This window comes from Saccharopolyspora sp. NPDC002578 (assembly GCF_053592695.1).
Window position 1 is genome coordinate 1 of the sequence record NZ_JBSFWJ010000005.1, and the last position, 56,648, is coordinate 56,648.

The following is a 56,648-nucleotide window of genomic DNA, read 5'->3' on the forward strand; positions in this document are numbered from 1 at the left end:
CAGCGTCCTTCTCGCGAGGACAGCTTTTTCCCTCGTGGCGGAGCCACTAGGGAAAAAGATCCCGCAGCGAGAAGGACGCTGAGGTTCCGCCACCCGGACACCACAGCAAAACGAGCCCGATACGACTCACCCAAGCGGTACCTGCGCGAGGGTTTCCCATTCTGAGCAGGAGTGGTCGCGGTTCAGGCGCACCAGGGAGACCGCGGAGGTCTTCGCCGTCGTCGGGTCGACTTCGGTGCCGCCGAGCGTGGCCACGGCGAAGATCGCGGGACCTTCGGTGGTGGAGAACGCGAGGCTGATGTGCCGGTCGACCTCTTCCGGCTCGCCGGGGACCTGGTCGTCCCCGAGCGCGTCGGCGGTCGCGGCCCGGAGCCCGGCGCGCAGGTCCAGCAGCGTGGTCTGCGGTTCGGCGGGCAGCGACAGCGACTCGGGCAGCACCACGGCGCGGTGGAACGCCAGCGACAGCGGGTTGAACCCGGTGAGGCGCTTGCGGGCGGCCTCCACCAGGGAGTCGATCTTCTCCGGCGGTACCTCGTCGGTGAACCCGACCTCCTGCACCAGGATGTGCATCCACTCCAGCGGGACGAGGTCGAACCCGGGCAGGTCGCGCAGCGCGTACTGGTACTGGTTGACCAGGTGGCGGAGTCCGGGCTGGTCGGCGAACGGCAACAGCCAGGCGTAGCTGGTGCGGCCGGAATGCCATCCGGGACGCCAGCGGGCGTGGTTGCGGACCTGGTCGGCGTGCGGCAATTCGGTCACCCTTCAAATAGTGCACCGGTGCGAACCGTTGTGGGGATACCTTGAGCTATCTCACGGTCGTGGTGCCCGAGGGGTCACCGCCGCGTTTCCCCGCCCGCGCACGCGGTTTCTCCCGGTCGTCCAGCGTCGCGGCGGCATCGGCGTTGCGCACGCGCAGCGACAGCAACAATCCGAGAACGCCGAAGCCGATCGAGGCGAGGAACGCCCCGCGGTAGGCGGCCATCTGCACCTGTTCGAGGGCGCCGGGCGCGGCGAGGTCCACGGTGGACGAGCGGGCCTCGGTGATCGCGACCAGGATCGTGGCGCAGACCGCCGTGCCGAGCGCGGTCGCCACCTGCCTGCTCGCGTTGAACAGCGAACTCGCGTGCCCCATCGCGTCCCCGGAGATCCGGGCGAAGGCGGCCGTCTGCAACGGCGTCATCAGCAGCCCCATGCCCAACCCGAGCCACATCAGCAGCACGATCAGGAACCACACCGGTGTCGTGGTGCTCAGCAGTTGCAGCGCCAGTCCCACCGTGATGAGCACGGTGAAGCCGATCAGCAGCAGCGGCCGCGGCCCGAAGCGCCCGTAGATGCGGCTGACCACCTGCGTCGCCGCCAGCATGGTCAGCGCCTGCGGCATCAGCACCAGGCCGGACTCGAACGGGGAGAACCCGTGCAGCTTCTGCAGGAACAGCGGCAGCAGGAACAGCGTCCCGAAGATCGCCCCGGTGGAGCACACCAGCAGCGCGTTGCCGGTGCCGAACAGCCGGTCGCCGAGCAGCCGCAGGTCGAGCATCGGTTCCGGCGTCCGCAGTTCGCGCAGCACGAGCCCGCCGATGAGCAGCGCGGAGACGAGCAGCGTGCCCCACACCGACGGGCGTCCCCAGCCGAGCTGCGCGCCCTGGTCGAGGGAGACCAGCAGCGTCGCCAGGCCCGCGCCGGCGAGCACGAAGCCGGGCAGGTCGAACCGGCCGGGGCGTTCGCGGTGCTCCTCCTTGAGGAACAGCACGGTGAACAGCAGGGCCACGGCACCGACCGGCACGTTGATGAAGAAGATCCAGCGCCAGCTGGCGTACTCCACGAGCACGCCGCCGAGCAGCGGTCCGAGCGTGGGGGCGATGGTGATCGGGATGGACAGCACCGCCGAGGCCTTCGCCCGCTCGTTGGCGGGGAACGCGCGGAACAGCATGGCCTGGCCGACGGGGACGAGCATGCCGCCGCCGACGCCCTGCAGGATGCGGGCGCCGATGAGCATCCACATCTCCGTCGCGAGCCCGCACAGCACGGAGGCCAGCGTGAACAGGACGACGGCGAGCTGGAAGGTGCGCTTGCTGCCGAAGCGGTCGGCGATCCAGCCGGAGGACGGCACGAACACGGCGAGGCTGATCATGTAGCCGGTCAGCACCCACTGCAGGGTGCCCTCGCCGACGTGGAACTCCCTGCCGAGCGTCGCGAGCGCCACGTTGAGCACGGTCATGTCCAGGATCTGCATGATCAGACCGAGCACGAACGTGATCCCGACCAGCCACTTGTACTCAAGACGTCGCAACGGTCATCTCCGACTCCGCTCATCCGCGCCCGTGCCCGCGTCACGACCGCGCGCCACGGGTCCTCCGCCCCACCCGCCAGCATGGGCCACCCCACCGACGGCGGGCCACGGATTTGCGCGACCCCGCGACGCCCACCAGCGGACATGCCACGAAGTGGCGTTGCTCACGCCACGGCGAACCGTGCAAGGCGGACTCCTCCGGGCACGCCCGGTCCACCGGTTCGGCGTGGTGCGCGGCGGCGAAACCCGCGGACGCGGGGAGCGGAGCCGGAGATGCGCGAGGGGAGAGCGGCCCGGGTTCGAAGGCCCGCTCTCCCCTCGCGCACGTCGACCGCACGAACGGGCGTCCCGCGGTGGCGCGACCGCGGGACACCCGGCTCAGCGGCCCGTCGGGCGGTGCAGGTAGCGCCCCGCGGGCTCGCCCAGCACTTCGCCGCCGTCGAAGATCCGCTTGCCGCGCAGGAACGTGGTCTCGACCGTGGCGCCGATCTCCGCCCCGCGGAACGGGGTGTACTCCTGGGTGGATTCCGAGGCCGCCGGGTCCACGACGAAGGAGCGGTCCGGGTCGACCAGGACGATGTCGGCGTCGAAGCCCGCCGCGATGTCGCCCTTGGTCGGCAGGCCGAGGCGCCGGGCCGGGTTCGTCGAGACGAGCTCGGCGACCGTCGACATCGGCAGCCCGCGCCTGCGCCCCTCGCCGACGAGGCCGGGCAGCAGGTACTCGGCCCCGCCGAAGCCGGACTTCGCGGCGAACACGTCGGAGGGGTCGTCGCCGAACTTCTTCTCCTCCTTGCAGCAGGCGTGGTCGGACACGACCCAGCTGACGTCTCCGGCGAGCAGGTGCTCCCAGAGCGCCTCGACGTCGGCGCGCGGGCGCAGCGGCGGGTTGACCTTGCCGCCGACGCCGTCCGCGGTGGTCACATCGGTCAGCAGGTGCCCGATGGTGACCTCGCGGCGGAAGTCGACGTGCGGGAACGCCTTCGCCATCACCATCGCGGCCTCCATCGCCTTCGCCGACGACAGGTGCAGCAGGTTGATGGTGGGCAGGCCCGTCTCGTGGGCGAGGTAGGAGGCGATGGTCACCGCCAGGCCCTCGGAGTGCGGCGGACGCGACGCGCTGTAGGCCTCCAGGCCGGAGAGGGTGCCCTCCTCCTCGACCAGGCGGGTGTAGGCGGTCATGATCTCCGCGGTCTCGCAGTGCAGGGACAGCGAGATCTGGTCGGCGATGTCCGGGTTCGCCTCGCGGGCGGCCTGGATCCCGCGCATCACGAACTCGAAGTGGGCGATGTCGTAGCGCTCGCCCTCCGGGATCATCAGGAAGTCGCTCTGGTCGGTGGAGCGGCCGTGCAGCCCGTGGCTGCCGTAGAACATGAAGATCTTGAACGAAGTGACGCCGTGGTCCCGGACCAGCGCGGGGATCTCGTCGATGTGCGAGGACTGCATCGGGGCGAGGTGGAAGGCGTAGTCCACGTACGAGCGACCCTCGGAGGAGGCCAGCACCTCCGGGAAGACCTCGGAGTACGGGCCGCCCCGGTTCAGGTAGTACTGCCCGGTCCGCATGTAGGTGAGCGAGGTCGTCACGCCGCCCTGGGCGCAGGCCCGGCTCTCGGTGGCGGTGTCGTCCGACAGCGGGTTGTAGATGCCCCAGTGCTGGTGGGCGTCGACGACTCCGGGGAAGGCGAGCCTGCCGCGGCCTTCGTGGACCTCGGTGCCCTCCGGCACCGGCAGGCCCGGCCCGACCTCGGAGACGACGCCGTCGGTGATCGCGATGTCGGCGGGGAACGGCTCGCCGCCGCCGGGGCGGACGACGCGGACGTCGCGGACGATCAGGTCGGGTCGGGTCATCAGGCACCTTCCGGGGTGAGGTTGCGGGTGGGGTCGGCCGAGCGGGCGAGGTGCCCGGCGGCCAGGTAGGCGAGGCCCAGCGCGGGGAGCAGGCCGTTGCCCGCGAGGTAGCCGGCCGCGCCGTGACCGGAGATCCCGGCGGCGGCGCCGCCGGAGGCGTAGAGGCCGGGGACGGGTTCCCCGGCGGTGTCGAGCACGCGGGCGTGCTCGTCGACGAGCAGCCCGCCCTGGGTGTGGAACAGCGCGGGGACGATCTCCACGGCGTGCAGCGGGGCGCGCAGCTCGGCGGCCGTGCCGCGGCCGAACCGGTCGGCCCGGGTGCCCGCGGCGACGTCGGCCAGCGCACCGATCTCCGATTCCAGCGCCGCGGCCGGAACCCCGATCAGCCGGGCGAGTTCCGCCGGGTCGTCCGCGGTGCGCACGGCCCCCGCCGACAGCACGTCCTGGTAGTCGCCGAACGCGCGGCACAGCCCGTCGATCCGCGAGTCGAAGACCATCCAGCCGCGCCCGCCGGGACGTCCGGCGAGCACCGCCGCGTATTCGGAGTATCCGGCCGTCTCGTCGCCGAACCGGGTTCCGCCGGAGTCGACGACCGCGGCGCCGTGCATCACGGCGGTCCAGGTCACGAGGGTGTGCGCGGCGGCGGACAGGGCGGCGTGGCCCTGGTAGGCGTCGAGGTACCCGGTGGCGGCGCCGAGCGCCGTGCCGATCCGGATCGCGTCGCCGCGGGAGTGCTCGCCGCCGTGGTAGTGGATTCCGGCGATCTCCGGCAGGTGCTCGGCGACCAGCCCGATGTCGGCGCCGTAGCCGTTGGTGGCCAGCAGCACCGCGCGGGCGGTGATCTCCTCGCGCTCCCCGGCCGGGTTCTCCAGCACGGCGGTCCGGCCGCCGTCCGGGCCCGGCTCGACCGCGACCAGCCTGGCCGGGACGAGCAGGTCGATCCGGTCGCTGCGGTCGGCGGCGTCGAGCAGGTGTCCCAGCAGCGCCGATCCGTGGCGGCCGGGGATGCTGTGCACCCGCGGCACCGAGTGGCCGGGGTAGCTGAAGTCGGTCGGCAGTTCGATCGGCACGCCGACGTCGTCGGCCAGCCACTCGACGAGTTCCGCGCCGACGTGCGCCAGCGCGGCGGCGATCCGCTGGTCGGCGGTGCCCCCGGTCTTGCGCGCGACGTCGTCCAGGAACAGCCGCGGCGAGTCGGTGACTCCGGCGGCGGTCTGGAAGCGCGATCCGGGGCCCGGAACCATCGCGGTGGACATCGAGGTGTTGTTGCCGCGGCGGAAGTTCTCGTCGGCGTCGACCACCAGCACGTCGAGTCCCAGCTGCGCCGCCCGGATCGCGGCGATCAGCCCGCCGCCCGCTCCGGCGACCACGAGATCGACATCGATCGTCATCGTTTCTCCTCACTGCCAGCTCGGTCATTCGTTCCGCTCAGCGGTACGAACACGAGCGTGACTGGCATCTCGATAAGAGCACTTGGCCTGGCGATACGCAAGAAGCGAGGCGAAACTTCTTGACATCGCAAGGGTGTACCGCTCAATCTCGTTCCGGTAAGCGGTACGCGAATAGTCCGAATCGAAGGGGATGACGTGGCGGAGATGACCGGGGGCACCGGAGCCACCGAGCGGGTGGCGGACGTGCTGCTGCTGTTCGCCGCGGGACCGCCCACGCTCGGCGTGAGCCGGGTTTCCCGCGAGCTCGACCTCTCCAAGGCCGTGGTGCACCGCATCCTGAAATCGCTCGGCTCGCGGGACCTCATCGCCTACGACCCGGAGACCCGCGAATACCGGCTGGGCCCGGCCGCCGCGGCGCTCGGCAGCCGCGCGCTGCGGGAGTCCGACCTGCGCACGACCGCGCTGCCGTTGCTCACCGAACTGCGCGACCGGCTGCACGAGACCGTCACCGTGAGCTCGAAGGTGCACGGCGGTCGGATCTACCTCGACCAGGCCGTCGGCACCCACGAGATCACCATGTCCGTCGAGCTCGGCCGCGCGTATCCGCTGCACGCCGGCTCGTCCGGCAAGTGCATGCTCGCCTACTCCGCCGCCGACGAGGTGGACCGGCTGCTCGCCGGTGAGCTCGCCGCGCTCACCTCTTCCACCCCCACCGACCCGGACGCGCTGCGCCTGGAACTGGACCGCATCCGCGAGCTCGGCTACGCGGCCTCCGCGGGTGAGCGCCAGAGCGACGCCGGCTCGGTCGCCGTGCCGGTGTTCGGTCCCGGCGGCCTCGTCGGAGCGGTGTCGGTGTGCGGCCCCCGATTCCGCGTCACCGGCGACTTCGTCGCCGCCACCGCCCCCGAAGTGATCGAGATCGCCGACCGCCTCACCGCCCGGCTCGGCGGGATCGCGCCCGATCGAGCCCGCCCGACCAGCAGTGGAAGGACACGATGAGCCACGACCAGCCCGGGGCCCTGCGAGGCCTGAAGGTCCTCGACGCCTCCACCCTGTTCGCCGGTCCGCTGGCGGCCACGCTGCTGGCCGACCACGGCGCCGACGTCATCAAGATCGAGCACCCGCGCGGCGACCCAGCGCGCACGCACGGCGCGCAGAAGGACGGCGTCGGGCTCTGGTGGAAGATGCTGGCCCGCAACAAGCGGGCGATCACCCTGGTGCTGTCCACCCCGCGCGGCCGGGAGCTGTTCCTCGACCTCGCGGCCGACGCGGACGTGGTGATCGAGAACTTCCGCCCCGGCACCCTGGAGCGCTGGGGCCTGGGCTGGGAGGAGCTCTCCGCGCGCAACCCGCGGCTCGTGCTGGCGCGGGTCACCGGGTTCGGGCAGAAGGGCCCGTACTCGTCCCGCCCCGGGTTCGGCACCCTCGCCGAAGCCATGAGCGGGTTCGCCGCCATGACCGGTGAGCCCGACGGCCCGCCGACGCTGCCGCCGTTCGGCCTCGCCGACGGCGTCGCCGCGCTGACGACCGCGTTCGGCATCCTCACCGCGCTGCGGGCCCGCGAGGACACCGGCCGCGGCCAGGTGCTCGACACCGCGATCATCGAGCCGCTGCTGCACCTGCTCGGGCCGGGCCTCATCGCCTACGACCAGCTCGGCGTGCTGCAGCCGCGCACCGGGAACCGGTCGTCGAACAACGCGCCGCGCAACACCTACCAGTGCTCCGACGGGCGCTGGGTCGCCGTGTCCACCAGCGCCCAGTCCATCGCCGAGCGGGTGATGCGGCTGGTCGGCGCCCCGGAACTGATCGACGAACCGTGGTTCGCCAGCGGCGCGGGCCGCGCCGAGCACGTCGAGGAACTCGACGCGGCCGTCGGTTCCTGGATCGCCGCCCGCGACCGGGACGAGGTAGTCGCGGCCTTCGAGGAGGCCCAGGCCGCGGTCGCCCCGATCTACACCGCGGCCGACGTGCTCGCCGACCCGCACTTCAACGCGCTCGGCAGCATCGTGACGATCGACGACGAGGAACTGGGCCCGGTCCGCTTCCAGAACACCCCGTTCCGGCTGTCCGAGACCCCCGGCTCGGTCCGCACCACCGGACCGCGCCTCGGCGCGCACACCGCGGAAGTCCTCGGCGATCTCGGCGTCGACGCCGGTGAGCTGGACCGGCTGCGCGAGCAGGGGGTCGTGTGAGCGCCCTCGGGTGGGCGCGGAGCTGGCTCTACGTGCCCGCCCACCGCGACGACCTGGTCGCCAAGGCCCTCGCCGGGCCCGCAGACGCCGTCGTCCTCGACCTGGAGGACGCGGTCCCGCCCGCCGACAAGGCGCGCGCCCGCGAAGTCGCCGTGGCCACCGCCGCTCGGGACGCCCGGATCTGGGTGCGGATCAACGCAGCCGGGACGCCGTGGTCCGACGAGGACGCCGCCGCGCTGGCGGGCACCGGCATCGCCGGGCTGCGGGTCCCCAAAGCGCAGGACCCGGACGCGGTCGCCGAGCTCGCCGAACGCACCGGGCTGGCGCTGCACCTGCTGGTGGAGAGCGCCTGCGGGCTGCGCCGGGCCTTCGACCTGGCCGAGAGCCACCCGCTCGTGGCCGGGATCTCGCCGGGCGAGACCGACCTGGCCGCCGACCTGCGGGTCCGCGACCGCGCCGAGCTCGGCTGGGCCCGAGCGCGGCTCGTCACCGCGAACCGGGCGGCCGGGCTGCCCAGCCCCGTCGCCAGCGTCTGGACCGAGCTCGCCGACACCGCCGGGCTCGCCGCCGACAGCACCGCCCTGCGCGACGCCGGGTTCTTCGGCCGGTCGGTGATCCACCCCCGGCAGATCGCCCCGGTGCACGCGGCCTTCACCCCCGACGCCGCGGAGGTCGAGCGGGCGCGCGCCCTGCTCGCCTCCGTCGACGCCGCGGACGGCGACGCCGCCTGGGTCGACGCCGACGGCCGCTTCGTCGACCCGGCCGTCGTCGCGGGCGCCCGCTGGGTGGCCGACCTCGCCGACGCGCTGGACCAGCACGCCCCCGACCACCACGAACCGGCCCGTGCGACGGCCGGGAAGGAGAACTCGTGAGCGCCACCGACGGACTGCTCGGCGCCGTGCGCGCCGGGACCCGGACCATCGAGCTCGGGCACCCGCTCTACACCGGGATGGCCGGTTCGCCGAACCACCCCGGTTTCCGGATGACCCTCGAACGCCGCCACGGCGACGCGGTGCGCCCCGACGGCGGGTCCGCGTCCAACGAGGTCATCGTCACCGGCGGCCACACCGGCACCCACGTCGACGCGCTCGCCCACGTCAGCCACGAGGGGCGGCTGCACGGCGGTGCCGACGCGGCCGAATCCCAGCGCGGCGGCAAGCACACCGTGCACGGCGCGGAGACGATCCCGCCGATGGTCACCCGCGGCGTGTTCCTCGACGTGGCCGCGCTGCACGGCGTGGACGTGCTGGAACCCGGCTACGGCATCACCGCCGACGACCTGGCGCGGGCGGCGGAGCGGGTCGGCGCCGAGCCCGGACCGGGCGACGTCGCCGTGGTGCGGACCGGGTGGGGGCGGCTGTTCTCCGACGCGACCGCCTACGTCGGCAAGGAGACCGGCGTGCCCGGCATGACCGTCGACGGCGCCCAGTGGCTCGTCGAACGCGGCATCGTCGCCACCGGCACCGACACCACCGCCTACGAGCAGATCCCCGCCGGGGCCGGGCACCGGGTGCTGCCGGTGCACCGGGTGCTGCTGGTGGAGCACGGCATCCACATCGTCGAGCACCTCGCCCTGGAGGACGCCGCGGAGGCCGAGCTCGGCGAATTCCTCGCCGTGTTCGCCCCGCTGCGCATCGTCGGCGGCACCGGCGCCCCGGTCCGCCCGCTGGCGGTGGTGCCGGCATGAGCACTCCCGCGCAGCGGATCGGCGAGGTCGGGGCCCGGCTGGCGGCCGACGGCGTCGACGACGCGTTGGCCGAGGACGTGGTCCGCCGGATCGTCGACGTCCTCGGGAACTCGCTCGCCGCCACCCGCGAGGAACCCGCCCGCATCGCCGGGGCGGTGGCCGCCGAGTGGGGCGGCGCCCCCGCGGCGACCGCGATCGGACTGCCGGACCGGGTGCCCGCCCCGTCGGCCGCGCTGGTCAACGGAACCTTGGCGCACAGCCTCGACTTCGACGACACCCACCTGCCGTCGGTGCTGCACCCCTCGGCCTCGGTCGTCCCGGCCGCGCTCGCCACGGCGGAGCGCACCGGTGCCGGTGGCCGGGCGCTGCTGGCCGCGACCGCGATGGGCATCGAGGTCACCTGCCGGCTCGGCATGGCGGGCTACGACGAGGACCTGGGCAACTCGGTCTTCTTCGAGCACGGGCAGCACGCCACGGCGATCTGCGGCGCGATCGGCGCCGCCGTGGCCTCCGGCATGGTCCAGGGCCTCGACGCGGACCGGCTGGCCTCCGCGGTCGGCATCGCCGCGAGCATGGGCGCCGGGGTGATCGAGGCGAACCGCACCGGCGGCACCATCAAGCGGGTGCACTGCGGCTGGGCCGCGCACTCCGGGGTGGCCGCCGCCGACCTGGCGCGCCACGGGCTCACCGGCCCGCCGACCGTGATCGAAGGCAGGTTCGGCTTCCTGCGCGCCTTCTGCGGCGAGCGGGTGCACCCGGAGCGGGTCACCGACGGGCTCGGCGAGCAGTGGGAGACGCCGGGCGTGTTCTTCAAGCCCTACCCCTGCAACCACTTCACCCACGCGGGCATCGACGCCGCCCTCCGGCTGCGCGAGCGGGGCGTGACCCCCGAGCAGGTCCGCGAGCTGGTGCTCGGGGTGCCCGCCCCGGTCCTGCGCACCATCGCCGAACCCGCCGAGGAGAAGCGGCATCCGCGTTCCGGCTACCACGCGGCGTTCTCCGGCCCCTACACCGTGGCCGCCGCGCTGATCGGCGGTGGCGGGCTCGGCGTGTTCCACGAGGACTTCACCGACGCCGCCGCGGCCGACCCCCGCCGGTTGGAGCTGGCCGGACGGGTCCGGGTCGTCGCCGACGAGCAGGCCACGGCCGGATTCCCGCGCCAGTTCCCCGCGGTGCTCACCGCCGAGCTCGCCGACGGCACCTCGGTGACCGAGCGGATCACCGAGAACCGCGGCGGACCGCTGCGCCCGCTGTCGTCCGAGGAGCTGGCGGCGAAGTTCACCGGCAACGCGGGCCGAGCCGTCGGGCCGGACCGGGCCGCCGGCATCGTCACCTCGGTGTGGGACCTGCGCGACGACCGCGCGGTCGGCGAGGTGATGGCCGGCGTCCAGGACGCGCTCGCCCCCACCGGCTGAGCGGTCGATCGAACCCCGACAGGACAACGACGTCTCGTCCGCTCCGAACGAACGGAGCGAACGATTCCCCATCGGAATCAAGGGATTACGCGCATGAGCACACGGTTTCGCTTCGTGACGCTGGGGCTGGTGGTCGGCCTCATCATCATCAACTACATCGACCGCAGCGCGGTCTCCTACGCGGTGGAACCGCTGGAGCAGGCGTTCGGGATCACCACCGCGCAGTACGGGATCATCAGCTCCGTCTTCTCCATCGGCTACATGGTCGCCGCGTTCGTGTCGGGGCCGCTGGTGGACCGGTACGGGACCCGCCGGGTGCTGCTCACCGCGATCGCGCTGTTCTCGGTGACCACCGCCCTCATCCCGGTCGCCGGATCGTTCGCCGGGCTGCTGGTCATTCGGCTGCTGCTGGGGATCGGCGAGTCGCCCGCGTTCCCCGCCGCGACCCGCACGGTGAGCCGGTGGCTGCCGGTCCGCGAACGCGGCGTCGCGCTCGCGCTGTGCGGCGGGGTCGCGGTCTCCGGCAGCCTGCTGATCTCGGGGCCGCTGCTGACCTGGCTGACCGATCTCGTCGGCTGGCGCGGGATGTTCTGGACCTTGGCGCTGATCGGCGTGGTGTGGGCGATGTTCGCCGTGGTGCTGCTGCGCGACCTGCCGGAGGAGTCCTCTCGGGTCAACGACGCCGAGCGCGCGCTCATCGCGGAGGGGCAGGAGTCGGACTCCGCGTCGGGCCGGTCCTCGGTCCGGTGGCGCCCGCTGCTGACCAACCGGAACCTGTGGGTCGTCGCGGGTGGCTACTTCGCGTGGGGCTTCATGTTCTGGGGCTTCATGTACTGGCTGCCGTCGTTCCTGTCGAACGCCTACGGGCTCTCCGTCGAGGAGGCCGGTTCGTTCTCCATCGCGCCCTGGGCCTGCGGCATCGTCGGCGCGCTGGTCGGCGGGTACGTCGTGGACCGCGTGTACCGGCGCACCCCGCGCATCCGCACCCGGTTCGCCGTGATGGGCGTGGCGCTGCTGCTGGCCGGGTGCTCGCTGATCCCGCTGGCGATCGCCCCGACGCTCACCGTCGCGCTGATCTCCATCTCGCTCGGCGTCGGCTTCGGGTTCATCACCGGCGGGATCTGGTGGGTCGCCGCGATCGACGCGGCCCCCGACCAGCCGGGCAGCGCGGCGGGCTTCGCCGACGCGGCCTTCGCCTCCTCCGGCATCGTCGCCCCGTCGGTGATGGGCTTCATCGTCGCCGGTACCGGCAGCTTCACCAGCGGCTTCGTCGTGATGGCCGGGCTGGCCGTCGCGGGTGCGCTGCTGATGCTGCTGGTCCCGCGCGAACCCGCTCCCGCCGCGGCACCCGCGAACGCCGCCGCGGGCGAGCGGGCATGAGCGGGTCCGAGCGCGCCGACGCGGTCCGGTCCGCCGTCGGCGGGCTCGGCCGGTGGGTCTCCGAGCTGCGCTGGCCGGAGGTCCCCGCCGAGGTCCGGGAGCGGCTGCTGACCGTGCTCGTCGACTCCGTCGCGGTCACCGCGCTCGGGTCGCGGGCGCCCGAGCAGCGGGCGCTGGTCACCGCCTGGGATCCGCCGGAGGGCCCGGCACCGCTGTTCGGGACGGGCCGCACCACCTCGGTCGACGCCGCGGCCTGGCTGAACGCGATCGCCGCGGTGCGCCTCGAACTCGACGACGGTCACCGGCTCGCCGCGGGACATCCGGCCGCGCACGGCTTCCCCGCCGTGCTCGCGCTGGCCGCGCGGCGGGGCGCGAGCGGCGCCGAGCTGTGCGCCGCGCTGCTCGCCGCCTACGAGGTCGCCGCCCGGTTCGGCCGGGCCACCCGGCTGCGGCCGGGCACGCACCCGCACGGCAATTGGGGCGTCACCGGCGCGGCGGCGGGCTGCGCCCGGCTGCTGGGACTGGGCCCGGCGGAGACCGCCGTCGCGATCGACGCGGGCGGCGGGCTCCCCGTCGCCGGGCCGTTCTCCGCCGCGCTCGACGGCAACCCGGTCCGGGACGCGTGGGTCGGCGCCGCCAACCAGTCCGGCCTGGTCGCGGCCCGGCTCGCCGCTTCCGGTGGCGGGCACCTCACGGGTGTCGCCGCGGACGCGCTCGGCGACCTGCTCGGCGAGCTCGACCCGGCGGTGCTCGGCGCCGAGCAGGGGCGGCGCTGGGAGGTGCTCGGCGGCTACTTCAAGCAGCACTCCTCGTGCTCGTTCACCCACGCCGCCATCGACGTCGCGCTGTCCTTGCGGCAGCAGGTCGGGCCCGATCCGGATCAGGTGCTCGTCGAGATCCACTCGCTCGGGGCCGGGCTCGCCCGGACGGACTGGCCGACTCCGCTGGCAGCCCGGTTCTCGCTGCCGTACGTGGTCGCGACCGCGCTGCGCCGCGGGCGGGTCGGTCCGGCCGAGTTCGCGGCGGACGCGCTCGCCGACCCCGCCACGGCGGCGCTGGCCCGCCGCGTGACCGTCCGGGCGGCCCCGGACCTCGACGCCCGGCTGCCCGCCGAACGACCGGTCCGGCTCACGGTGTCCACATCGGACGGACGCATCGTCGCGGAGGCGCCGAACCCGATCGGCGACGCCGCGCACCACCCGTTCAGCGCCGACGACCGCGTCCGCGTCCTCGGCGACCTGCTCGGCGACACCGACGTGGTGGCCGGGGTCCGGGAGCGCTGCGCGGTGCTGCCGGACGCGGCCGACGCCGCGGCGGACCTGCGCGCGCTCGGCGCGCTCACCCACGCCCGATGAGGAGGAACGCCATGCTCGTCCAGGCCGTCACACCGATCGTCGTCGGACCGCAGGAGGTCGCCCGGCGCCAGGCCCGCTACGACGCGCTGTCCCCGGCGGGGGTGCGCGTGGTGCTGTCCGACCTGCCCCCGCACGGTCCGCGCGCCCTCAACACCGAACAGGACGTGCACCGCTCGACGGAGCTGGTCGCCGAGGCCTTGGCCGCGGCACCCGAGTGCGACGCCGTCCTCCCGGACTGCGTCCTCGACCCGGCGGTCCCCGCCGACGGCGGCACCATCGGCGGCCGTCCGGCCCTGGGCCTGCTCCGGCTCACGGTCGGCGCCGCCGTCGCCGCGGGCCACCGCATCGCCGCGGTCACCCGCAACGAGGCCATCGCGGCGGAACTCCACCGGCGCATCGCCGACTACGGCTGGGAGGGCTCGTTCCACGAGGTGGCGGTCCTGGACCTGACGGTCGACGACATCACCGACCCGGCCCGCTGGTCGGACGCGATGCGCGCACCGTTGGAACGAGCGGGCCGAGCAGGCGTCACAGCAGTGATCAACGGCTGCTCAGCCGTCGACACGACCACCCGCCCCGACAACGCCCCCTTGGTCCTGGACCCCATCAAAACCGCCCTGGGAGTACTAGGAGCCCTCGCCTAGGCGCTGTTCGGAGCAGTGCGCCGCCGAGCCCGCTCACCGGCCGTCGTGGCGGTACCCGACCACCGCCGGGTCGCCGGTGTCGGTGCGGCTGGTCCCGAAGGTCCGCGCCAAGGACCGGTGCAGCGGCACGGGACGCAGGACGACGCCGTCGAGGTAGGCGCGGCTCGCGGTCCGCACCGCCAGCCGGACCGCGGGCCGAGGACGAGGCAGTCCGTGGGTTTCCCGCAGGTTCGCGGGGCTGATCGCGGACAGGGCCTCGCGCCCGAACGGCCGGAGGCGGGCGGGCAGGACCCGGGCGGTGAAGTCCTCGCCCAGGGCGTCGGAGACCGCCCGGCCGGCCGCGCTCGGCGCGAATTCGCGACGCTCGTAGTCGAGTGCCCAGGCCCGCATGTCCTCGCGGGTGACGGGGATGTCGTGGAGGCGTTGCCGCTCGGCGACCGCGCGCCAGAACCGCCAGTGCGCCTCGAGCTCGGTCGGTGAGAAGGGCCGCGCGCCCAGGGCGGCGGCGATGTTCGCGGGGTCGAGGGCCAGGGTGCTCAACGTGTAGAGCGTGTCGTCGTTGCGGATCGGGAAGTGGGCGTGGATCTCGTTCATCCGCTCGATCCAGGCGATGCCCTCCGGCGAGTCCGGCCCGAAGTCGAGGAAGCGGCCGAAGAAGACGATGGTGTCGTCGTTGCGCAGCGCCGTGTTCCGGACGATGTCGCCGGTGCCGCGGCGCCACAGGATCCGGGCCATCGTCGGTACGGCGACCTGCTTCATGAACGCCACCGTGAACAGGGCGAGGACCAGGCGCCGGTCGCCGTGCAACGTCTGCAGGCTGGACCGGGTGATCTCGGTGTGGTCCGCGACCGGGTCGAGCCGGGCGATGCGCCGCCGCTCCAGGCCGCCGATCCGCCAGCTCCGTCGTGGTGTTCGGGCCGGGCCCGGTGCACTCTTCATCGAGCGGTCTCCGTCCTCGACGCATTATTGACACGGACTCGTGTCAACTTCACGATGCTATCCGACACGGCCTCGTGTCAAGATGAGGTCATGTCCCGCACCGTGACCCGACCGCACCGCGGCGTCAGCGCCGCGGACCGGACCGCCGCACGCCGTGCGCGCCTGCTCGCCGCGGGGCGCGACCAGATCGCCGAGAACGGCACCGCCGGCGTCTCCGTCGACGCGGTGTGCCGCCGGGCGGAGCTCACGAAGCGCTACTTCTACGAGAGCTTCGACGGCAGGGACGCCCTGCTGGTGGCGCTGTTCGACGAAGCGGTGTCGTCCCTGGGCGCGGCACTCGCCGAGGCGCTCAGTGCCGCCCCCTCGGCGTTCGAGCTGCGGGTGCGCGCAGCGGTGCGCGCCGTGCTCTCGACGCTGTCCGCGGACCGGGGGTGGTCGCGGTTGTGGGCAGAGGCGCATGCGCACCCGGCCCTGCGGGGGCGCCGCAACGCCGCGCTCGACGGGTTCGTCGCGGTCCTGTCCGACGAGCTGGCCGGGCCCGGCGGCGGAGCCCAGGACCCGGCGACCACCCTGCTGGTCCTCGTCGCGGGGGTCACCGAGCTCGTCGAGCGGCGCCTGCGCGACGACCTGGACATCGGCGACGACGCGCTCGTCGACCAGCTCGTCCTGATCGGCGTCGCGGCGTGCGCCCCGCTACGGCCCGATGGCGCCGGACGCGATCAGGACGGGTAGAGCCGCAGCTCGCGACGGCCGTCCAGGTCGACCTCGACCACGGCCCGGCCCCGCGCGTCGGCGGTGACCTCGTCCGCGCACGCGCCCGCGACCCGGTACGCCGAACCCGGCACGAGCCGGTCCACCGCGAGCACCGTCCGGACCGGGCCCGCTCCCGGGCGGAGGACGAGGTCGAGCGCACGACCGTCGGTCACAGCCCGGGCGACGAGCACGTCCGGGTAGGCGGCCTCGGCCAGCCGCGGTCCGGTGCGCCACGCCTGCGGGACTCCTCCGTGGCCGAGCAGGTCCCGCAGCGCGTGCTGCCTGCCGAACCGGCCGAGGACCCCGTAGAAGTTGACCATCGGCGACGCGTCGGCGAAGCGGCGGGAACCGTTGCGCTCCTCGACCGGCTCCCGTTCCGCCAGCAGCGCGGCGGCCGCGTCGGCCATCTCGCCGTCGCCGATCTCGCGGGCCGCCATCGTGATCGCGACCTGGGCGAAGGTGTCCCGGCCGAGCCGGTAGGAGCCGACGTCCACCCGGTTCGACGCACGGGGAGGCAGGGCGGGGACCCCGTCGCGCAGGGTGAGCTCGTTGCGCCGCAGCAGCCACCACGCCCGCTGCGCGAGGTCGGGGAAGGCCGCGTGCATCCAGTAGACGGTGTTGAGCTGCACCGCCGTGCCCGACCAGAAGTTCCACGACAGCCCCAGGTGGCGAGCGCGGACGCCCACGATGCGGCCGTCGGGTCGCAAGAACTCGTGCTCGTAGGAATGCCGGAGCCGTTCGCGCAGGTCCTCGACGTGGTCCGTCCCGTGGGCGCGATCGTGGCCGAGCATCGCGTTGATCCCGAAGGCGTTGCAGACGGTGTAGACCCAGTTCGGCTCGCAGGGGATGAGCGCGTAGTCCGACCGGCGCATGCCGTCGTGGATCTGCCGCGCGACGGCGTGGTGGTCGTACGGGTACGCCTCGTCGGCGGACCAGCGATAGGTGAGCGCGCCCGGTTCCGCGTAGCGCAGGTCGTTGAGCAGCGCGTAGAGGCCGAGCATCGTGCCGTGCCAGCCGGTCAGCATGATGTTCTCGTCGGTGGCCAGCGGGTCGCGCGTGGTCGAGAGGTTGCCCCAGAGGTTCTCCGTCCGCCAGTAGCCCCACACGCGGCGGTCGAGCATCTTCTCGATCGCGTTGCGCTGGGCCTCGGCCAGGTAGCCGGAGAAGGCGGGGGTGCGGGTGTACTGCGACATCGCCAGGCCGGTGCCGAGCGAGGTCAGCTGGTACCGGAGCGCGCCCTCGCGGTACTGCTCCAGGACGATGAACCCGTCGAACCTGTCGAGCGGCTGCAGGGCGACGTCGAGCGCGTAGCGCAAGTGCGCCAGATCCTCCGGGGAGCTCTCCCGCACCGGCGGGCCCGATTCGAGGTCGGGCGGGCCGCTGACGACGAACGACGTCCGCGCGAGTTCGGCGTTCAGCACCGACCGTCGCCGGTGCCGGCCACGATGCCGCACGAGGTGCGCGGCGAGCGAGAGCGCCAGCGCGGCCACCGGCAGGGCCGGTACCAGGTATGCCGCCGCACCGGCGACCTCCCGCGACGAGACCGTGAGCGCCGCGACCGCCGCGCCCGCCACCCACACCAGCGGCGGCAGCACGACCGGCCCCGCGTACCACCACAGCGCCAGGGACAGCACGAACGCGACGGCGGTCAGCGCCGCCGCCGCGAACGACCCGTCGAGCAGGAAACCCCCACCCGGCAGGGCCAGCCCGTGGCCGAAGGCGACCGCCGCGGGCCCGGCGCCGAGCCACCCCGGCAGAGATCCGGCCAGCCACACCACGGCGTAGGCCGCCAGCGCCCGTCGCATTCGTCGCGCCGTCACCGGGCCGAACGCGGGCACGTCGGGCAGCAGCACGGTGACGGCCCGGTCTCCGTCCCGCGTCGCCGCGGGCTCTCCGGCGGGAATCGGCGCGCTCATCGGCTTCCTCCGGTCTGCAGGCGGGGCATGGGGCGGCGAGCCGGGGGTGCGAAGGGGGTCGGCGGCGGCGCCGCCGAAGGGCGCAGCCGGAACCACAGCTCACGCACGTGAGCGACCACCAGGGCCAGAGCGACGCAGCACGCCATCACGGTCCTCCTCGTCGTCCGGGGAACTTCGACAGCCTGATGTTGAAACGGTGCCGTGTCAACTATGCTCGGCCCATGTACCCAATGGGAGCGCCGGGCGCGGCGCTCGTCGTCGTGCTGGCCGCCGCCGCCGCGGTCGGAGCGGTCCGCCTCATCGCGGGGCGGCGGATCGACACCGTCTGGACCACCCGGGAGGCCGACGCGGCGCACCTGGTGATGAACCTGGCCATGGCCGTGATGTTCACGTCGCTGTGGGGATCGACGGCACGGTCGTGGGTCCTCGCCGTCGTGGTGGCCGGGATGCTCGGCATCGGCGTAGCCCTGGCCCGGCCGCCCGCGGGGCCGGGGCGCCGGGCCGGACTCACCAACCACCTGATCGCCTTCGCCGCCATGGGCCTGGCGGTGCTCGTCGGCCACTCCCCGGGGCACGCCCACGGGCACGACGGGGCTCCCGGCGGAGCCGTGTCCGTGGTCGTCGTCCTGCTCGCGGCCTGGTTCGCCGTCGATCTCGTCGCCACGGTCGTCGTCGCCGTCGTGGGGCCGCCGGCCCGGTTGCTCCCGGCCGGCCTCGCGCCTCCGGCCGGCCGAGACCGCACGGCGCTGCGGGTGGCTTCCTTCCCGCACGCGGTGATGGCCGCGGCGATGACCGCGATGCTCCTGGCCGTGCTGTGACCACGGCGATGAGCGGAGTCCGACGCCGGGTCGTCCGGGGTGATCCCGCTCGATCGGCCGCCCGCGCCGTCGTCCTGCACGAGACGTTCGGCGGCGAGTCCGGGCGAAACACTCGTTGGTCGGCGCGAATGCGAAACGGCGCCCCTCCCGAGTTCGGGAATGGGCGCCGCGCTTGCCGGTAGTGCTCGGAGCGGGCGACGGGAATCGAACCCGCGTAGCCAGTTTGGAAGACTGGGGCTCTACCATTGAGCTACGCCCGCATGCCTGGTCAGGACGTTCCTCGATGGTGCACCGAAAGGCATCGAGTTCGATGTCTTCGACGGTGATCGCCGGGGTGTTTCCGACCTTGCGTGCCCTAGCTTAACCGGTCGCGATAGGCTCTCCGCAACGCACCCGTGCGGTCGGGGTGCGTTGCAGGTGGGACGGGGTGTGGCGCAGTTTGGTAGCGCACTCGCTTTGGGTGCGAGGGGTCGTGGGTTCAAATCCCGCCACCCCGACGGTCCTCCGGGAGGCGTGGTCGTGCGGCCGCGCCTCCTTTTTGCGTTCCGGCCCCGGGCGACGGAGATCACGCAACGTGATTCCTGCGGGTGATCCGTTCGGCATTCGGTAACGGCCGGCAGCGGCCGGTCGATTTCGTGGGCGTGCACGTTCACGTTGCTGTGTCGAGGGTCGCGCGACGCGTCCGGCTGCCCGCCTTGCTGGTGGGGGTGCTGTTGATGCTCGCGGTGGTGCTGCTGATCGGGGTGTCGCTGTTCGTCGACGGACCCGGCAGGCAGATCGTCCCGCCGACGGTGGGGATCGGGACGGCGGTGATTCCGACACCGCTGGGCTCGGCGGCCGTGCCGGCCGTGGGCGGTGCGGGTGACGTGGTCGGTGAGGCGGTGTTCTCGGCCCGCGGGGCGCGCTGAGGCAACCCCCGGCCCGGCCTCGGTCTCGCCTGGGCAATAGACTCGGAGGTCAGCCCGGCGTCGCCGGAGTGCACCCGATGTGGGGTCGCGCTCCCGCCGGCACCGCCGGGGTCCGAAGCACGTTCGCACTAGGAGACCACGTGAAGAGCACCGTCGAGCACCTGAGCCCGACGCGCGTACGGATCAACGTCGAGGTGCCGTTCGACGAGCTCAAGCCGAACTTCGACCGCGCGTACAAGGCACTCGCCAACCAGGTCCGCATTCCGGGCTTCCGGCCGGGCAAGGTTCCCGCCCGCGTGCTGGAGAGCCGCATCGGCCGCGGTCCCGTGCTCGACGAGGTCGTCAACGAGGCGGTTCCGGCCAAGTACATGGAGGCCATCAACGGCACCGAGGTCCGCACCCTCGGGCGTCCGGAGATCGAGGTCACCAAGATCGAGGACGGGGACCAGATCGAGTTCACCGCCGAGGTCGATGTGCGCCCGGAGATCACCGTTCCGGCGTTCGGTGAGCTGTCCGTGTCGGTGGACGACGTCGAGACGACCGAGGACGAGGTGCAGGAGCAGCTCGACGAGCTGCGCGCCCGCTTCGGCACGCTGACCGGTGTCGAGCGCCCGGCCGAGCAGGGCGACTTCGTCAGCATCGACCTGTCGGCCACGGTCGACGGCGAGGACGTCGAGGAAGCGCGCACCAGCGGCCTGTCCTACGAGATCGGTTCCGGCCAGCTCATCGAGGGCATCGACGACGCGCTGATCGGTGCGTCCGCGGGTGACACCAACACCTTCACCACCAAGCTGGTGGCCGGCGAGTACGCGGACCGCGACGCCGAGGTGACCGTCACGCTGGACACCGTCAAGGAGCGGCACCTGCCGGAGGCGGACGACGAGTTCGCCCAGATGGCCAGCGAGTTCGACACCGCCGAGGAACTGCTCGCCGACCTGCGGGAGCGCCTGGCCCGCGTCAAGCGGATGCAGCAGGGCATGCAGGCGCGGGACAAGGTCCTCGAAGCGCTGCTGGAGACCGTCGAGGTCCCGCTGCCGGAGAACGTGGTGGCGTCCGAGGTCGAGGTGCGCGAGCACGACGCGATCCACCCGTTCGACCACGACGAGGCCAAGTTCGCCGAGTGGCTGGAGTCGCAGGGCCAGACCCGCGAGCAGTTCGACGCGGAGACCCGCGAGGAGGCGGAGAAGGCGGTCCGCACCCAGCTGGTGCTGGACACGATCGCCGATGCCGAGAACGTGTCGGTCTCCGACAACGAGCTCACCGAGCGGATCATCTACCAGGCCCAGCGCTTCGGCGTCAGCCCGGACCAGTACGTCCAGCAGGCGCAGCAGTCGGGCCAGCTCGGCGCGATCTACGCCGACGTGCGGCGCAGCAAGGCGCTGTTCTCGGTCGTGCGGCAGGCCACTGTGGTCGACGGCTCCGGCAGCGAGCTCGACCTGGACGAGCTGTTCGGCTCGCAGGACGACGACGGTGCTCCGGAGGTCGTGCAGGGCGAGGTCGAGCAGGCCGAGTCCTCCGACGAGACCGCGGGTTCCACCGCGGCCGCGAAGTCGGAGTGACGACTCTTTCGCGGTGATTTCGCTGTGAGCAGAAGGAATCCGCGAGCGGCGAGAGCAATGCACAAGCTCTGAGCGAACGTGGGCGGTACCGGGAAGCTGGTGCCGCCCACGTTCGTTAGGGTCGGTTGCAAGCGGATCACCGGAAACGGAACAAGCCAAGGCATTCCCAGCGGTCCGGCGGCCGGCGAACGGTGTGGCCGGGTCCATTGTGGAAGCCCTCATCGTGGAAGAAGGCAGGGGAGACGTGACGCAGCACCTGACTGTTCCGGCGTCGGACACGACGCCGCACATGCGGTCGACGAACGGGCTCTCGCTCAACGACTCGGTTTACGAGCGCTTGCTGCGGGAGCGGATCATCGTCCTCGGCTCTCAGGTCGAGGACACCATGGCCAACCAGATCTGCTCGCAGCTGCTCCTGCTGGCGGCCGAGGACCCGGAGCGGGACATCTCGCTCTACATCAACTCGCCGGGCGGTTCGGTCACCGCGGGCATGGCGATCTACGACACCATGCAGCTGATCAAGCCGGACGTGGCCACCGTCGCGATGGGCTTCGCTGCGTCGATGGGCCAGTTCCTGCTCTCCGCCGGTGCGCGGGGCAAGCGCTTCACGCTGCCGCACGCGCGGATCATGATGCACCAGCCGTCGGCGGGCCTGGGTGGTACGGCCTCCGACATCGCGATCCAGGCCGAGGTGTTCTCCAAGCACAAGCGGGAGATGGCGGAGCTGATCGCGGCGCAGACCGGGCAGACCGTGGAGAAGATCACGGCCGACTCCGACCGGGACCGCTGGTTCACCGCCGAGGAGGCCCGCGACTACGGCTTCGTGGACCACGTCGCCACCGCAGCCAACCTGCCCAGCTGACCGCGCGCCCGGACCTAGTAACGAGGAGTCACCTGTCGTGAGCTCATTCCAGCTTCCGCAGTCCCGGTACGTGCTGCCCTCCTTCGTCGAGCGCACCGCGTACGGGGTGAAGGAGTCGAACCCGTACAACAAGCTGTTCGAGGAGCGCATCGTCTTCCTCGGCGTCCAGGTCGACGACGCGTCGGCCAACGACGTGATGGCGCAGCTGCTGTTCCTGGAGTCCGACGATCCGGATCGCGAGATCCAGATCTACATCAACTCGCCGGGTGGTTCGTTCACGGCCCTGATGGCCATCTACGACACCATCCAGTACGTCCGCCCGGACGTGCGCACGATCTGCCTGGGCCAGGCGGCGTCGGCCGCGGCCGTCATCCTGGCGGCGGGCACCAAGGGCAAGCGGCTCGCGCTGCCGAACTCGCGGATCCTGATCCACCAGCCGTCTACCGAGGGCATCTACGGCCAGGTCTCCGACTTGGAGATCCAGGCCAACGAGGTGCAGCGGATGCGGGACCTGATGGAGTCCACCCTCGCCACGCACACCGGCAAGGAGAAGGACCAGGTCCGCCAGGACGTGGAGCGCGACAAGATCCTGACCGCCCAGCAGGCCCAGGAGTACGGGATCGTCGACGAGGTCCTGCCCTACCGCAAGCTCTCCGCCCAGTCCTGACCTGCTTCGATCTTGTTCTGCACTGGTGACCGGGCAGCGGAACCTCAGCCGCCTTCTCGCCGCGGGGCCGACGTCCCGAGTGGCTCCGCCACCGGGGAGGTCGCCGTCCTCGCGAGAAGGCGGCTGAGCACCCGCGAAGGTCCCGGTCGCGCGGACGGTCACTGCTCAGCGGCTTCGCCGCGGGCAGGGCGTCGGCGACCGGCGGCGCCGGCGGGTGCGGAACTCGATCTGGGCAACGGGATTGGTGGCAGGCCGTCGCGGGAGCGTTCCGGAGAATGGGATGCTGTGCGGGGCGGCACGCCGGGCGGTCGCGACACGCCGGACGGTGGCCTCGGCGACCACCGCGCCCGGTGCATGCCGGAGACTGGCAGGTAGCGGAGTCTGCGAGTCTCCCCGAATTCGGGGAGCGGCAGGTACCGTCGGTACGAGCACATACGGTCAGGCACGTCACCGGACGGCGTGCCGGAGGGGACGGGGTCAGCGGTCATGGCACGTATCGGTGACGGCGGCGACCTGCTGAAGTGCTCCTTCTGCGGGAAGAGCCAGAAGCAGGTGAAAAAACTCATCGCCGGCCCCGGCGTGTACATCTGCGATGAGTGCATCGATCTCTGCAACGAGATCATCGAAGAGGAACTGGCCGAAGCCGGTGAGGTCAAGCTCGACGAGCTGCCGAAGCCGACGGAGATCCACGAGTTCCTGGACCAGTACGTCATCGGGCAGGACCCGGCGAAGCGCAACCTGTCGGTAGCGGTCTACAACCACTACAAGCGCATCCAGATGGGTGAGCGCACGCGCGACAGCCGCGAGGAGAACGTCGAGCTCGCGAAGTCGAACATCCTGATGCTGGGCCCCACCGGTTGTGGGAAGACCTACCTGGCGCAGACGTTGGCGAAGATGCTCAACGTGCCGTTCGCGATCGCCGACGCCACCGCGCTGACCGAGGCGGGCTACGTCGGCGAGGACGTCGAGAACATCCTGCTCAAGCTCATCCAGGCGGCCGACTACGACGTCAAGCGCGCCGAGACGGGCATCATCTACATCGACGAGGTCGACAAGATCGCCCGCAAGAGCGAGAACCCGTCGATCACCCGCGACGTCTCCGGTGAGGGCGTGCAGCAGGCGCTGCTGAAGATCCTGGAGGGGACGACGGCGAGCGTGCCGCCGCAGGGCGGTCGCAAGCACCCCCACCAGGAGTTCATCCAGATCGACACGACGAACGTGCTGTTCATCGTGGCCGGCGCGTTCGCCGGGCTGGAGAAGATCGTCGAGGACCGGGTCGGCAAGGCCAGCGTCGGCTTCGGCGCGCAGCTGCGCTCGAAGGAGGAGGCGAACTCCGCGGACCGGTTCTCCGAGGTGCTGCCCGAGGACCTCATCAAGTTCGGCCTGATCCCCGAGTTCATCGGCCGGCTGCCCACGGTGGCCAGCGTGACGAACCTGGACAAGCCGTCGCTGGTGCAGATCCTCACCGAGCCGCGCAACGCGCTGATCAAGCAGTACAAGCGCCTGTTCGAGATGGACAACGTCGAGCTGGAGTTCACCCGCACGGCGCTGGAGGCGGTCGCCGACCAGGCGATCCTGCGCGGCACGGGCGCGCGCGGCCTGCGTGCGATCTTGGAGGAGGTGCTGCTGCCGGTGATGTACGACATCCCCAGCCGCACCGACGTCGCGAAGGTCGTCATCACCGAGCAGACGGTGCGGGAGAACGTCAACCCGACGATCGTGGCCAGGCAGAACACCCGGCGGGAGCGCCGCGAGAAGTCCGCCTGATGGCAACGCTGCCGCCGTCCCCCTCGTGGGGCGGCGGCAGTTCTCTTCGCAGGCTCGAGTTCAGGCGGAGTGGCGCGGGTTCGTGCTCGCGGGAAACGTCCGGGTGTCCCGCAAGCGGGTGAGCCGCAGGCGCGCGATCCGCGCATTCCCCAGCGGTGTCCGCGGCCATGCATGATCATGCTCATCGGAGAGTCGTCCGATTCGAGCATGCCCAGGGAGTGGCCCGATGAGCGAGCTGCACGTGCTGCTGGTGCCGGGCGATTCGAGGACCGGTCCGTGGCACTGGCAGCAGTGGCTGGCGGCGCGGCTGCCCGATGCGGGCGCGGTCGTGACCACCTGCCCGCCCGCCGCGGAATCGCACGACCCGATCGCCGCGCTGCGGGTGCGGCTGGCCCGCACACCCCCGGAAGCGGAACTCGCGGTCGTCGCGCACCGCGGCGGTGCCGCGTCGTGGCTGCGGCACGCGGCTACCCTGGGGGCGCGGCGGTCGGCGGCCGAAGGAGTCCGCCGGGCCGATCGGGTGCTGCTGGTCGCGCCGGACGCCCAGGCGCGGACGCCGGGAACGCGGGCGGACGTGCCGGGTGAACCGGACGCGCCGGCGCTGCGCGAAGCGGGCGGCCCGACCCGGATGGTCGTCGGAGCCGACGACCCGGCGTCATCGGTGCGCGCGGCGCACGCGCTGTCCCACCGGTTGCGGGTCGAACTCGACGTGCTCGCCGACGGCCGAGGGCTGGACACGGCCGCGGGTTACGGGCCGTGGCCCGCGCTGCTGCGCTGGGTGCTGTACGGCTCGGTGCCGGTGGCGGACCGGTTCGGCTCCGCGCCGCGCGCGGCGGGTTGGTCGCCGGTGCCGGAGGGCGTCGGCTGACCGGTCCACCGCGGACCGGCGGCGGCCACCGGGCCGGAGCGCTCACAGGTCGCGCGATCACAAGACGGTCCACCCGGGATTCCTGGTTCGGGGTGGTGAGCTCTCCGTGGTGCAGGGGGCTTCCGGTAGCGCCGGTGGCCATTGGCACGATGAACGGTTCGGGGAGAACGAAGCGGAGGTGCCATGCAGCGCGGGGAGCCGCGGAAAGTCCCGATGCCCGACAGGCGGACCTTGCTCACTTCCGGCCTGGTCGGAGCAGGTGCGCTGGGGCTGGGGCTGAGCAGCGACTCCGGGGGCGCGGTGATGCCGCCGCAACCCGTGCCACTGGCGAAGCAGACCAACGTGTCGGTCGAGACCGTGCACTCGCAGGCGCGCAACCGCGAAGTGGACCTGGTCACGATGTACCCGAGCGGAGTGCCCCGCGCCGGGCTGCCCGTGTGCCTGCTGCTGCACGGCCGGTTCGGTGACGCTCGCAGGTCCTCCGGTGGGGTGCCCGCCTGGTTGAGCTCGTCGGTGAAGGCGGGCAAGGTGCCGCCGTTCGCGATCCTCGCCGTCGACGGCGGCGGCAACAGCTACTGGCACCAGCGGTCCGGGGACGATCCGATGTGGATGTTGCTGGACGAGGTGCCCCGCTGGCTGGGGGAGCGCGGACTCGGCGGGCGGGACGGCCAGCCGTTCGCCGTGGCGGGCATCTCGATGGGCGGTTTCGGGGCGCTGCTCTACACCCGCCGCCGCAACGAGCTCGACAGCCCGGTCAACGCGACCGCGGTGGTGTCGCCCGCGCTGATCACCAGCTGGCCGGAGATGGCGCGTCGGCGCGCGTTCCTCGACGAGGCCGAGTGGAGCGCGATCGACCCCATGCGCCACATCGCCGCGCTGGAGGACGTGCCGCTGGGGGTGTGGTGCGGCACGCGGGACAGGTTCATCAGCGGGACGCGCAAGTTCGTGCGGAAGGCCAAGCCCGAAGTGGCGTCGGTGAAGACCCCCGGCGGCCACAACAGCCGCTACTACCGGTTCGCGCTACCGGAGGTCGTCGACTTCATCGGCGGCTACGCCCCGGACACCGCTGATCACGGGTGAAGTCTCGGTCGCGCTGCGTTGGTGTCCGGGTGGCGGAACCTCAGCGTTCTTCTCGCTGCGGGATCTTTTTCCCGAGTGGCTCCGCCACGAGAGAAAAAGCTGTACTCGTGAGAAGACGACTGAGAACCCGCTGCGGTGCCGGTGGGCAGGGTGGTCGCCGCTCAGCGGCTTCGCCGCTGACAGGACACGGATGACAGGAGTGTCGTCCTGCCTGGCGTTTCCTACGAGACCGAGGTCGGGGTTCGTTCGGTGATCCGGTGGGTTCCGGTGTAGACGTTCATGGAGGTTCCGCGCAGGAAGCCGACCAGGGTCATGCCCTGCTCCTCGGCCAGTTCGACCGCCAGCGAGGACGGCGCGGAGACCGCGGCCAGCGCGGGGACTCCGGCCATGGCGGCCTTCTGCACCAGCTCGAACGAGGCGCGGCCGGAGACCATGAGGACGCAGCCTTCGAGCGGCACGCGGCGTTCCAGCACGGCCCAGCCGAGGACCTTGTCCACGGCGTTGTGCCTGCCCACGTCCTCCCGGCACACCAGCAGCCCGCCCTCGGAGTCGAACAGCGCGGCGCCGTGCAGGCCGCCGGTGGAGTCGAACACCTTCTGCGCCGCGCGCAGCCGGTCCGGCAGGTCCGCGAGCGTCTCGGGGCTGATCAGCAGCGGGTCCTGGGCGGGGGAGTGGCGGGTGCTCAGCCGCACCGAGTCCAGCGCGGCCTTCCCGCACACCCCGCAGGACGAGGTGGTGTAGAAGTTGCGCTCGATCGAGGTGTCCGGCGGTTCGACGCCGGGCGCGAGCAGCACGTCGAGCACGTTGTAGGTGTTGCGCCCGTCCGGTCCGGGGCTGTCGCAGTAGCGGGCGCTGCGCACGTCCTCCCGGTCTGCGATGACGCTCTCGGTGAGCAGGAAGCCGTGGGCGAGCTCGATGTCGTTGCCGGGGGTGCGCATCGTGACCGACAGCGCCCGGCCGTCGATGCGGATCTCCAGCGGCTCCTCGGCGGCCAGGGTGTCCGGCCGGGTGCGGGACCCGTTCTCGGTCACGCGGAGCACTGGTCGGCGGACGGTGACTCGTCCCATCGCGGCCTCCTCGGTCGGCGCTGCTCGGATGCCGTGGACCAGTATGCGCCGCCTGCGGTGGCCTCCAGCGGGTGCGGTCCGGGCGTCGGATCGGAGCGGTGGGCTGATCGGGTCGTGCTGCTCCATTCGGGTGTGAGGTGGGTGTGCTCGCGCGGAACCTTCCGGATCGGTCGGTGCGGGTCGCTAGGGTCTCGCCCGGAAAGCCGGATGCGCGCGGTGCGCCCGCGCAACCCCGCCAGCAACAGCAAGGACCTCGATGCCCGACAGCAGTGCACAACCCCGCCTGAGCCTCCGCTTCGTCGAGTCGGACGTGCCCATCCAGGAACCCGTCACGAAGTTCGGCGGCCAACCGGTGTGGCTGCAGGCCCCGGCGTGGCCGATGTCCGCGGCCCTCGGCAGGCCGATGCGCTTCCTCGGGCAGATCCGGCTGCCCGGCGAGCAGGTGCGGCTGGCGTACCTGTTCCTGACCGAGGACTACCCGGAGGACGACGAGGACGTCGTGGACACCTTCGAGCCCGACGGCGGGGAGAACGCGTTCTTCGCGCAGCCCGGTGAGCCCGCGGAGTTCTACCCGGTCGCGACGATCGCGAAGGGGCCGACGTTCGGCCCGGACCACCGGGTGGAGACCGAGCCGTTCGACGGTGAGGTCGACGTGGACGACTTCGCCACCAGGCTTTTCGGCGCTCCCCAGTGGTTGCAGGGCGACGAGTCGCCCGGCGAGCCGTTCCGGTTCATCGGCCAGTTCGACACCGCGGGCGACCTGCCGTTCGACGTGAACTTCGGCGATGCCGGGGTGGGGTACGCGTTCCTCGACGAGTCCACCGGGCAGGGGCGCTTCCTCTGGCAGTGCAGCTGATCGCCGCGGCCGGAGCCGCCGGGTGTGGTCGCTGGCCGCACCGGGTACGGCTCCGGCATGGCACGAGACCGGCTCGACGAGTACCGGGGCAAGCGGGACCTGGCGAAGTCGGGCGAACCGTCCGGTGGGGCCGCGGCAGCGCGCTCGCGCTTCGTGGTGCAGCGCCACGAAGCGTCGACGACGCACTTCGACTTCCGGTTGGAGGTCGGTGACGTCCTCAAGTCGTGGGCGGTGCCGAAGGGGCCGTCGACGGATCCGGGGCAGAAGCGGCTAGCCACCCCCACCGAGGACCATCCGCTGGACTACGCGTCCTTCGAGGGCGTCATCCCGGAGGGATACGGGGCGGGCACCGTCGTCGTGTGGGACACCGGGACGTACCGGAACCTGACCGAGCACCGCGGCACGCCGATCGACGTGGCCGACGCGCTCGAACGCGGGCACGTGAAGGTGCGGCTGGACGGCTCGAAGCTCACCGGCGCCTTCGCGCTGACCCGCACGCCGATGCGCGGCCGGGAGCAGTGGCTGCTGGTGAAGGTCGACGACGAAGGCGCCGACCGCGGCGGCGATCCGGCTCGCCCGGAGTCGGTGCTCAGCGGGCGCACCAACGACGACCTCGCCGCCGACGCCGACCGGGAGCGCTGAGCCCGGCGGACGACGCGCAACCGTGGAGGTCGAGCGCAGGAGCTTCGAACTCGCCCACCCGGACAAGGTGCTGTACCCCGACGCGCGCTCCGAGCGGGACGTCGCCGGTACTACCGGCGGATCGCCCCTCGGACGGCGTGGGTTCGGAGGCCCGGAAAGCCGATCCCTGGGCCGATCTGCGCGAGCACCGCGCCGACTTCGGGCGGCTGCCGGAGTCGGCGGGCTCGGATCACTCGACGTAGGAAGTGCGGTCCGAGTGCAGGGCGTGCTGCGCCCGGCGCAGCCGGTCGTACATGTCGGGCCGCAACAGCGCCCTCGCCTGCACGGCCGGGACGAACCGGAAGCGGGTGATCTCCGGATCCGAGATCCGCAGCGCCTCGACGCTGTCCGGGTGCAGCCGCCCGCCGTCGAAGATGAACAGCAACTGGTCGTCCCACGGGCCGTGCGGACGGACCCAGTCGATCAGCAGCGGACGGCCGACCGACAGATCCAGGCCCAGCTCCTCGTTCACCTCGCGCACCGCGGCGCGGCGAGGTGATTCGTTCGCCTCGGCCATCCCGCCGGGCAGGTCCCAGAAGTCCTTGTAGCTCGGGTCGACCAGCAGCACGTGGTCGTGCCGGTCGCGCACCAGCACGTCGGCGGCGACCCGCTTGCGGGCCTGCCGGGCGTTGCCCTGCGCGAGGTGGGCGTCCTGCGCGGAACTCGGTTCCAGACGCCCCCTCCTCAAGCGGAGTCGCGGAGCGGGTACGCGGCGCGGGCGGCGAAGAAGTCGGCCACGCCGGGAACCCGGTGGTGCGGCAGCAAAGAAGTGGCCAGCGCGTCGAGCCTGTCGTGCACGCGCGCCGACGACAGCGCGCTCGCCTCGACGAGCACCGTCGTCCCGGTATCCGCGGCCTCGTCGTGCCTGCCCGCGTCGGAGAGCACCTGCGCCAGCGCCAGCAGGCTCAACGCCCGGCTGCGCACCCGGTCGGACGGCCGCAGCTGCACGGCTTCGCGGGCGTGCAGCTCCCCGCGGCGCAGGTCGCCGAGGCTGCGCCAGCACTCGGTGGTCTCGCTGGCCAGCGAAGCGTGGTCGAACGGGGCGATCCACGGGCAAGTGTCGTCGGTGCGCGCCAGGCGCTCCTGGGCGAAGGCGAGCTGGTGCTCGGTGCCCGTGCGATCGCCCTGCGCCGCTAAAGCCCTCGCGTGCAGCGCGTGCAGCCGCGTCACGAGACGGCCGGTGCCCTCGGTGTTCATGGTGTGGGTGAGCCCGTTGAGCGCGTAATCCGCGGCGACCTTCGCCTGGCGCATCTCCGTCGACAAGTGCGACAGCGACGCGCAGACGTTCGCCACCAGCGCGTGGTTGGCGGCGGCCGAGGCGAGCCGGTACCCGGTGAGGAAGTGCTCCCGCGCGGGCACGTCGTTGCCGCTGTCGTGCGCCATCCACCCGGCGAGCTCGATCATCGAGGCCGCCGCGGACAGCACGTCCGCGTCGTCCTGCTTCTGCTGCACCAGCGGCATCACGACGGTGTTGAAGTAGTGCCGGACGGTCTCGTAGAGGTTGCCGCCACCGACCCGCCGGTCAGCGGACTGGAACGAGGCCGATACGACCCGGATCGCCTCGACGCTGGTGGCGGGCAACCCGTTGCCCGGAGCCGGCGGCGGCGCGGGCGCGCCCCTGGGGCGGAATCCGAGGGTGGCGTCGTCGGCCGCTCCCAGCACCGCGCGCAACGCGGCGCGGTAAGCGGCGGTCGGCCAGCGCACCGCGCCGCGCTCCCACTTGGCCACGTGGTGCGCGTCGAGGTCGTAGCGGTGGCCCGTCGTCTCCAGCAGGTAGCCGTTGACCGCCGCGGCGAGTTCCGCGCGGGACAGCGGTTCGCCGGGAGCCAAGCGCGAGGGCTGCGCTTCCCGGGCGCGGCGGAGCCGTTCGTTGCGCTCCGGCCGACGCCGATCGTGGGGGGTGCGGGACATGTTGATCAGCCTCCCAACGGATACAGAGTGTATCCACTCAATTCCGCACAGTCGCCGATCTTGCCTCAAGTTGCCCTGAACGGCCCCGGCGGGTACGCCAACCGCCGAGGCCACCGGTTGTTTCGGCACGTTCCCCGGGTTGCCCCGCGGTGCTCCCTGTTGTGCCGTCGCGGGCGTGCCGATGCTTGGAGGTATGCGGCGACGAGGTGACCGGCCGGTCCGGGTGACCGATGTCCACGACGGACGTGACCACTTCGTGGGGGATGTCGAAATGGCAGCGGGACTGGCCGGGGGGCGAGGGCAATACCGGGCGCTGTGCGGGCTGGTCGTGCTGACCGCGGAGATGTCGCGGCCATCGGCCCACCCGTGCCCCTGGTGCCTCGCGACGCTTCCGCGTCCCGCTCGCCGCACCACCGGTGTTCTGAGCAATCTGCTGGGACACCGGATGCCGGCCCGATCGTCGTGCCGCGGCACGCTGTCCCCCCGCGGGACGACGATCGGGCCCGATCGGCACAGGCGGTGACCTCACACGCGCGCCCCGCCTGTGCCGATCTCTCCCTTGGGGGTGACGGCTCGTTTTGCTATGGGGTCGGGTGGCGGAACCTCAGCTGCTTCCTCGCGAGGAAGCAGCTGAGAACCCGCGGGTGAGGGCTTTTCGACGTGGGCTATGTGCTTCGCACATACAGGCACGGCCTTCGGCCGCCAGGCAGGCTTGCTTCGCAGCCCACGGCACGGCTTCGCCGCTAGACACGGCCTTCGGCCGCAAGGCAGGCGGGACTTCGTCCGCCCACTGCACGGCTTCGCCGCAAAGGCATGGCATTTGGCAGCAAGGCGGACTTTGCTTCGTTCGTCCGCTGCACGGCCTTTGGCCGTTAGGCGGTGCGTTGTTGTTGTGGGGAGGTCGCGCGGTGGTGGGTGTCGCCGCGCGACCTGCCTGGGTCAGTCGGTGGCTCGTTCGAGGCGGATTGTGATTGCCTTGGAGACGGGGGTGTTGGACTTCTCGGCTACTGAGCCCAGTGGTACCAGCGGGTTCGCTTCCGGGTAGTAGGCGGCGGCGCAGTCGCGGGCCGTGGGGTAGGCGACGATGCGGAACCGCTCCGCGCGTCGTTCCTCCACAGTGGACTCACCGTCGGGGCCGGGTTCGCCGGGCCACTCGGAGACGAGGTCCACCAGGTCGCCGTCGGCGAAGCCGAGCGCGGCGATGTCCTTCTCGTTGACCATGACCACGCGGCGGGCGTCCTCGATGCCGCGGTAGCGGTCCGAGAGCCCGTAGATCGTGGTGTTGTACTGGTCGTGGCTGCGCAGCGTCTGCAGCAGCAGCCTGCCCTCCGGCAGCACCAGCGGCTGCGGCTCGTTCACCGTGAAGTTCGCCTTGCCGGTGTCGGTGGTGAACGTGCGGCTGTCCCGCGGCGGGTGCGGCAGCACGAAACCGTCCGGTTCGCGGACCTTCGCGTTGTAGTCGGTGCAACCGGGCACGACCTCGGCGATGTGCCTGCGCACCGCGTCGTAGTCCTTCTCGAACTCCTCCCAGCGCACCGGATGCCCGTCGCCGAGCAGCTTCCGGGCCAGCCGGGAGACGATCGCGACCTCCGAGAGCAGGGTGTCCGACGCCGGTTCCAGCCTGCCCCGGGAGGCGTGCACGACCGACATCGAGTCCTCGACGGTGACGAACTGCGGACCGGACGCCTGCACGTCGCGCTCGGTGCGGCCCAGCGTCGGCAGGATCAGCGCCGTGTCGCCCACGACCGCGTGCGAGCGGTTGAGCTTCGTCGAGACCTGCACGGTGAGCCCGCAGCTGCGCAGCGCCCGCTCGGTGCCCGCCGTGTCCGGGGTGGCGGACACGAAGTTGCCGCCCACGGCGAAGAACGCCTTCACCTCACCGGCCTGCATCGCGTGCAGCGCGTCCACCGTGTCGTAGCCGTGCTTGCGCGGCATGGGGATGCCGAACTCGGCTTCCATCGCGGCCATGAACGGTTCCGGCATCTTCTCCCAGATGCCCATCGTCCGGTCGCCTTGCACGTTGGAGTGGCCGCGGACCGGGCACACGCCCGCGCCAGGCTTGCCGATCATGCCGCGCAGCAGCAGCAGGTTGACGGCCTCGCGGATCGTCGGCACGGCCTTCTTCTGCTGGGTGAGGCCCATCGCCCAGCAGATCACGGTCCGCTCGGACTCGATGAGCATCCGCGCGATCGTCTCGATCTGCTCGCGCGACAGCGCGGTGGCCGTGAGCGTCGCGTCCCAGTCGATGTCGGTGGCCTGCGCGAAGAACTCGTCGAAGCCGTGGGTGTGCTGTTCGATGAACTCGCGGTCCAGCACGGTGCCGGGCGCGTCCCGCTCGGCCTGCGCCAGCAGCGCCGTCAGCGCCTTGAACAGCGCGAGGTCGCCGCCGATGCGGATCTGGGCGAACTCGTCGCACAGCGCGGTGCCCTTGCCCGCGACGCCGCGCACGTTCTGCGGGTTCTTGAACCGCATCAGCCCGGCCTCGGGCAGCGGGTTCACCGCGATGATCTTGCCGCCGTGGCCCTTGACCTTCTCCAGCGTGGAGAGCATCCGCGGGTGGTTGGTGCCCGGGTTCTGCCCCACCACCATGACCAGGTCGGCGTGCTCGACGTCGGCCAGCGACACCGAGCCCTTGCCGATGCCGATGGTCTCGGTCAGCGCCGAACCGGAGGACTCGTGGCACATGTTCGAGCAGTCCGGCAGGTTGTTCGTGCCGAAGCTGCGCACCAGCAGCTGGTACAGGAACGCGGCCTCGTTGCTGGTGCGCCCGGACGTGTAGAAGGCCGCCTCGTCCGGGGAGTCCAGGTCGCGCAGCCCCTCCGCGACGACGTCGAGCGCCCCGTCCCAGCCGATCGGCCGGTAGTGGGTGTCGCCGGACCGCTTGATCATCGGCTGGGTCAGCCGCCCCTGCTGTCCGAGCCAGTACTCCGACTTGCCGGCGAGCTCCTCGATCGAATGCCGCGCGAAGAAGTCCGCGTCGACCCGCCGGGTGGTGGCCTCCTCGGCGACCGCCTTCGCGCCGTTCTCGCAGAACTCGGCGACGCTGCGCTTGTCCCCGTCGGCCTCGCGCGGGTCCGGCCACGCGCAGCCGGGACAGTCGAAACCGGAACGCTGGTTGAGCAGCGGCAACGTCTTGATCGTGCGTCCCGCGCCCATCTGTTCCCAGCTGCGGCGCAGCGACACCATCACCGCCTTGACGCCTGCGGCGTGGTCCTTCGGGTCGTGAGTGGACAGCGCCGACTCGTCGATGTCCTGTTCGGGGGCTTTGCGCGACATGACCACCAGGGTCCTCCTCCAAGGTCGCGGGAGCACTCCCCGCGTGGCGTGGTTCACACGGCCGGCGCAACGCGGGAGGTGAGGCCCGGTAAGTCGGCCGGAGGCGGTTCGTAGAATCGGTGCGTGACACAAACCAGCGCCCCTCTCCCGGAGACCTCCTCCGGGACCGCACAGCCCCGTGAACTTCCGTCGAGCTGGAACCCGGCCGACGTCGAGGCCGAGCTGTACCAGCGCTGGGTAGCCGCCGAGTACTTCACCGCCGACGCGACCAGCGACAAGCCGCCGTTCTCGATCGTGATCCCGCCGCCGAACGTGACCGGCAGCCTGCACATCGGCCACGCGTTCGAGCACACCCTGATGGACGTGCTCACGCGGCGTCGCCGGATGCAGGGCTACGAAGCGCTGTGGCTGCCCGGCATGGACCACGCCAGCATCGCCGTCCAGGCCCTGGTGGAGCGGGAGCTCCGCGAGGAAGGCGTCGACCACCGCGAACTCGGCCGGGAGAAGTTCCTGGAGCGGGTGTGGGAGTGGAAGGAGCAGCACGGCGGCTCGATCCTGTCCCAGATGCGCCGCCTCGGGGACAGCGTCGACTGGAGCCGCGAGCGCTTCACGATGGACTCGGGGCTGTCCCGCGCGGTCCAGACGATCTTCAAGAAGCTCTTCGACGACGGCCTGATCTACCGGGCGGAGCGCCTGGTGAACTGGTCGCCCGCGATGCGCTCGGCGATCTCCGACATCGAAGTGGAGCACCGCGAGGTCGAGGGCGAGCTCGTCTCGATGCGCTACGGCTCCGGCGACGCCGAGATCATCGTGGCCACGACCCGCGTGGAGACGATGCTCGGCGACACCGCCATCGCGGTGCACCCGGACGACGAGCGCTACCGGAACCTGATCGGCACCCTCGTCGAGCTGCCGCTGACCGGCCGCAGCATCCCGGTCGTCGCCGACGAGCACGTGGACCCCGAGTTCGGCACCGGCGCGGTCAAGGTGACCCCCGCGCACGACCCGAACGACTTCGAGATCGGCCGGCGCCACGATCTGCCGATGCTCACCGTCATGGACGAGCAGGGCCGCATCGCCCACACCGGCACCGAGTTCGACGGCATGGACCGCTTCGAGGCCCGCGTCGCCGTCCGCGAGGCGCTGCGCGAGCAGGACCGCATCGTCGCGGAGAAGCGCCCCTACACCCACAGCGTCGGCCACAGCTCGCGCTCCAAGGAGCCGATCGAGCCGCGGCTGTCGCTGCAGTGGTTCGTCAAGGTCGGTCCGCTGGCGCAGGCCGCCGGGGACGCGGTGCGCGACGGCCGCGTCGCGGTGCACCCGCCGGAGATGGCCAAGCGCTACTTCGACTGGGTCGACAACCTGCACGACTGGGCCATCTCGCGGCAGCTGTGGTGGGGCCACCGGATCCCGATCTGGTACGGCCCGAACGGCGAGGTCGTCTGCGTCGGACCCGACGAGGAGCCGCCCTCGGGCGACGGCTGGCGCCAGGACGAGGACGTGCTCGACACGTGGTTCTCCTCGGGTCTGTGGCCGTTCTCCACGATGGGCTGGCCGGAGCAGACCGCCGACCTGGCGAAGTTCTACCCGACGAGCGTGCTCGTCACGGGCTACGACATCTTGTTCTTCTGGGTCGCCCGGATGATGATGTTCGGCCTCTACGCGATGGACGGCGTGGCGCCGTTCAACGTGATCGCGCTGCACGGCATGGTCCGCGACGCGCACGGCAAGAAGATGTCGAAGTCCGCGGGCAACACGGTCGATCCGCTGGAGTGGATGGACACCTACGGCACCGACGCGCTGCGGTTCACCTTGGCGCGCGGCGCGAACCCGGGCGCGGACGCGCCGATCAGCGAGGAGTGGGTCGCGGGTTCGCGCTCCTTCTGCACGAAGCTGTTCAACGCCACCAAGTTCGCGCTGATGAACGGTGCCCGCGTGCCGTCGGCGCTGCCGGACCGCGCGGAGCTCACCGACGCGGACCGCTGGATCCTGGACCGCACCGACCAGCTCACGTCCGATGTGGACGAACTGCTGGAGGACTTCCAGTTCGCCAAGTCCACCGAGGCGCTCTACCACTTCACCTGGGACGAGTTCTGCGACTGGTACGTGGAGTTGTCGAAGGTGCAGCTGGACGGCGGCGGGGAGCGCGCCGAGCGCACCCGCGAGGTCCTCGGCCACGTGCTCGACGTGCTGCTGCGCCTGCTGCACCCGACGATCCCGTTCGTCACCGAGACGCTGTGGACGACGCTGACCGGACGGGAGTCCGTGGTCATCGCGGACTGGCCGAAGGCCGTGGGCACGCCCGCCGACGAGGGCGCCGCGCAGCGCATCGTGTCCGCCCAGAAGCTGATCACCGAGATCCGCCGGTTCCGCTCCGACCAGGGCCTCAAGCCCGGTCAGCGGGTGGCCGCGCGCCTGGGTGGGCTGGACGAGCCGGAGCTGTCCGGGCACCTGCCCGCGGTGCGGTCGCTGGCGAAGCTCAACGAGCCGGGCGAGGACTTCACGTCCTCGGCGTCGTTGGAGATCGGCCTGACCGGCGGCACCGCGACGGTCGAGCTGGACCTCTCCGGCGCGGTCGACATCGCGGCCGAGCGCAAGCGGCTGGAGAAGGACCTCGCGGCGGCCCGCAAGGAGCTGGAGGGCACCGAGAAGAAGCTCGGCAACCCGTCCTTCACCGACAAGGCCCCCGCCGACGTCGTCGAGAAGATCAAGGTCCGCCGCGACACGGCGCAGACCGACATCACCCGCATCGAATCCCGCCTGGCGGCCCTGCCGTCGGCGTGACGCGGTTCTGAGTGAACGGCCCGTTCGCCCCATCCCGTTGGGCGAACGGGCCGTTCGCTTCTGGGGGCATCGGCGGGGGAGCGGATCATTCTTCCGAGACGGCAGCAGCGGAGAGCTGCGCCAGCGCTAGCCTTCCCGCCTCGACGACGCACTCGAGTGTTTCGCGGCCGAGCAGCAGGACGAACTCGTCCCGGCCGAAGACCAGCGTGATCCGGTCGTTGAGCTCGTCCACCTCGTGCCGCATCGTCACGCCGGCCTCCATGTCCACAAAGGACTCGATGGACACTTTGGTATCGAAGTACAGGGCCATGCTGCGCCTCCGGGGTTCTGGTCCGATATCGGAGTTAAGGTTAAAGTCCGATATCGGACTTGTATATCAACTGATCGAATGAGATCCTTTGGATCTCGCGAGGAGGTCGGCTGATGGGCCGAGTTCGACAGACGTTGGAGCGCCGCCAACTGGGACTCGCGTTGCGGAGGCTCAGGTCGGAAGCTCAGCGGACGAGGCAGGAAGCCTCGGAGGTTCTGGGCAAGGTCCGATCGCGGGTTGCTGAGCTGGAGGACGGCAAGAGCACGATCACCCCGGGCGATCTCGACTCACTGCTCGATCTTTACGGCGTAAAGGGCGATGAGCGCTCAGCGGTCCTTGCGCTGGCCGCAGAGGCGCGCAAGCGACAGCCTCGACGGCCCTACACCGACGCATTGCCGCGCTCGTTCCAGCGTTTTGTCGACCTGGAAGCGAGTGCCGTGGGCATGTGCAGCTACGAGGCGGCGATCGTTCCGGGCTTGCTCCAGTGTCCCGACTACATCAGGGCGCTCATGGCGGACGGCGACGGCGTGTGGTGGGACGCGTCAGAGGACGAGGTCGAGCGACGGACTGACGCACGTCTGAACCGGCAAGAGAAGGCGTTCGGTGCTGAAGCTGTGAAGGCCCTGCACTTCATAGTGGCCGAAGAGGCGCTTCGGGCGGTCGTCGGTTCGGAGGACGTCATGCGTGCCCAGCTTCGGCATCTCCGTGAGCTCTTGGAATTGCACGATGACCTCACCGTCCAGGTTCTGCCGTTCGGCACGCGGAATCCGGCACGGGGTGGCGGCTTCACCGTGTTCGAGTTCGGAGACAAGGGCGGGCCGGTCGGGTTCTCCTCCGCCACTTTCGGCCCGTCCACCTACTTCGACGGTGACGCGGACGTCGCTCTGCTGCGACATGCGTTCAAGACTCTCGCTGAACTGGCGGTCACGAGGGACGAAGCGCCGAAGTTGATCGAGCGGCTGGAAGAGGAGCTGTGGCTGTGACGCGTGATGCGGATAGCGGATGGTTCAAGCGCACCCGAAGCTCCGGAGCGAGCGACAACTGCGTGGAGGTCCGGATCTCCGCCTATGCGGTCGGTGTGCGGGACTCCAAGGAGCGTTCAGGCCCGGCGTTCGAGTTCTCGCTATCGAGCTGGGGTGCGTTCCTCGCCGAGGTGAAGGTGGCGCGCTTCGATCGGTGATCATTTCTAGCGGCATTCGAGGAGGCGTGATGGACACGGGTTGGTTCAAGAGCAGCAGGAGTGCGGCTGCCAGTGACAATTGCGTTGAGGTGCGGATTTCCAGCCACCGGGTGGGTGTCCGGGATTCCAAGGAGCGTTCGGGACCGGCGTTCGCGTTCCGGTTACCGGTCTGGAGTGCGTTTCTCTCCGAGGCGAAGGCGGGGCGCTTCGATCGCTGACCTGCGTTCGACGGCGTCCATCCAGGAGGCGTGATGGACACGGGTTGGTTCAAGAGCAGCAGGAGCTCGGGCGGAAGCGACAACTGCGTGGAGGTCCGGATCACGACCGACGAAGTCGGCGTGCGGGACTCCAAGGAGCGTTCGGGTCCGGCGTTCGCGTTCCCGTTAGCGGATTGGAGCGCGTTCCTCTCCGAGGCGAAGGCCGGGCGCTTCGACCTCCCGGCGTGACGCTCGGGGCGGTTGAGGTGAACGGACCGTTCGTCCGACGGGATTGGGCGAACGGTCCGTTCACTCACAACGTCCCGGGGGCGCGGGCCGGGTGCGGGGACCCTCCGACGTAGACTTGAGCTGGACGTTTGTCGTCGGGGTAGGGGAGTGTGCCAGTTGTCCGGCACCGAGTCCGGTGCGCTGCACGAGCTGCGCGTCGTGGAGGCCGAGCTCAACGAGCGCTGGCCGGAGACGAAGATCGAGCCGTCGTTGGACCGGATCAGGGCGCTCACCGACCTGCTGGCCGATCCGCAGCGCAACTACCAGGTCGTGCACGTCGGCGGCACCAACGGGAAGTCGTCCGTCTCGCGGATGGTCGACGCGCTGCTCACCCGCATCGGCCTGCGCGTGGGGCGCTACACGAGCCCGCACCTGCAGCTCGCCACCGAGCGCATCAGCATCGACGGCAAGCCGATCAGCCCGGACGCTTACGTCGAGGCCTACCGCGACATCGCGCCCTACGTCTCCATCGTGGACTCGAACCACGACGTGAAGATGTCGAAGTTCGAGGTGCTGACCGGCATGGCTTTCGCCGCGTTCGCCGACGCCCCGGTCGAAGCCGCCGTCCTGGAAGTCGGCCTCGGCGGCGGCTGGGACGCCACCAACGTCGCCGACGCGCACATCGCGGTGCTGTGCCCGATCGCGCTGGACCACGCCGACTACCTCGGCACCGACCTCGCCGGCATCGCCCGGGAGAAGGCCGGGATCATCAAACCGGAATCGGTCGTGGTGCTCGCCGCGCAGACCGCCGAGGTGCAGACGCCGATCATGGAGCGGATCGCCGAGGTCGACGCCACCGTGGCCCGCGAGGGCAACGAGTTCGGCGTGCTCTCGCGCACCGTCGCCGTCGGCGGGCAGATGCTCAAGCTGCAAGGGCTGGGCGGCACCTACGACGAGATCTTCCTGCCGCTGCACGGGGAGCACCAGGCCCGCAACGCCGCGCTGGCGCTCGCGACCGTGGAGGCGTTCTTCGGTGCCGGTGCCGACCAGCAGCTCGACGTCGAAGCCGTCCAGGAGGCGTTCGCCGGCGTGATCACGCCCGGTCGCCTGGAACGGGTCCGCGCCGCCCCGGCCGTGCTCGTCGACGCCGCGCACAACCCGCACGGCGCCCGCGCGCTCGCGGACGCGCTGAGCTCCGAGTTCTCCTTCCGCCGCCTCGTCGCCGTGATCGCCGTGCTGGCCGACAAGGACGTGCGCGGAGTGCTGCGGGAACTCGAACCCGTCGTGGAAGAAGTCGTGCTCACCAAGAACTCCTCGCCGCGCGCGATGGATCCCGACGAGCTCGCGGCCCTGGCCAAGGACATCTTCGGCCCGGACCGCATCGTCGTGGAGCAGCGCTTGGACGACGCCGTGGAGACCGCCATCCAGATGGCGGAGGAGACCACCGACGACTCCGACACCGTCTCCGGTGGCGGCGTGGTGATCACCGGGTCCGTGGTGACCGCCGGTGAGGGGCGAGCACTGTTCGGCAAGGAGCCACTGTGACCGAGTCCGGATCTGAGCCCCGTTCCTTCTGGGCGCTGCCCACCGCGCCCGAAGGCGTGCGCGACCCGTGGAAGGGGCTGCGCGGCATCATGGCGGGCACCCTGGTGATGGAGTTCATCACCTTCGGGCTCGCGCTCCCCGTCGTGTGGCAGTTCGGCGGCGGCGTCACCGGCCCCGGGTTCGCCGTGGTCGGCGCGCTCACCGTGCTCATGCTGATCGCCGGGTTCACCCAGCGGAAGCCGTGGGGGCTCGGGTTCGCGCTGGTGCTGCAGGTCGCGATGATCGCCTGCTATCTGGTGCACCCCGCCGTGGGCATCATGGGACTGCTGTTCGCGGCGGTGTGGGGCTACATGCTGTACCTGCGCCACGACGTCGCGAAGCGGATGCGCGAAGGCCGCCTGTACGACCAGCTCGGCCACCCCGAGGGCTACCCGCCGGAGCAGTGATCCGGCACCCGATCGAGCCATGGTGCATCACGATGCAGGCGACGTATTCTTGGGTGCATGAGAACCACCATTACGATCGATGATGCACTCTTGGACCAGCTCAAGGTCAGGGCTGCCCAGGAAAACACGACGGTGAGCGCACTGATCGAGGACGATGTTCGGGTTGGAGAGCTGCGACGCACCCAGCAGGCTGCCCCCGAGCGCGCACGATTCCGGCTGCGCACCTACGACTTGGGTAAGCCCAATCCTGGCGTGGACCTCAACGATAACGCCGCGTTGCTTGAATTCATGGAGAAGCAGGCGTGATCGCATGCGATGTCAACATCTTGATCAATGCGCATAACGCCTCTGTGCCTCGTCACGAAGAGTACGCAGCGTGGCTGGAGGATGCGCTCAACGGGATGACTCCGCTCGGAATTCCGTCCCTTGTTTGCAGCGGATACCTGCGGATCATCACGAACCCCAGGCTGTTTCCTCGGCGTTTCACCCCGGAGGAGGCCTTGGAAGAGATCGCCATAATCCGGACAGCCCCGGCCTTCGTAGCGCTGGAGCCCGGACCGCGACATTGGGAGATCTTCACCGAGTTGTGCCGCAAGGCGGAAGCGTCGGGAAATCAGGTGCCCGACGCCTACCTTGCTGCGATCGCGATCGAGCACGGTGCGGAGTGGATCACTGCCGACCGGGGTTTCGCGCGTTACCCGGGCCTGCGCTGGCGCCATCCGCTGGACTGAGCGCCGTTCGGCGACGGCACCTGATCGTGTCCTTGGCAGTCGTGTTGATCATCGGTATCCATGGCGTATGGAGATCAACAACGATGCGGTGGCGAATCAGATTCCTCAACTGGTGACAAGGAAATTCCAGCTCTCGACGTTCGAACTGGGCGAGCCGCGCGCCGGGATCGACATCAACGACAACGCCGCGCTGCTGGAATGCCTCGACACCGAGCAGTGGAGCTGATCACGCGATGTCGATGACCGCCCGCCCCTGGATCTCGCGGCGGTTCAGCGCGTCGTAGGCGTCCTGCACCTCGTCGAATCCGAAGCGGCGGCTCACCGCGTCCTGCGGGCGCAGCTGCCCGCGGGCCACCATGTCCAGCAGCACCGGCATGTCCCGCTGCGGCTTCGCGCCGTAGGAGCCCTTGATCTGCAGTTTCCGGCGGGCGATGGTGGCCAGGTCGAACTCGCCGACGCTGCCCTTCGGGGCGATGCCGACGACCACCACTTGGCCGCCCTCCACCACGGAATCGCGGGCCACGCGGAACGTGGCCGTGCTCCCCAGCGCTTCGAAGGCCACGTCGACGCCGCGCCCGCCGGTCAGCTCGCGGATCGCCTCCGGAGCGTCCACATCGGACGAATTCACGGTGTGCGTGGCGCCCAGTTTCCGGGCCGCTTCGAGCTTGTCGTCGGCGATGTCCACCGCGACGATCATCGAGGCGCCGAACCGGGCCGCCAGCTGGATCAGCGAACTGCCCACGCCCCCGGCCGCGACGACCGCCACCGCGTCGCCCACCCGCACGTCCGCGGCGTGCCGCAGCGCGCCGTACGCGGTCATCGTCGAGCAGCCGACCGAAGCCACATCGGCCAATTCCACCTCGTCCGGCACCCGGTACACCGAAGTCGCCGGAGTGACCGAACGCTCCGCGAGGCCGCCCATCGAGTACATCCACACCGGCTCGCCGCCCGGCCGGAACAACCGGGTCTGCCCGTCGTAGAGCAGGCCCTTCGCCCGGTTGTGCGCGAAGAACTCCAAGCAGATCTCCGAATTCCCGCGCGTGCACTGGGCGCAACGGCCGCACGGCATGATGAAGCTGGTCACCACCCGGTCGCCGACGCGCACCCCGCTCACTTCCGGGCCGACCTCGGAGATCACCCCGGCCACCTCGTGCCCGAGCACCGCCGGAGTGGGGAACGGCAGCTCTCCCTTGAGCACGTGCAGATCCGAGTGGCAGGCGCCGCACGAGAGCACGTCGATGGCGACCTCGCCCGCCTTCGGATGCGGGTCGGCGATCTCCTCGATGGTCATCGGCTCGTTCACGGCGGTGTGCACGGCTGCTCGCATCCGGACCTCCTCGTTCGGACCGGCCGGTCGGTACGGCCGCAGCCGAACCTAGTCGGCGAGTCCGGGCCGCACCAGGGACCGGAGGTTCAACTGTTCGTCGCCCGCACGTCGCCGGCCGGCCGCCGGACTCGGATAAAACCGGCGCATGAGTGCGATGAATCGACGTGACCTGCTGCGACGGGCGATCACCGGAACCGGCTTGGCGGGCGCCGGACTGCTGCTGCCGTCGGCTGCCGGTGCCACCCCGGCGTTCGTGCGCGGCGGACGGCCGGTGCTCACCCACGGCGTGCAGCTGGGCGATCCGCGCCCGGACGGGGTCGTGGTGTGGACCCGCGCGGACCGGCCCTCCCGGATGGTCGTGGAGGTCGCGCGGGACGCGGGCTTCCGCGACGCGCGGCGGGTCCGCGGGCCGCTGCTCACCCCGGACACCGACGGCACGGGGAAGCTGCTGCTCGACCGGCTCGCCCCGGGGCAGCGGTTCCACTACCGCGTCAGCGCCGAAGACCTCGACGGCCGCGTCACCGGCGAACCCCTCACCGGGCGGTTCCGCACCGCCGCGCGCGGACGCGAGGACGTGCGGTTCTTGTGGTCCGGCGACGTCGTCGGCCAAGGCTGGGGCATCAACCCCGACGTGGGCGGCATGACCATCTACTCGGCGATGGCCCGCCGCGACCCGGACTTCTTCCTGCACAGCGGCGACACCGTCTACGCCGACGGCCCGCTGCAGGAGACCGTGGCGCTGCCCGACGGCGGGACGTGGCGCAACCTCGTCACGCCCGAGAAGTCCAAGGTCGCCGAAACGCTCGACGAGTACCGCGGGCAGTTCGCCTACAACCTGCTCGACGAGAACGTGCGCCGCTTCGCCGCCGACGTCCCCCAGCTCGTCCAGTGGGATGACCACGAGGTCACCAACAACTGGTACCCCGGTGAGGTCCTCGACTCCGAGGAGTACGAGGAAAAGCGCGTCGACGTGCTCGCGGAGCGCGCGTTCCGGGCGTTCCACGAGTGGCAGCCCGCCCGCCGCGTCGACGCCGTGGACGGGCGGGTGTACCGGAAGGTCTCGCACGGGCCGCTGCTCGACGTGTTCGTGCTGGACATGCGCAGCTACCGGGACGCGAACTCGCCCGGCACCACGCCGGAGCGGATACTCGGCGAGCAGCAGGCCCGGTGGTTCGTCGACGAGCTCGCCCGCTCCCGCGCCACCTGGAAGGTCGTCGCCGCGGACATGCCCCTCGGGATCGTGGTGCCCGACGGCGAGACCGACGTGGAGGCCATCGCCAACGGCAGGCCCGGAGCGCCCGGCGGGCGGGAGTCCGAGATCGCCCGGGTGCTGCGGGAGATCAGCCGCCGCCAGGTGCGCAACGTGGTCTGGCTGACCGCGGACGTGCACTACAGCGCCGCCAACCACTACTCGCCGGAACGCGCCGCGTTCACCGGGTTCGACCCGTTCTGGGAGTTCGTCTCCGGGCCGCTGCACGCCGGGGCGGGCCCGCCGAACGACCTCGACCCGACGTTCGGGCCGGAAACGGTGTTCGTCCACGCGCCCGCGGCCACCGGCGGATCACCGCTGGACGGGTTCCAGCACTTCGGCGAAGTCAACATCGACGGCGGCAGCGGCAGGCTCACCGTGGACCTGCGCGACTCCTCCGGCGCGTCGCTGTGGTCGACGGCGCTGGACCCGCAGCGCTGACCCCCGGCGCGGCGTCCGGTTCGCCGGACTCGGCACGAAGTGGTGCCGGTGATCACCACCGCCGAGGTCACCGGCCCTGCCGACGCCGCTCGGCCGCCCCGGGACCGAGCGGTTCACCTGCGCCGATACCCTTTTGCGCAACACGGGCGCGGCGACTCGGGACAGGCCCGCGCCCCCATCCGAAGGAGAGAATCGTGAGCGAGCGCACCCTGGTCCTGGTCAAGCCCGACGGGGTCGAGCGCGGCCTGGTCGGCGAGGTCATCGGCCGGATCGAACGCAAGGGGCTCAAGCTGGTCGCGCTGGAGCTGCGCGAGGTCGGCGAGGAGCTCGCCAAGCAGCACTACGCCGAGCACGACGGCAAGCCGTTCTTCGGTTCGCTGCTGGAGTTCATCACCTCCGGCAAGGTGCTGGCCGCCGTCGTCGAAGGCCCCCGCGCCATCTCGGCGTTCCGCCAGCTCGCCGGCGGCACCGACCCGGTGGACAAGGCCGCCCCGGGCAGCATCCGCGGCGACTTCGGCCTGGAAGTCCAGTTCAACCTCGTGCACGGCTCCGACTCGCCCGAGTCCGCCGAGCGCGAGATCAAGCTCTGGTTCCCGGAGGTCTGATCACCCCGGTAGGTGCGGCCCGGCCTCACCCCGGGCCGCACCACCGCGCGGGAAACCGCCTCCCGAATCGCGCCACACCTGATCCGAGTCCGCGGGATTTCGCGAGGAATTGAAACACCCCCGAATCGCGATCAGTGGTTATCGGGCCAGTTGAAGAAGGTTTTCCCGGTGCCCGCCTCGGATCGCGGGTGAACGATTCCTCGCGAAATCTCGGACGGGCTCCGAGGGCGTGGCGCGCCGTGCCGTCCTCGTTCCGGGCGGCGAGGCGGCGGGCCGAGGCCGCGCCGCATCCGCCGCCACCGGGACCTCTACCCTGGGCGGTGTGAGTGTGGAGTCCGTGTTCGACCGCCTGGAGCCGCTGCTGCCGCGCGTCTCCAAACCCGTGCAATACGTGGGCGGGGAACTCAACGCGACCGTCAAGGAGTGGGACGCCACCTCCGTGCGGTGGGCGTTGATGTACCCCGACGCCTACGAGGTCGGTCTGCCCAACCAGGGCGTCATGATCCTCTACGAGATCCTCAACGAGCTCGCCGACGTGCTCGCCGAACGCACCTACGCGGTGTGGCCGGACCTCGAAGAACTCATGCGGGAGAACGGGATTCCCCAGTTCACCGTGGACGGGCACCGCCCGGTCGGCGCGTTCGACGTGCTCGGCGTCAGCTTCGCCACCGAACTCGGCTACACGAACCTGCTCAGCGCGCTCGACCTCGCGGGAATCCCGCTGCACGCCGTCGACCGCACCGAGCAGAACCCCGTGGTGCTCGCGGGCGGGCACGCGGCGTTCAACCCGGAACCCATCGCCGACTTCATCGACGCCGCGGTCCTCGGCGACGGCGAGGAATCCGTCCTGGAGATCACCGACGCCATCCGGCGCTGGAAGGACGAAGGCCGCCCGGGCGGACGCGACGAACTGCTGCTGCGCCTCGCCGAGAGCGGCGGCGTGTACGTGCCGAAGTTCTACGACGTGAGCTACGCCGAAGACGGCACCATCGCCGAAGTCGTGCCGAACCACGAGCGCGTGCCCTACCGGGTCTTCAAGCGCACCACCATGGAACTCGACGAGTGGCCGTACCCCAAGCAGCCGCTGGTGCCGCTCGCCGAGAGCGTGCACGAGCGGATGAGCGTCGAGATCTTCCGCGGCTGCACCCGCGGCTGCCGCTTCTGCCAAGCCGGGATGATCACCCGCCCGGTGCGGGAGCGCTCCCCGCAGGGCATCGGCGAAATGGTGCAGAAGGGCTTGGAAGCGACCGGATTCGAAGAGGTCGGGCTGCTCTCGCTGAGCTCCGCGGACCACTCCGAGATCGCCGACGTCACCAAGGGCCTCGCCGACCGCTACGAAGGCTCCAACACGAGCCTGTCGCTGCCCTCCACCCGCGTCGACGCGTTCAACGTGGACCTCGCCAACGAGCTGTCCCGCAACGGCCGCCGCTCCGGGCTCACCTTCGCGCCCGAAGGCGGCAGCGAACGGATCCGCCGCGTCATCAACAAGATGGTGTCCGAAGAGGACTTGATCCGGACCGTGTCCGCCGCGTTCGCCAACGGCTGGCGGCAGGTCAAGCTCTACTTCATGTGCGGCCTGCCCACCGAAGAGGACGAGGACGTCCTGCAGATCGCCGAGATGGCCAAGGAGGTCATCCGCGCCGGACGGCAGGTCAGCGGGCGCAAGGACATCCGCTGCACCATCTCCATCGGCGGATTCGTGCCCAAACCGCACACCCCGTTCCAATGGGCCTCGCAGTGCGACCCGGACACCGTGGACGAACGGCTGCGCAAGCTGCGGCAAGCCGTCAACTCCGACCGCAGCCTCGGCCGCAACATCGGCATGCGCTACCACGACGGCAAGCCCTCGCTGGTCGAAGGACTGCTCTCCCGCGGGGACCGCCGCCTCGGCAAGGTCATCGAACGGGTGTGGCGCGAAGGCGGCCGGTTCGACGGCTGGAACGAGTACTTCTCCTACGAGCGCTGGACGACCTGCGCGGCCGACGAGCTCGCCGCACTCGGCATCGACGTCGCCTGGTACACCACCCGCGAACGCACCGAGCACGAGATCCTGCCCTGGGACCACCTCGACTCCGGGCTGGACAAGGAATGGCTCTGGGCGGACTGGCAGGACGCGCTCGAAGCGCGCGAACAAGACGACTGCCGGTGGACGCCGTGCTTCGACTGCGGCGTGTGCCCGACCATGGGGACCGATATCGAGGTCGGGCCTTCCGGGCGGGTTCTGCTGCCGATCAGCCCCGTAGGACAAGGCTCCCCGATCCAGAACCCTGCTCTGTAGTTTCACGGCTCGTTTTGCTTTGGTGATCGGATAGCGGAACCTCAGCGGCTTCCTCGCTGCGGGATCTTTTTTCCAAGTGGCTCCGCCACGAGGAAAAAAGCTGTCCTCGCGAGGAAGCCGCTGAGAACCCGCCGGTGAGCGGCTTTGTGACGTGGGCTATGTGCTTCGCACATACAGGCACGGCCTTCGGCCGCGAGGCAGACTTCGCTTCGCTCGTCCGAGGCACGGCTTCGCCGTTTTAGGGCGGGGTCAGTTGGTCACTGCGGTTAGGGCGTCTATTCGGCCGTGGCCGTAGAAGCCGTTGTAGGTGGCGTAGCCGCGGCAGAGGGCGTCTTGGGCGCCGTCGGTGTTGAGGTCGTAGTCGCGCGGGCAGGTCAGGGGGCGTGCCGCTGCTCGGAGCATGCGGCTCAGGTCCGCCGCGCCCGCCTCCGGATGTCGTGCCGCCAGCAACGCCGCCACCCCGGCCACGTGCGGGGCCGCCATCGAAGTGCCGCAGGTCGAGCGGTACCCGCCCGGGACCGTGGAACGCACGCAGCCGCCGATGTGCTGCTCGCCGCCCGGTGCGGCGACGTCCACCGCGCCTAAGCCGTACGAGCTGTAACCGGCCTTCACCGAGTCCGGACCGACCGCGGCGACCGACACCACCCCGTCCAGATCCGTCGGTACCGCGTCGCACACCGCGCGCTGCCGCGCGGGGACCGCGGTGAGGTCGGTCCGCTCGTTGCCCACCGCCGCAACGGTGAGCACGTCCTGTTCCGTCGCGTGGGCCACCGCCCGGCGCACCGCCTCCCGCGGCACCGGCGACCCGGCGCGGGTGCAGCCCAGCTGCGCGGACTCCACCAGGAAGCTGCTGTTGACCACGTCGATGTCGTGCTCGGCGGCCCACATGAACCCGCACACCGCCGACTCCGGGTGCACGTAGCCGCCACCGTTGACCACGCGGACCGACGCGATCCGCGACGCCGGAGCCACCCCGGTGACGCCGTGGCCGTCGTCGGCGGCGGCGATGATGCCCGCGACGTGCGTGCCGTGCGCATCGCCCTCCGGCAGGGCGGTCAGCTCCGGGTCCTCCGGGGTGAGGCAGTTCGCCGACCGCTCCGGGTCCAGCGCCGCCGCCAGCTCCGGGTGCGCCGCGTCGACCCCGGAATCCAGCACGCCGACGACCACGTCCGCACTGCCGCGGGTGATCGCGTGCGCCTCCTGCGCCCGGATCTGGCGCAGGTTCCACTGATCGTCCTGAGCGGGCCGCTCCTCGGACTCGGCGTTCTGGCTCTCACCGGCCGCGATCCGGTCGGCGCGCACCTGCCGCTCGGCGCTGTAGGCGCGGTCCGGACCCATCCGGAGCCCGAAACCGGGATCCGCCGAGTCGACGACGCCGACCCCGATCTGCCCGTAGTACGCCGCCATCGAGCCGCACTGCGCCGCCGTCTCACCAGCGGCCGAAGCACGCGGGAGCCCGGGTTCGAACAGCACGACGTAGCGCGTGTCGAGACCGTCCTCAGCGCAGGACCCGGCGGGGTCCGCGACGGCTGAAGAGCCGGAACCCGCCAGCAAGCCAGCGATCAAGAGGCTCGTGGCCGCGGCGCCGGCCCGCCGGACGAAGGGCACGTCCAACCTCCCACGTGGCCGGGCGAACGCCCGATGCTCGCGACGGTAGCCACCGCGCACCGGGAGGAACAAGGGCCGGAAGAACATACCGCGCGGTGCTCGACGGTCGGAGCAGAACCAGGCGGTACCGTCGTGGCACGGCTGGTCCCGCCGGATCGGGGGCGGATCCCGGCCGGTGCGGATCAACGATCGGCCGACTCGTGCGGCCACCTCCGGGAGGAGCCTGGTGAGTCGTCGCGACCACCCCAACCCGTCGGCTGCGCCGGTGCAGAAGCTGCGCCTGCGCTACACCAAGCGGGGACGTCTGCGGTTCAGCTCGCATCGCGACCTTGCTCGGGTCTTCGAGCGGGCGCTGCGCCGCGCCGGTGTGCCGATGGCGTACTCGCAGGGCTTCAGCCCGCACCCGAAGGTCTCCTGGGCCGGTGCGGTACCGACCGGCGTGGGCAGCGAAGCCGAGTACGTCGAGCTGCAACTGGTGCGGCAGGTGGACCCGGAAGTGCTGCGCGAGGAGCTCAACCGCGTGCTGCCGCCCGGCATGGAACTGGTCGAGGTCGTGCAAGCGGGGCCGGGAGCGCTGGCGGAACGGCTCGAAGCGAGCCGCTGGGGGATCGAACTGCCCGGTGTCGCCGTGGAGCCGCTGCGCGCCGCGGTGGCGAACCTGCTCGCCGCGGACTCGGTGGAAGTGGAACGGATGACCAAGGACGGGCGCCGCACGCTGGACGCCCGTGCGGCCATCGTGTCGGCGGAAGTCCTGGACAGTGCAGACCCGGATGCGCTGCGTGACCGATTTCCTGCTTGCGTCGCCCAAGTGGACGATTGGCCCGAGGGCCGTGCACCGTATGGGATACTCGTAACGGTCGTGCGGCAGACAACACCCGTCGTTCGACCCGACGATGTGCTGAACGCCTTGCGCGTCGTCGCCGATCTGGACCCGTCGACGGCCGCGCGAGCGACCCGGTGGGAACAAGGTCGGCTCGACGACGAGGGAGGGCTCGCCGACCCGTTGACCCTGGACAGGGCGACGGCCGGAGCTCACCGGGGGACACTCCCGGCCGGGTGACGGGCGAAGGCGCGGACACCGTCGGACCCGCCGTGGGACTTCCCGGTTCACCCAGAGCCGGGACGGAGGGGACCAACAGAATTGCCGTCGCCCACGGGCGACGGAGACCGCAGAACGCACATGCTCCTGTGCGGCCGCGTCCACGGACGCGCCCGGGGGCGGAGGAGTTGAATGTCGAACAGGGAAACGCCCGCTGGGAACACCAGCGGGCCATCGTCCACATCCACGCAGGAAAGCGGCTCGGGCACTTTCGAGTTGCCCGCCAAGCTGCGGGTGCACGCGCTGGCGAAGTTGCTGGGGGCGAGCAGCAGGGAGGTCATCACCACCCTGGACGCGCTCGGCGAACCGGTGCGCAGCGCCCAATCCAACATCACGCGCGAGGTCGCGCTGCAGGTGGTGCAGGACCTGCGCCCGGAGCAGATCGCCGACGGCGAACCGGCTGACTCGGACGCGGCGGCGCCGCAGGCCGAGCGGCCCGAGCCCGCCGCGGCCGAACCCGCCGCCGAGCCCGAACGCCGGGAGAGCGCCGAGATCGCCGGGCTGAACCCGGTGTTCGCGGCCCCGCAGGCGATGTTCCTCGCCCCGGAGCCCGTCGCCGCCCGCCCGGCGCCCGCCGCGGCGAAGCCCGCCGTCGAGCAGCCCGCCGAGGCGCCGGCCGAGCAGCAGCACGACACCGGCTCGGAAGCCGCCGACGCCGACGAGTCCTCCGACGCCGACACCGACGGTGACGACGACGACCAGGGCGGCAGGCGCCGCCGCCGCCGCGGCCGTCGTGGCCGGGGCCGCGGCAAGGGCGGCGACGGCGACCAGTCCGACTCCGGCGACGAGCAGGACGACGAAGGCGGTCGCGACAGCGCCGACAAGCAGGGCAAGCAGGACAAGCCCGGCAAGCAGTCCCGCAAGGAGGCGCGCAAGGAAGCCGGTCGCAAGGGCTCCGGCGACGACTCCGCCGAGACCACCGACGGCAACCAGGACGCGAAGCCCGCCGACGCGCCCGCCGGCGACTCCGACGGGGATTCCGGCGACGACGGCAACCGCCGTCGCCGCCGTCGCCGTCGCCGCAAGGGCTCCGGGGACGACGACGGCCAGAACCGGGACGACGACCCGCCGAACACCGTCGTGCACGTCCGCGAAGAGCGCCAGGACAACGGTCGCCAGGAGAGCAGCGACGACGAGGTCCGCGCGATCAAGGGCTCCACCCGGCTGGAGGCCAAGCGCCAGCGCCGCCGGGACGGCCGCGAAGCCGGTCGCCGCCGCGCGCCGGTGCTGTCCGAGTCGGAGTTCTTGGCCCGCCGCGAGTCGGTGGACCGCCGCATGGTGGTGCGCGAGAACGGCGACCAGACGCAGATCGCAGTGCTCGAGGACAACGTCCTCGTCGAGAACTTCGTGACCGCCTCCGGTTCCGGTTCGCTCGTCGGCAACGTGTACCTCGGCCGCGTGCAGAACGTGCTGCCCAGCATGGAGGCCGCGTTCGTCGACATCGGCCGCGGCCGCAACGCCGTGCTCTACGCCGGTGAGGTCGACTGGGACGCCGCTGGGCTCGCGGGCAAGGCGCGCCGCATCGAGCAGGCGCTGTCCACCGGTGACAGCGTGCTCGTGCAGGTCACCAAGGACCCCGTCGGGCACAAGGGCGCGCGGCTGACCACGCAGATCAGCCTGCCGGGCCGGTTCCTGGTGTACGTGCCGGGCGGCGGCGCCACCGGCATCAGCCGGAAGCTGCCGGACAACGAGCGCAAGCGGCTCAAGGAGATCCTCAAGCGGATCGTCCCGGACAACGCGGGCGTGATCATCCGCACGGCGTCCGAGGGCACCTCCGAGGAGGCATTGGACCGCGACGTGCGCCGCCTGCAGGCGCAGTGGGAGATCATCAAGGAGAAGGCGGACACGCCGAAGGCCCAGGCCCCGCAGCTGCTCTACGAAGAGCCGGATCTGCTGATCAAGGTCGTGCGGGACCTGTTCACCGAGGACTTCTCGTCGCTGGTCGTCCAGGGCGGCGACGCCTGGGACACCATCGAGGCCTACGTGCAGCACGTGGCGCCGGACCTGATGAGCAGGCTCACCAGGCACGTCGGCAAGAACGACGTGTTCACCGAGCAGCGGATCAGCGAGCAGATCGCCAAGGCGCTGGACCGCAAGGTGTGGCTGCCCTCCGGCGGTTACCTGGTGATCGACCGCACCGAGGCGATGACCGTCATCGACGTCAACACCGGCAAGTTCACCGGGTCGGGCGGCAACCTCGAGGAGACGGTCACCCGGAACAACCTGGAAGCGGCCGAGGAGATCGTGCGCCAGCTGCGGCTGCGCGACATCGGCGGCATCATCGTGATCGACTTCATCGACATGGTGCTGGAGTCGAACCGGGACCTGGTGCTGCGTCGCCTCACCGAGTGCCTCGGGCGGGACCGCACCCGGCACCAGGTGGCCGAGGTGACCTCGCTCGGGCTGGTGCAGATGACGCGCAAGCGGGTCGGCACCGGTTTGCTGGAGGCCTACAGCAGCACCTGCGAGCACTGCCGCGGCCGGGGCCTGCTGGTCTCGACGGACCCGGTCGTGCACCAGCACGGCCAGGGCGGCGGCAACTCCGGTTCCGGCAACGGCGGCGGTGGTGGCGGTTCGCGCCGGAACCGCAACCGCGGCAAGCAGGAGACGGCCGAGTCGGACGGCTCGCAGCACGCCGAGCGCAACGGCGTCGTGCAGGACCAGGCGGCGAAGGACTCGCAGTCGGGCAAGCAGGACTCGGAGAAGTCGGACTCCGGCAAGCAAGAGTCCGCGAAGCAGGACGCTGGCAAGCAGGAGCCCGGTAAGCAGGACTCCGCGAAGCAGGACGCTGGCAAGCAGGACTCCGGTAAGCAGGAGTCGGGCAAGCAGGACTCCGCGAAGCAGGACTCCGGTAAGCAGGACGCTGGCAAGCCGCAGGAATCCGGCAAGCAGGACGCCGACAAGCGCGGCTCCGGCAAGCCGGAGCGGGAGGCTCAGCCGTCCGTTCCCGCTGCGGAGCCCGCGGACCGCGCTGCGGAGCCGCAACCGGCCGCTCCCGCGAAGCCCGAGACCACGCCCGCTCCGCAGTCGGCACCCGTGCAGCCCGCGGCGTCCGCGGAGCCGGACTCCGGCGCCACGACCGGCGAGACCAACGGCCGCTCCCGGCGGCGCAAGGTCAGCCGCCCGGCCGGTAGCGCGGGCACCCCGGTGGAACCGGTGGTGATGACGGTGGCGGAGAAGCCGAGCGAGCCCGCGACGAACGGGGTTCCGGAGGTGCCCGCCCCGGCGACCGCCTCGGTCACCCGGCGTCCGCGCCGTCGTGCCGCGTCGCGTCCCGCGGGTCCGCCGCCGGACGAGGCCGCCCCCGGCAACGTCGAGGACGCCACCGCAGGAGCGAACTCCGAGAGCTGAGCACCACCCACACCGCGGGCGGGCCGGGTAATTCCCCGGCCCGCCCGCGGTCGTTTCGGCCGGGTGACCGGAACCGCCCGCCTCCGCGTCCCGGCGGCCGATTCGTTCAAGACAGGTGGCCACGACCGGTTTAGCGTCCGGGTATGACTGATGGCGCAACGGACACACATCGGCTCGCGGCGGCGGAGCGGTTCATCTGGCTGACGGCCCGAGTGCTGGAGCAGCGCCGCTTCGAGTACCTGTTCGGCGCGGGCACCGCGGAGCGGGTGGCGGCGGCGCTGGAGCCCTACCGCTGCTCCGACGGCGGCTACGGCTACGCCCTGGACCCGGACATGCGGGGGCCGGTGAGCCAGCCGCTCGGCGCGCACGCCGCGCTGAGCGTGCTCGGCGAGATCGGCCGCTGCACCCCGGAGCACGCCGCGGGCATCGTCGACCAGCTGGTCTCCATCACCGGCGCGGACGGTGGCGTGCCCGTCGTCGACCCGTCGCTGCGCGACCACCCGCACCCGCCGTTCATGCCGATCGACGACGAGCCGTCGAGCGAGCTGCTCTCCACCGCGCTGCTCGCGGGCGAACTGCACCGGCACTCCTTCGACCACACCTGGCTGCCGGGCGCGACCGAGTTCTGCTGGCGGCGGATCGACGCGCTCACCGAGACGCACCCGTACGAGGCGCACGCCGCGGTCGCGTTCCTCGACCACGTGCCGGACCGCGACCGCGCCGTCGCGGCGGCGGCCCGGCTCGGCGAGCTGGTGCGGGAGCAGCGCATCGTGGCGCTCGACCCGGAGAACCCCGATCGGTCCCGCCTGATGCCGGGTTACGCGCCCGGCGAGTGGCACTTCGCACACGACTACGCGCCGCACCCGAGCGGTGTGGCGCGCTCGTGGTTCTCCGACGAGGAGATCGCGGCGAGCCTCGACGCGCTGGCGGCGGCGCAGCTGGAGGACGGCGGCTGGCAGATCCGCTGGCGCCGGTGGGCGCCCGGCACCGAGCTGGAAGCCCGCCCGCGGGTCACGATCGACGCGCTGCGCACCCTGCGCGCGTACGGCCGCTGAGCAGTTCGGCTGCGGTGAGCCCGGACAACCGCCGCACCTGCCTGCTCAGGTGGGCTTGGTCGGCGTACCCGGCGGTGGCGGCGAGCTCCGCGAGGTGGGCGGCGTCGAGGGAACGGGCGCGCTGGAACCGGAGCACGTTCACCAGGGTGCTCGGCCCGTAGCCGACGGCCGCGGTGAACCGCCGCCGGAGTTGCCGGACGGAAAGGCCGAGGTGTTCGGACAGCGCCGCCGCGCTCGGTGGTCGGGGAGCGCCGAGCAGCCGCACCGCCTCCGCGACGGCCGCGTCGTGCCGGTACTCGGGCAGCAGCGCGCGGGCGAGGTCCACCAGCAGGGCGGAGGCTTCGGCCGGCCGCGCGCTCGTCGCGAGCCGGTCCAGCACCGGCCGAGCTCGCGGGCCCCACAGCTCGCCGAGCTCGACCTGCCGGTCGCGGAGTTCAGCGGCGGGCACGTCGCCGAGCAGCAGCCGCGCCGTGCCGGGACGCATCCGGAGCCCGGCGACACCGCCCGGAGCCAGCGGCACGAGCCGTGGCCCGGTGTCGGGTCCGGCCATCTCCAGCACGCCGTCTCGCCAGATCAGGTCGAGGCAGCCGTCGGGCAGGACGCGCTGCACGTGGCCCTGGGCGGACACTTCCTGCACCCAGCCGCAGCTGACCGCGTCGCGCAGGCCCACCGGAACCGGTTGCTCGACGTAGGTGGACACGCCCTCATGCTGCCCCAGGCGTTTCCCGCGCCGGACCTCGACCTGGTCGCCAGGAGCGGTTGCTCACCCGGTCGTTTCGAACCGCACGAGGTCGAGTTCCGTGGACTCGGCCAGGCCCGGGTAGTGCGCGTCGAGCGCCGCGCGCAGCTCGGCCAGGTCGGCGAAGCCGTCGAGCACGGCGTCCTGATCGGTGAGCTCGGCGGCGGTCCTGCGCTCGACCGCGGTGACCTCGGCCGCCACCGTGGTCGCCGAGCCGTCGTCGTGCTCGAAGACCAGCCGGATCGGCCCGGGGGAGACGGGGTCGTGCACCCGGACCGTGCTGCGCTTGGTGCCGTCGCGGACCGCGTCCAGGTAGCCGTGCCACAGGTGCAGCGCGGTCGGCGGGGCATCCGGCCGGTAGTCCTGGTAGTCGTACGGGAAGGGGAGGAGATCGGTGATCGGCACCGATTCCAGCCCGTTCTTGCCGCGGATGATCGCCCGCGCGTCCGGGTAGTAGTCGAACAGCTGCTGCCTGCACCGGCCGCAGGGCGGGATGACCCGCATGCCGCGTGCCAGCACCGCGACGATCGTCGTCAGCGGTGCCGCGCCGGAAGCCGCGGCCTGCCCGATCACCACCGGTTCCGCGCACGGGCCTCCGGTGAAGTGCGAGACGTTCATCCCCGTGAACACCGCGCCCGTCGCGTCGTAGGCGGCGGCCGAGACCTGGTGGTTCTCGTTCAGCGTGGCGCCGTCGAGCACCGCCGTCGCCCGCCGCACCAGTTCGAGCTCCTGATCGGTCAGCATGGTCCGGATACTAGGTCGATCGCGGAGGGCTGTCCGCTCGTTTTCCGGTGCGCGGCGGGGAATCGGCGGACGGCGTCGAGCCGATCAGGCCGCGGAGCGCACGGCCGTCGTGCTGTCCGCGACGAGGTCAGTGACGTCCTCATCGCGCCCGGTGCGGTGCAGCACGAGCTCGGCGAGCAGCCCGGTGGAGATCATCTGAACCGAGAAGATCTCCAGCAGGATGCCCAGGGTCAGCAGCGGCCGGGTGCCGATCGAGTTCTCGGTGAACACCCACACCCCGGTCAGGTACAGCAGGATCAGCGTGCCGAGCGAGCCCGCGACCACGCCCAGCCCGCCGAACAGGTGCGCGGGCCGCCGCCCGTAGCGGGTCAGCGCCACCACCGTCAGCAGGTCCAGCGCGCCGCGCACGTAGCGCTCCAGCCCGTACTTCGACGTGCCGTGCTCGCGCGCCCGGTGGTGCACCGGCAGCTCCCGCACCCGGTACCCCAGCTGGTGGGCCAGCGCCGGGATGTAGCGGTGCAGCTCGCCGTACAGCGGCACCCGCCGGTACACCTCGGTCCGGGCCGCCTTGAGCCCGCAGTTGTGGTCGGACAACCGCAGGCCG

The 56,648-nt window shown here is 71.4% G+C and carries 51 protein-coding genes and 2 tRNA genes (1 of these 53 running past the window's edge); 36 read left to right on the forward strand and 17 right to left on the reverse strand.

Features of this window, described 5'->3' with window-relative positions; translation table 11 throughout:
- Positions 1-126 precede the first annotated feature (126 nt).
- From ACWD38_RS04110 to ACWD38_RS04125, 4 genes are all read right to left on the reverse strand, one after another.
- Complete coding sequence (locus tag ACWD38_RS04110) at positions 127-759, reverse strand: 2'-5' RNA ligase family protein (RefSeq protein ID WP_343071226.1); 633 nt, start codon at positions 757-759, stop codon at positions 127-129.
- Between the two features lie 46 nt (positions 760-805).
- Positions 806-2,290 (reverse strand): MDR family MFS transporter, encoded by a 1,485-nt coding sequence (locus ACWD38_RS04115; RefSeq protein WP_184477599.1) that lies wholly within the window; start codon positions 2,288-2,290, stop codon positions 806-808.
- A 378-nt stretch (positions 2,291-2,668) separates the two neighbouring features.
- Entirely contained in the window at positions 2,669-4,135 is a 1,467-nt protein-coding gene (locus ACWD38_RS04120) for a dihydroorotase (protein WP_184477601.1), read from the reverse strand.
- On the reverse strand, positions 4,135-5,526 hold the full coding sequence (locus tag ACWD38_RS04125; protein WP_184477603.1) for an FAD-dependent oxidoreductase: 1,392 nt from the start codon (positions 5,524-5,526) through the stop codon (positions 4,135-4,137). The genes ACWD38_RS04120 and ACWD38_RS04125 overlap by 1 nt, the downstream gene beginning before the upstream one ends.
- Positions 5,527-5,730: 204 nt before the next feature.
- Here ACWD38_RS04125 and ACWD38_RS04130 point away from each other — a divergent pair, with 204 nt between their 5' ends.
- The 8 genes from ACWD38_RS04130 to ACWD38_RS04165 all read left to right on the forward strand — a co-directional run bounded on the left by ACWD38_RS04130 (position 5,731) and on the right by ACWD38_RS04165 (position 14,199).
- A complete protein-coding gene (locus ACWD38_RS04130; protein ID WP_184477605.1) occupies positions 5,731-6,525 on the forward strand; it encodes an IclR family transcriptional regulator in 795 nt (264 codons plus the stop codon).
- The gene (locus ACWD38_RS04135) at positions 6,522-7,718 is read left to right on the forward strand and encodes a CaiB/BaiF CoA transferase family protein (protein ID WP_184477607.1); all 1,197 of its coding nucleotides are present in this window, start codon (positions 6,522-6,524) and stop codon (positions 7,716-7,718) included. The genes ACWD38_RS04130 and ACWD38_RS04135 overlap by 4 nt, the downstream gene beginning before the upstream one ends.
- On the forward strand, positions 7,715-8,590 hold the full coding sequence (locus ACWD38_RS04140; protein ID WP_184477609.1) for an aldolase/citrate lyase family protein: 876 nt from the start codon (positions 7,715-7,717) through the stop codon (positions 8,588-8,590). Before ACWD38_RS04135 ends, ACWD38_RS04140 begins: the two co-directional genes overlap by 4 nt.
- Positions 8,587-9,405 (forward strand): cyclase family protein, encoded by an 819-nt coding sequence (locus tag ACWD38_RS04145; RefSeq protein ID WP_450123320.1) that lies wholly within the window; start codon positions 8,587-8,589, stop codon positions 9,403-9,405. The genes ACWD38_RS04140 and ACWD38_RS04145 overlap by 4 nt, the downstream gene beginning before the upstream one ends.
- Positions 9,402-10,820, forward strand: coding sequence for an MmgE/PrpD family protein (locus ACWD38_RS04150; RefSeq protein WP_450123321.1), 1,419 nt, complete (start codon positions 9,402-9,404; stop codon positions 10,818-10,820). The genes ACWD38_RS04145 and ACWD38_RS04150 overlap by 4 nt, the downstream gene beginning before the upstream one ends.
- A gap of 93 nt (positions 10,821-10,913) precedes the next feature.
- A complete protein-coding gene (locus ACWD38_RS04155; protein WP_184477613.1) occupies positions 10,914-12,200 on the forward strand; it encodes an MFS transporter in 1,287 nt (428 codons plus the stop codon).
- Positions 12,197-13,555 carry an MmgE/PrpD family protein gene (locus ACWD38_RS04160; RefSeq protein ID WP_184477615.1) on the forward strand — a complete coding sequence of 453 codons (1,359 nt, stop codon included), beginning with the start codon at positions 12,197-12,199 and terminating at the stop codon, positions 13,553-13,555. Before ACWD38_RS04155 ends, ACWD38_RS04160 begins: the two co-directional genes overlap by 4 nt.
- Positions 13,556-13,566: 11 nt before the next feature.
- Positions 13,567-14,199: an aspartate/glutamate racemase family protein gene (locus ACWD38_RS04165; protein WP_450123322.1), complete on the forward strand. Its 633-nt coding sequence runs from the start codon at positions 13,567-13,569 to the stop codon at positions 14,197-14,199.
- A 33-nt stretch (positions 14,200-14,232) separates the two neighbouring features.
- Here ACWD38_RS04165 and ACWD38_RS04170 read toward each other — a convergent pair whose 3' ends face one another.
- Positions 14,233-15,138 (reverse strand): oxygenase MpaB family protein, encoded by a 906-nt coding sequence (locus ACWD38_RS04170; protein ID WP_450123323.1) that lies wholly within the window; start codon positions 15,136-15,138, stop codon positions 14,233-14,235.
- Positions 15,139-15,228: 90 nt separating this feature from the next.
- On the opposite strand from ACWD38_RS04170, the gene ACWD38_RS04175 reads away from it, so the two are divergent.
- Complete coding sequence (locus ACWD38_RS04175; protein ID WP_184477621.1) at positions 15,229-15,870, forward strand: TetR/AcrR family transcriptional regulator; 642 nt, start codon at positions 15,229-15,231, stop codon at positions 15,868-15,870.
- Here the strand turns inward: ACWD38_RS04175 and ACWD38_RS04180 are convergent.
- Complete coding sequence (locus tag ACWD38_RS04180; protein WP_450123324.1) at positions 15,858-17,807, reverse strand: linalool dehydratase/isomerase domain-containing protein; 1,950 nt, start codon at positions 17,805-17,807, stop codon at positions 15,858-15,860. The genes ACWD38_RS04175 and ACWD38_RS04180 overlap by 13 nt on opposite strands.
- Positions 17,808-18,028: 221 nt before the next feature.
- Between ACWD38_RS04180 and ACWD38_RS04185 the strand changes: the two genes are divergently transcribed.
- A complete protein-coding gene (locus ACWD38_RS04185) occupies positions 18,029-18,625 on the forward strand; it encodes a DUF5134 domain-containing protein (protein ID WP_450123325.1) in 597 nt (198 codons plus the stop codon).
- A 189-nt stretch (positions 18,626-18,814) separates the two neighbouring features.
- Here the strand turns inward: ACWD38_RS04185 and ACWD38_RS04190 are convergent.
- Positions 18,815-18,885, reverse strand: a tRNA-Gly gene (locus ACWD38_RS04190).
- Positions 18,886-19,048: 163 nt separating this feature from the next.
- Here ACWD38_RS04190 and ACWD38_RS04195 point away from each other — a divergent pair.
- From ACWD38_RS04195 to ACWD38_RS04230, 8 genes are all read left to right on the forward strand, one after another.
- Positions 19,049-19,122, forward strand: a tRNA-Pro gene (locus tag ACWD38_RS04195).
- Positions 19,123-19,284: 162 nt separating this feature from the next.
- The gene (locus ACWD38_RS04200; protein WP_450123326.1) at positions 19,285-19,533 is read left to right on the forward strand and encodes a hypothetical protein; all 249 of its coding nucleotides are present in this window, start codon (positions 19,285-19,287) and stop codon (positions 19,531-19,533) included.
- Between the two features lie 140 nt (positions 19,534-19,673).
- The gene (gene tig / locus ACWD38_RS04205; RefSeq protein ID WP_184477629.1) at positions 19,674-21,092 is read left to right on the forward strand and encodes a trigger factor; all 1,419 of its coding nucleotides are present in this window, start codon (positions 19,674-19,676) and stop codon (positions 21,090-21,092) included.
- A 289-nt stretch (positions 21,093-21,381) separates the two neighbouring features.
- On the forward strand, positions 21,382-21,954 hold the full coding sequence (locus tag ACWD38_RS04210) for an ATP-dependent Clp protease proteolytic subunit (RefSeq protein WP_184477631.1): 573 nt from the start codon (positions 21,382-21,384) through the stop codon (positions 21,952-21,954).
- Positions 21,955-21,991: 37 nt separating this feature from the next.
- Positions 21,992-22,621 carry an ATP-dependent Clp protease proteolytic subunit gene (locus ACWD38_RS04215; protein WP_184477633.1) on the forward strand — a complete coding sequence of 210 codons (630 nt, stop codon included), beginning with the start codon at positions 21,992-21,994 and terminating at the stop codon, positions 22,619-22,621.
- Between the two features lie 486 nt (positions 22,622-23,107).
- Complete coding sequence (clpX, locus tag ACWD38_RS04220; RefSeq protein WP_184477635.1) at positions 23,108-24,388, forward strand: ATP-dependent Clp protease ATP-binding subunit ClpX; 1,281 nt, start codon at positions 23,108-23,110, stop codon at positions 24,386-24,388.
- 226 nt (positions 24,389-24,614) lie between these two features.
- Positions 24,615-25,256 carry an RBBP9/YdeN family alpha/beta hydrolase gene (locus ACWD38_RS04225; protein WP_450123327.1) on the forward strand — a complete coding sequence of 214 codons (642 nt, stop codon included), beginning with the start codon at positions 24,615-24,617 and terminating at the stop codon, positions 25,254-25,256.
- A 213-nt stretch (positions 25,257-25,469) separates the two neighbouring features.
- Positions 25,470-26,336, forward strand: coding sequence for an alpha/beta hydrolase (locus tag ACWD38_RS04230; protein WP_246456678.1), 867 nt, complete (start codon positions 25,470-25,472; stop codon positions 26,334-26,336).
- Between the two features lie 221 nt (positions 26,337-26,557).
- On the opposite strand, the gene fdhD is transcribed toward ACWD38_RS04230, so the two are convergent.
- On the reverse strand, positions 26,558-27,403 hold the full coding sequence (gene fdhD / locus ACWD38_RS04235; protein ID WP_450123328.1) for a formate dehydrogenase accessory sulfurtransferase FdhD: 846 nt from the start codon (positions 27,401-27,403) through the stop codon (positions 26,558-26,560).
- Positions 27,404-27,659: 256 nt separating this feature from the next.
- Between fdhD and ACWD38_RS04240 the strand changes: the two genes are divergently transcribed.
- Entirely contained in the window at positions 27,660-28,259 is a 600-nt protein-coding gene (locus ACWD38_RS04240) for a hypothetical protein (RefSeq protein WP_450123329.1), read from the forward strand.
- Between the two features lie 57 nt (positions 28,260-28,316).
- Positions 28,317-28,901: a DNA polymerase ligase N-terminal domain-containing protein gene (locus tag ACWD38_RS04245; protein WP_184477645.1), complete on the forward strand. Its 585-nt coding sequence runs from the start codon at positions 28,317-28,319 to the stop codon at positions 28,899-28,901.
- Between the two features lie 229 nt (positions 28,902-29,130).
- Here ACWD38_RS04245 and ACWD38_RS04250 read toward each other — a convergent pair whose 3' ends face one another.
- The 3 genes from ACWD38_RS04250 to ACWD38_RS04260 form a co-directional block, all read right to left on the reverse strand.
- The gene (locus tag ACWD38_RS04250; protein WP_450123330.1) at positions 29,131-29,628 is read right to left on the reverse strand and encodes an NUDIX domain-containing protein; all 498 of its coding nucleotides are present in this window, start codon (positions 29,626-29,628) and stop codon (positions 29,131-29,133) included.
- Positions 29,625-30,851, reverse strand: a complete 1,227-nt coding sequence (locus ACWD38_RS04255) for a hypothetical protein (protein WP_450123331.1) — start codon at positions 30,849-30,851, stop codon at positions 29,625-29,627. Before ACWD38_RS04255 ends, ACWD38_RS04250 begins: the two co-directional genes overlap by 4 nt.
- A gap of 939 nt (positions 30,852-31,790) precedes the next feature.
- A complete protein-coding gene (locus ACWD38_RS04260) occupies positions 31,791-34,127 on the reverse strand; it encodes an FdhF/YdeP family oxidoreductase (RefSeq protein ID WP_450123332.1) in 2,337 nt (778 codons plus the stop codon).
- A 123-nt stretch (positions 34,128-34,250) separates the two neighbouring features.
- Between ACWD38_RS04260 and ACWD38_RS04265 the strand changes: the two genes are divergently transcribed.
- Positions 34,251-36,911, forward strand: a complete 2,661-nt coding sequence (locus ACWD38_RS04265; protein WP_450123333.1) for a valine--tRNA ligase — start codon at positions 34,251-34,253, stop codon at positions 36,909-36,911.
- Between the two features lie 85 nt (positions 36,912-36,996).
- Here the strand turns inward: ACWD38_RS04265 and ACWD38_RS04270 are convergent, their stop codons facing one another.
- Entirely contained in the window at positions 36,997-37,221 is a 225-nt protein-coding gene (locus ACWD38_RS04270; RefSeq protein WP_450123334.1) for a hypothetical protein, read from the reverse strand.
- Positions 37,222-37,334: 113 nt separating this feature from the next.
- Between ACWD38_RS04270 and ACWD38_RS04275 the strand changes: the two genes are divergently transcribed.
- The 9 genes from ACWD38_RS04275 (at position 37,335) to ACWD38_RS04315 (ending at position 41,774) form a co-directional block, all read left to right on the forward strand.
- Positions 37,335-38,204 carry a helix-turn-helix domain-containing protein gene (locus ACWD38_RS04275; RefSeq protein ID WP_450123335.1) on the forward strand — a complete coding sequence of 290 codons (870 nt, stop codon included), beginning with the start codon at positions 37,335-37,337 and terminating at the stop codon, positions 38,202-38,204.
- Positions 38,201-38,401 carry a DUF397 domain-containing protein gene (locus ACWD38_RS04280; RefSeq protein WP_450123336.1) on the forward strand — a complete coding sequence of 67 codons (201 nt, stop codon included), beginning with the start codon at positions 38,201-38,203 and terminating at the stop codon, positions 38,399-38,401. Before ACWD38_RS04275 ends, ACWD38_RS04280 begins: the two co-directional genes overlap by 4 nt.
- A gap of 29 nt (positions 38,402-38,430) precedes the next feature.
- Positions 38,431-38,619 carry a DUF397 domain-containing protein gene (locus ACWD38_RS04285; RefSeq protein ID WP_184477653.1) on the forward strand — a complete coding sequence of 63 codons (189 nt, stop codon included), beginning with the start codon at positions 38,431-38,433 and terminating at the stop codon, positions 38,617-38,619.
- A 33-nt stretch (positions 38,620-38,652) separates the two neighbouring features.
- Positions 38,653-38,847 (forward strand): DUF397 domain-containing protein, encoded by a 195-nt coding sequence (locus ACWD38_RS04290; RefSeq protein ID WP_184477654.1) that lies wholly within the window; start codon positions 38,653-38,655, stop codon positions 38,845-38,847.
- A 156-nt stretch (positions 38,848-39,003) separates the two neighbouring features.
- Positions 39,004-40,371: a bifunctional tetrahydrofolate synthase/dihydrofolate synthase gene (gene folC, locus ACWD38_RS04295; RefSeq protein WP_184477655.1), complete on the forward strand. Its 1,368-nt coding sequence runs from the start codon at positions 39,004-39,006 to the stop codon at positions 40,369-40,371.
- Positions 40,368-40,817 (forward strand): DUF4233 domain-containing protein, encoded by a 450-nt coding sequence (locus ACWD38_RS04300; RefSeq protein ID WP_343071229.1) that lies wholly within the window; start codon positions 40,368-40,370, stop codon positions 40,815-40,817. The genes folC and ACWD38_RS04300 overlap by 4 nt, the downstream gene beginning before the upstream one ends.
- Before the next feature lie 57 nt (positions 40,818-40,874).
- Positions 40,875-41,123, forward strand: coding sequence for a ribbon-helix-helix protein, CopG family (locus tag ACWD38_RS04305; protein WP_184477656.1), 249 nt, complete (start codon positions 40,875-40,877; stop codon positions 41,121-41,123).
- Positions 41,120-41,548, forward strand: a complete 429-nt coding sequence (locus ACWD38_RS04310) for a TA system VapC family ribonuclease toxin (protein WP_184477657.1) — start codon at positions 41,120-41,122, stop codon at positions 41,546-41,548. Before ACWD38_RS04305 ends, ACWD38_RS04310 begins: the two co-directional genes overlap by 4 nt.
- 67 nt (positions 41,549-41,615) lie before the next feature.
- Positions 41,616-41,774 (forward strand): hypothetical protein, encoded by a 159-nt coding sequence (locus tag ACWD38_RS04315; RefSeq protein ID WP_184477658.1) that lies wholly within the window; start codon positions 41,616-41,618, stop codon positions 41,772-41,774.
- On the opposite strand, the gene ACWD38_RS04320 is transcribed toward ACWD38_RS04315, so the two are convergent.
- Positions 41,775-42,875 (reverse strand): zinc-binding dehydrogenase, encoded by a 1,101-nt coding sequence (locus ACWD38_RS04320; protein ID WP_184477659.1) that lies wholly within the window; start codon positions 42,873-42,875, stop codon positions 41,775-41,777.
- Between the two features lie 145 nt (positions 42,876-43,020).
- Between ACWD38_RS04320 and ACWD38_RS04325 the strand changes: the two genes are divergently transcribed.
- The 3 genes from ACWD38_RS04325 to ACWD38_RS04335 all read left to right on the forward strand — a co-directional run bounded on the left by ACWD38_RS04325 (position 43,021) and on the right by ACWD38_RS04335 (position 47,448).
- Positions 43,021-44,565 (forward strand): alkaline phosphatase D family protein, encoded by a 1,545-nt coding sequence (locus ACWD38_RS04325; protein ID WP_450123337.1) that lies wholly within the window; start codon positions 43,021-43,023, stop codon positions 44,563-44,565.
- Between the two features lie 194 nt (positions 44,566-44,759).
- Positions 44,760-45,170: a nucleoside-diphosphate kinase gene (gene ndk / locus ACWD38_RS04330; RefSeq protein ID WP_184477661.1), complete on the forward strand. Its 411-nt coding sequence runs from the start codon at positions 44,760-44,762 to the stop codon at positions 45,168-45,170.
- A 322-nt stretch (positions 45,171-45,492) separates the two neighbouring features.
- On the forward strand, positions 45,493-47,448 hold the full coding sequence (locus ACWD38_RS04335) for a TIGR03960 family B12-binding radical SAM protein (RefSeq protein WP_184477662.1): 1,956 nt from the start codon (positions 45,493-45,495) through the stop codon (positions 47,446-47,448).
- A gap of 249 nt (positions 47,449-47,697) precedes the next feature.
- On the opposite strand, the gene ACWD38_RS04340 is transcribed toward ACWD38_RS04335, so the two are convergent.
- On the reverse strand, positions 47,698-49,014 hold the full coding sequence (locus ACWD38_RS04340) for a S8 family peptidase (RefSeq protein ID WP_450123338.1): 1,317 nt from the start codon (positions 49,012-49,014) through the stop codon (positions 47,698-47,700).
- Positions 49,015-49,321: 307 nt separating this feature from the next.
- On the opposite strand from ACWD38_RS04340, the gene ACWD38_RS04345 reads away from it, so the two are divergent.
- From ACWD38_RS04345 to ACWD38_RS04355, 3 genes are all read left to right on the forward strand, one after another.
- Entirely contained in the window at positions 49,322-50,116 is a 795-nt protein-coding gene (locus ACWD38_RS04345) for a TIGR03936 family radical SAM-associated protein (RefSeq protein WP_184484803.1), read from the forward strand.
- A gap of 171 nt (positions 50,117-50,287) precedes the next feature.
- Positions 50,288-53,506 carry a translation initiation factor IF-2 N-terminal domain-containing protein gene (locus ACWD38_RS04350; RefSeq protein ID WP_450123339.1) on the forward strand — a complete coding sequence of 1,073 codons (3,219 nt, stop codon included), beginning with the start codon at positions 50,288-50,290 and terminating at the stop codon, positions 53,504-53,506.
- Positions 53,507-53,649: 143 nt separating this feature from the next.
- The gene (locus tag ACWD38_RS04355; RefSeq protein WP_450123340.1) at positions 53,650-54,561 is read left to right on the forward strand and encodes a hypothetical protein; all 912 of its coding nucleotides are present in this window, start codon (positions 53,650-53,652) and stop codon (positions 54,559-54,561) included.
- On the opposite strand, the gene ACWD38_RS04360 is transcribed toward ACWD38_RS04355, so the two are convergent.
- The 3 genes from ACWD38_RS04360 to ACWD38_RS04370 all read right to left on the reverse strand — a co-directional run.
- On the reverse strand, positions 54,518-55,261 hold the full coding sequence (locus ACWD38_RS04360) for a DUF6597 domain-containing transcriptional factor (RefSeq protein ID WP_184477665.1): 744 nt from the start codon (positions 55,259-55,261) through the stop codon (positions 54,518-54,520). The genes ACWD38_RS04355 and ACWD38_RS04360 overlap by 44 nt on opposite strands.
- Positions 55,262-55,324: 63 nt before the next feature.
- Complete coding sequence (locus ACWD38_RS04365) at positions 55,325-56,044, reverse strand: ASCH domain-containing protein (protein ID WP_184477666.1); 720 nt, start codon at positions 56,042-56,044, stop codon at positions 55,325-55,327.
- Between the two features lie 84 nt (positions 56,045-56,128).
- Positions 56,129-56,648: the 3' portion of a glycosyltransferase family 2 protein gene (locus tag ACWD38_RS04370; protein ID WP_450123341.1), read on the reverse strand. Its footprint extends 452 nt past the window's final position; the window shows 520 of its 972 coding nt (coding positions 453-972); the start codon falls outside the window, past its right edge — the gene reads right to left on this strand; the stop codon is at positions 56,129-56,131.

Bases quoted from the DNA above. Each gene is read 5' to 3' on its own strand.
- ACWD38_RS04365 (WP_184477666.1), bottom strand. From the start codon at position 56,044: ATGCTGACCGATCAGGAGCTCGAACTGGTGCGGCGGGCGACGGCGGTG.
- ACWD38_RS04325 (WP_450123337.1), top strand. From the start codon at position 43,021: ATGAGTGCGATGAATCGACGTGACCTGCTGCGACGGGCGATCACCGGA.
- ACWD38_RS04350 (WP_450123339.1), top strand. From the start codon at position 50,288: ATGTCGAACAGGGAAACGCCCGCTGGGAACACCAGCGGGCCATCGTCC.
- ACWD38_RS04270 (WP_450123334.1), bottom strand. From the start codon at position 37,221: ATGGCCCTGTACTTCGATACCAAAGTGTCCATCGAGTCCTTTGTGGAC.
- ACWD38_RS04240 (WP_450123329.1), top strand. From the start codon at position 27,660: ATGCCCGACAGCAGTGCACAACCCCGCCTGAGCCTCCGCTTCGTCGAG.
- ACWD38_RS04255 (WP_450123331.1), bottom strand. From the start codon at position 30,851: ATGTCCCGCACCCCCCACGATCGGCGTCGGCCGGAGCGCAACGAACGG.
- ACWD38_RS04305 (WP_184477656.1), top strand. From the start codon at position 40,875: ATGAGAACCACCATTACGATCGATGATGCACTCTTGGACCAGCTCAAG.
- ACWD38_RS04285 (WP_184477653.1), top strand. From the start codon at position 38,431: ATGGACACGGGTTGGTTCAAGAGCAGCAGGAGTGCGGCTGCCAGTGAC.
- ACWD38_RS04120 (WP_184477601.1), bottom strand. From the start codon at position 4,135: ATGACCCGACCCGACCTGATCGTCCGCGACGTCCGCGTCGTCCGCCCC.
- ACWD38_RS04155 (WP_184477613.1), top strand. From the start codon at position 10,914: ATGAGCACACGGTTTCGCTTCGTGACGCTGGGGCTGGTGGTCGGCCTC.
- ACWD38_RS04150 (WP_450123321.1), top strand. From the start codon at position 9,402: ATGAGCACTCCCGCGCAGCGGATCGGCGAGGTCGGGGCCCGGCTGGCG.
- ACWD38_RS04320 (WP_184477659.1), bottom strand. From the start codon at position 42,875: ATGCGAGCAGCCGTGCACACCGCCGTGAACGAGCCGATGACCATCGAG.
- ACWD38_RS04260 (WP_450123332.1), bottom strand. From the start codon at position 34,127: ATGTCGCGCAAAGCCCCCGAACAGGACATCGACGAGTCGGCGCTGTCC.
- ACWD38_RS04355 (WP_450123340.1), top strand. From the start codon at position 53,650: ATGACTGATGGCGCAACGGACACACATCGGCTCGCGGCGGCGGAGCGG.
- ACWD38_RS04130 (WP_184477605.1), top strand. From the start codon at position 5,731: ATGACCGGGGGCACCGGAGCCACCGAGCGGGTGGCGGACGTGCTGCTG.
- clpX (WP_184477635.1), top strand. From the start codon at position 23,108: ATGGCACGTATCGGTGACGGCGGCGACCTGCTGAAGTGCTCCTTCTGC.
- ACWD38_RS04210 (WP_184477631.1), top strand. From the start codon at position 21,382: ATGCGGTCGACGAACGGGCTCTCGCTCAACGACTCGGTTTACGAGCGC.
- ACWD38_RS04165 (WP_450123322.1), top strand. From the start codon at position 13,567: ATGCTCGTCCAGGCCGTCACACCGATCGTCGTCGGACCGCAGGAGGTC.
- ACWD38_RS04290 (WP_184477654.1), top strand. From the start codon at position 38,653: ATGGACACGGGTTGGTTCAAGAGCAGCAGGAGCTCGGGCGGAAGCGAC.
- ACWD38_RS04170 (WP_450123323.1), bottom strand. From the start codon at position 15,138: ATGAAGAGTGCACCGGGCCCGGCCCGAACACCACGACGGAGCTGGCGG.
- ACWD38_RS04185 (WP_450123325.1), top strand. From the start codon at position 18,029: ATGTACCCAATGGGAGCGCCGGGCGCGGCGCTCGTCGTCGTGCTGGCC.
- fdhD (WP_450123328.1), bottom strand. From the start codon at position 27,403: ATGGGACGAGTCACCGTCCGCCGACCAGTGCTCCGCGTGACCGAGAAC.
- ACWD38_RS04135 (WP_184477607.1), top strand. From the start codon at position 6,522: ATGAGCCACGACCAGCCCGGGGCCCTGCGAGGCCTGAAGGTCCTCGAC.
- ACWD38_RS04180 (WP_450123324.1), bottom strand. From the start codon at position 17,807: ATGAGCGCGCCGATTCCCGCCGGAGAGCCCGCGGCGACGCGGGACGGA.
- ACWD38_RS04160 (WP_184477615.1), top strand. From the start codon at position 12,197: ATGAGCGGGTCCGAGCGCGCCGACGCGGTCCGGTCCGCCGTCGGCGGG.
- ACWD38_RS04245 (WP_184477645.1), top strand. From the start codon at position 28,317: ATGGCACGAGACCGGCTCGACGAGTACCGGGGCAAGCGGGACCTGGCG.
- ACWD38_RS04225 (WP_450123327.1), top strand. From the start codon at position 24,615: ATGAGCGAGCTGCACGTGCTGCTGGTGCCGGGCGATTCGAGGACCGGT.
- ACWD38_RS04315 (WP_184477658.1), top strand. From the start codon at position 41,616: ATGGAGATCAACAACGATGCGGTGGCGAATCAGATTCCTCAACTGGTG.
- ACWD38_RS04175 (WP_184477621.1), top strand. From the start codon at position 15,229: ATGTCCCGCACCGTGACCCGACCGCACCGCGGCGTCAGCGCCGCGGAC.
- ACWD38_RS04275 (WP_450123335.1), top strand. From the start codon at position 37,335: ATGGGCCGAGTTCGACAGACGTTGGAGCGCCGCCAACTGGGACTCGCG.
- ACWD38_RS04125 (WP_184477603.1), bottom strand. From the start codon at position 5,526: ATGACGATCGATGTCGATCTCGTGGTCGCCGGAGCGGGCGGCGGGCTG.
- ACWD38_RS04230 (WP_246456678.1), top strand. From the start codon at position 25,470: ATGCCCGACAGGCGGACCTTGCTCACTTCCGGCCTGGTCGGAGCAGGT.